Raw genomic sequence first — 57,671 nt, 5'->3', positions numbered from 1 at the left:
AAAATTCTTGCCGTAGGTCACGTAATCTCGTCCGTAATTATACGAGCCAAATCCCTGCTGTTCCCATTGTGACGGAACCTGAATTTTATCCCAGCTTCCGGATTTTCTGCCGCCTGTTATCCAAAAATCCCATTCTTTTGTATGCTCAGAATCTGTCCCACTCAGGAATTGGATTTCCTTAGATTGAGAATGCAGAAACTGTGAGCAAAAGCATAAAAGAACGAATATTTTGGAATGAAAACTCATTTAGCAGAAATATCGGAATCGTCTTTTTTGTCGTAAGATTGCGTGAGAGAAGCGACTTGCGTCACATTCATATTTTTTTGATTTAAATTCTGAATGTGATTCAGATTTTGCATTTCAGGTTTCAGAGCTTTGATTTTGAAATTTTCAAATGTGAAATCTTTTAAATCAAACAAATCAGATTTTTCAACAGAGAATGCCGTTTCACAACTGATATCGATATTTTTGATGGTAATATTATTCGCCAAACCTTTCCTCGGTCTTTCTTCACCTTTTAAATCAAAAAACTGGTTCCAGCCTTTTACATAAAGAAATGTTTTTACATTTCCTGTAATGTTTTCAACCGTAAGATATTCGTAGTGCTGAGGCGTGTCCGGACGCATTTTTAAATGTAATAATCTCGATGCATCGTTCACTTCAGAATTTCGCAGAATCACATTGTAATTGTGAATCGACTCACTTCCGCAAGTCAAAACGCTGTGGCAAAATCCGAAGCTGTTGTCTTCGATTAGAATATTTCTGTTTTCGCCATTGTTTGGGTCTTTATCGGACTTAGGACCTTTCCCTCCTTTCAAAGCGATGGCGTCATCATTGACTGACATATAGCAGTTTTTAATGAGGAAGTTGGTACACGCATCGATGTCAACCGCGTCTGTACTTGGAGCTTTCACCGGTTCTTTCGGAGCGAGAATCGTCAGATTTAACAGTTTAACGAAATCACTTTTGTAATAATGTGTACTCCAGAAAGGTGAATTTTTAATGGTAATTCCTTCCACCTGCACATTCTTTGAATTTGAAACGTAGATAATTCTAGGTCTCATTTCATCCATATTGGTACATTTTGGATTCCACTCGCGTCTTTTCCAGAAAGATTTCCAGAAGCGAAGTCCGTTTCCGTCCAAAGTTCCTTTACCAGAAATCGTGAAACCGTCCAATCCATCAGCATTAATTAAAGCCGGAAAATATTTTACCGTCTGACCTTCCATTCTCGTGGTGACAACCGGAAAGTCGTTGATATCGTCGCTTCCTTTTAATTTCGCGCCACTTTCCAAATGCAAATGTGTCCCCTGTTTGAAGAAAACCGAACTGATAAGAAATGTTCCTTTTGGTATGATGATTACTCCGCCTCCATTTTTCGCTGCCAAATCAATCACAGCCTGAAGTTCTTTGGTCTGAAGAATTGTACTGTCGTTCTTCACGCCGTTGGCTGTCAAGATGTATTTTTTGCCTAATTTATTGATGTCTGTGGTTTTGTTTTCTTTAAACCATTTGTCGATTTTGGTATTGTCTGGCCATTTGTCTTGACTTTTTAATCCATTCGAACATAATGCGACAATCACGAGAGACCAAATGAATTTGGATGTATTTTGAAATTTCATAATGTATTTATATTGCTGTATAACCTGATTTTTATGAATATCTATTTGCAAAACACAAAAATCAGTAAAATAACTTTTAATTTGGCTGTCCTTAGTTTATTATAATGCTAATTTTTAATGCAAAGTTCGCAAAGATTTTTTACAACTAAATGCTTTAAAGTTCGCAAAGGTTTATAATCAGCAAAGAGCACAATGGCTTTTTATTTATACATAGATTAAGGACAGTCAAAAAAAATTATTCTTTCATTTCATTTTCATAAAAATATACATTTTGTGTACTTACAGCATCCTGCTCTTTCATGTGGGAAGTTTTAAAATGATTTTGATTTTAATAAAGCTTTCAAATTCAACGAATTTTTATCAGATTTACCTTTCTTGTATTAAATGAAGTTGAAAATTAATAATCATGAAAGTAATATAAGTAAGGCAAAATCCCGAATAAAGAAAAAGCAATTAATTTTTTTCAAAAAAGATGGTCTGAAATTTCACCCAATTATTTATGAAGATTGTATAGCAAATAGTATTGATGCAGAACAATCTTTACCTCAGTGGTATTTATTAGAAAAAGATGAAGAAATTTTAGGCTTCGCAGGATTAATTACCAATGATTTTATCAGTAGAATGGCTTTATGCTCTATTCTTCAATGAAGATCACAGAGGAAATAATTACAGTGAACTTTTGATCAATAAAGCTAAAGAAGATACAAAAGATTCAGGATTTAAGTATCTGAATTTATGTACCGATCACATCGGATTTTATGAACAAAATGGTTTCAAGTATATCGGACAAGGCTATCATCCTTGGGAAGAAGAATCCAGAATTTATCAGATTGAACTTTAAATATTTCTTACGCTTATTGAATACCGAAACATTTTACCTTCTAAAAGTAAAGAGTATCGAAAAATACGTTTGGAAAGTTTAAAAGATTTTCCGGAAGCTTTTTCTGCAACTTATCAGGAAACTTGAATGTAGAAAAATTCATTTTGAAGATTATATTGAAAAACAGACAGGCAATAAATTTGTACAGGGTGTTTTTGTAAATCGTGAACTGATCGGAATATGCACTTTCTAAAAAGAAATGACAACATCGGAAACATTTACCAAATGTATATTCAAAAGGTTTTTAAGGGAAAAAATATTGGGTTGAATTTTGTTCAGGAAACCATAAAAGAAGCTACGAAACGATATCACGATTTAAAGATTTTCCTTGAAGTATCTGTTGATGATTTACAAGCTAAACATTTTTATTTAAAAGCCGGCTTTGAGCAAGTTCAGCAAATTGAAGGCTTAAGTGATATTTTAATGAAGTATAGCGGTTTATAAATATTAATCTTAAAATTACTCCGCCAAATTCTTTAAGCTTCTATTTAAACTTCTCACAGAAATTCCCAAGTACGCCGCCGAATCTTCTTTGGAAAGTTGAATATCCTGTTTTGACTGAAGCTCTAAAAGTTTTTGCAAACTGTGCTCAACTGTGTATAACTGTTGAAAAGATGCGCGCTTTGAAGTATTTACAATTCGCTCTGCAAAAGCATCGACGAGCAAAGCATTGAGTTCTAAATTATTTTTTAAAAGTTCGCGAAAGTAAGGAACCGACAACGCATACGCTGAAACATCGGTCATCGCTTCGATATTGCATAAACAGGGAATATTTCTGATGCATTCGATCTCACCAAGGATTTCGCCTTTTCCTAAAAATTCCAGAATAAATTCTTTATCGTTTTCTTCACTGAAATAGCATTTCACAATCCCCTCTTTCATCAGCATGACTTTGGATGATTTGTCATTTTGCGTGAACAGCTTTTGTCCTTTTGTGAACTGTTTCAAAATCACATCTTCTTTTCGCTCCTGCTTTTCGTAAAGTTTTGTAATAAAATCTAAAAACGTCTGGTTTGTGCGTAACATATGCTTATTCGGGACAAATGTCCTTTCGGGATTTTTTATATAGGTTGAAATTTGCGGCAGAAAAATAAACAATACTGCTGAGAAATAAAATTAGTAATTCTCATCAATTTTTAATATAAAATTTAATAAAATATGAAACAACTTATTAAGCTGGATGACTGGAAAAGGAAAGAACATTTTCTCTTTTTTTCAAAATTTGAAGAAACTTTTTTTGGGGTAACCATTACTATTGACTGTACTTTCGCATATCAACAAGCGAAGGCAAAAGGAAACTCATTTTTCCTTTATTATCTGTACAGATCTTTAAAAGCTGCCAATACAATAGAAAACTTCCGTTATAGAATTATTAATAACGAAGTCTATCTGTTTGATCAAATCAATGCTTCTGCAACCATCAACAGACCCGATGAAACATTTGGTTTTTCTTATATGGATTATGATAAAAATGAAGAATTATTTTACCAAAATGCAAAAGAAGAAATTACAAGAGTACAGCAATCTAAAGGCTTGATTACTGCAGGTTCGGGAGAAAATGTCATTCATTTTTCGGCTGTTCCGTGGCTTGATTTCACTTCACTTTCTCATGCAAGAAATTTTACATTTCCGGACAGCTGTCCCAAAATTTCATTTGGCAAAATCACTGAAAATAGTGGTAAAAAATTAATGTCTGTCTCTATTCATGGACATCACGGATTGATGGATGGTTTTCATATCGGATTGTTTGCTGAAAAGTTTCAGGAACTTATGAATGAGGTTTAGTTATCAAAAAATTACGTTTAAAAATACAAAAAAACGTCTACAAATGTAAACGCTTTTTATTTGTGACCGCGAAGGGATTCGAACCCCCAACCCTCAGAGCCGAAATCTGATATTCTATCCAGTTGAACTACGCAGCCATTTTTATAAATAATGAGTAATCAATGATAAGTAATGCAAATATTGCTTATTACCAATTACTCATTACCCATATTTTAGAAAGTAATCTTCACACCTCCCACAACCTGCGCACCAAGAACTTTGTAGCCTTTGTACGTTTGGTATTTTGAGCTCAGAAGATTGTTTCCGAGTGCGAAAATACTGAAATTTTTGTGAATTTTATACTCTGCAGACAAGTTTAAATCTGCATACCCACCAACTTTATCATTCGTATCTTCTGTAGACTGGAAAATAACCGACGGACTTCCCACGCCTTCAAGCATATACGAGTTTGTCGTTCTGTCTGTTGCGAAGATTCCTTTGAAGCCTAATGACAGTTTTTTTTCAAACATGGTATATTTTGCACCGATGCTTCCAGTCACTAAAGGAACGTTGTAAATATTGTCATAATTCTTTAAATCATACTTTAAAAATCTAACATCAGCATCAACAATTAGGTTTTCAAGCGGGAAATACTGTAAACTACCTTTGATGTCGCTTACATTTCCATCATCGTAAACGGCAGAAAATGTATTGGCAAAATCATAACCCGGACGGTCTAAAGTAAATGTATTGTCGAACAAATTATTTCCCTGGAAGAACATAATGTTTCTCATTTTTCCGAATCCTGCAGAAACATCATACTTAAAAGTTTCATCAATATCACCTCTTAAACCTGCGTAAAAATGATACTGTGTCTCGGTTGGTCTCAACATCTGGTCTGAAACCAGGAACGGGTTTGTCTGCAACAATTCGCTGTACGTATTCAGTTTTAAACCACCATCTACCCCACCGTAGAATTTAAATTCTTTAGCAGCAGCCACCTGAAACTCAGCCTGTGGAAACCAATACGTTTTGTTATTTTTTAATTCGTCGGCTAAAATTAAATTAGAGTTTCTTGCATTTAAAAATGAAAAAGAAGAACCCAACATCAAATACGATTCACCTTTTGCAAAAGTTACTTTCGGAGCAATATCTGCGTTGAAGAATGTTGAAGAGTTTTTATTTAATAAAGCAAAATCTGTTTTCACTGTTTCCAAACCTAAACCTAAATCAGCATTCAAAACAATTCCACTTTTTCCTAGCTCTACAGCATGTTTCGAAAGATTGGCCAAGATGGAAGCCTGATTTTCTTTTGCATCAAAATGATCGCTTAAAAATGAAGATTTTACTCTTACATCATTTAAAATTTCGTTTGAATAAAAATCATAATAACCGTTGACTTTAAACTGGTTTACTTTCTGCTTCAAATCTACATTCGCAGAAGGCGTCAGGGCATAAATTCCGTAATAGTTGTAATTATCTAAACCATACTCAGCATTCACATTGATTTTTCCTTTTTCTCCATAAGAATTTAAGAAAGCTCCCAAAGTTGCTGAACTCTGATTAGAATCCCAATCGTAAACTTTCTTCAAACCGTTGGTAGAAAGCACATGAACGTCCGCTCCCACTTCGATTTTGTTCTCGAGTGTTTTAGAAATATTGGCATCCGCTAAAATCTTTCCGTAATTCCCCATTCCGAACTGGAAATAGTTATTCTGAGCCGTTCCGTCAAACTTCGGAGCAACATCTTCACCCTGAATGGTCGAAGTCTTAAAATCTGAAACCGCAGGAACATCTGTAATATTATACTTCACAGGATTGGCTGATTTCTCTTCCGGCGGATAATTTTTTACCGTTTCTACTGAGGTTTTCTTCTTCTCAATTTTCTTTACTTCCGGTTCTCTTTTCTTGTTAAGAATCAGTTTTTCCTCTTTAATCTGAGAAAACGCCACCGACGAAATTCCTAGGAATAATATAGATAATATTTGAATTTTCTTGTTCATACTTTCTTTGTTTGAAAAATATAAAACGGGGATTATTTATTCAGGGTAAGATGATTACCCAATAAAGCTTTCCCGGCTTGTTTGTTATAAGTTTTGCCCAGTCTGAATATATTAAACAGCCAAAGGCTTTGATAAACTTTTAATTTGTACTGATGATTTTTCTTGATATTGTGTTCTGTTAAATTGTAATCATACGAAATGTCATAAGGAAAACCTGAAGGCAAAAGTCCGAATGTTATCATACTTCCTATCATTGCGTTTCCGCATGATGGAGTGTAAGTTTTCATAGGTAGCAATTCAAGTTTTGCAACGTTTGTACTGTCTTCAACGATTTCGTAGATATTTGAATGTTTTAAAATTTCATATTCCTCTTTCAAATCTTTATTCACAACAAAAACGTTCTGCTTTGGAAAATCAGCTTTTACGTTTCTGTATTCTTTCGCAACACTGTATGAAGGGATACAGCTGCAAAACGAAGCAGATGAGATTAAAGAATATATTAAAACTTTAAACTTCATTGATTTAACTACTTTTTAATCTGTTTTTTAACCTCCTTCGCTTCTGCTACAATTTCAGGGAAATCTGCATAGTTTGAAATGATCTGATCGCAAGTGTAACTCGCCTGATAATTATCTTTCAGACCAATATAATTTTTCGCCATCAAAACCAGAGCTTTTGCACCCCAGTAATCTTCTGATGCATAATTATTCGCCAGTTTAAAAATGGTTTCATTAGAAGATTTAAATGCTTTTCCTTTGTTCTGATAGAATGCTTTTGCGTAAAGAGCTTCTGCCGCAACTTCAGTGTTCGAAGACTTTTCAAGTGAAGTATAAGCGGTCTGTGCATCTTTATCTTTTCCTGAATTCATCAGACTTCTCGCCTTAATTACTTTTGCAGTTTCGATAACCGCCGCAGAGTTTTTATTATTGGCAATAACAGCATTTGCTAATTTTTCAGCTTCAGAAAAATTCTTTTCTTCGGCATACATTTTCATCAACTCAACATTCGCATAATTTCTAACGTTGATATTGGATGAATTTTTAATATTTTCTAAATATTTTTTAGCCTCAGCAGTATTTCCTTGGGCTATATAAATTTGAGAAACTCTCGTTGCTGCGTCATCCTGATAATCATTCTGAATATTGGCAATTTCCTGAAGAACCAATAATGCTTTTGTTGGATTATTTGTCTGATAATAACTTTCTCCCAGCTCATATTTAGCCTGATAAAGACCTTCTCCGGTTGGATTTTGCGTTAAATATTTCTCGTAATAAGAGATTGCGTTTTTGTAATCTTTCTTCGTGAAGTATTGTTTCCCGGTTGATAAATTGATTTCGTCAATTTCAGAAGCGTCGATATTAACTCCTACATTTCTTGCAAAATCAGCATATCCTGAAACATCACCGTTTTTCGTAAAAATAGGTTTTGCAGCCTGAACAATCTTCTGTGCGTAAGCCGTATTTTTATATTGCTCACCAAGAGATTTTAATTCAGATAGCGCCTTATCGTTTTGATTCTGGTCGATGTAATTCTGCGCTCTGTAAATGGATGCATTTGCGATCAAGTCTTTATCGGAAGAAGATTTAATGACCTTTCCGAAGAAATCATTGGAGTTGATAAAGTCATCCTGAGCCGCATAAGCCACACCAATTTCATATTGTGCATCGTCAATATATTCAGATCCCGGATATTTGGAAATTAATGATTTTAAATTGGTAATTTTCGCAACGTTATCGTTTTTAAATCCTAAAGCCAACGCTTTTTGGTACAACGTATAGTCGGTAGCGTCTTCGTTTTTATCGTAAATCGCAATTGCCTGATCAAGATCGTTGTTAGCGTAATTGATATCTGCTAAACGAAGCTCAGCATCATTTTTAAATTCAGGTTTCGGATTTTTTAAATATTGTGTAAAATACTGTTCTGCCTGATCGAATTTTTTAGATTTAAAATAAGCATACCCCAAATCGTAAGGCAGCTGCTGTTTTTCAGGAAAAGTTTCGTTGGTCAGTTTTTCGTAACGGGCAATCGCAGAAGGATAATTTCCTTTCTGATAATACACCTGTCCCAACCAATACAATGCTCTGCTATTGAATTCTTTATTTAAATCAAATTCTAAACTTCTGAGAAAGTATTTTTCTGCTTCGTCGAAATTACCTTTGTTGAATTCCTCAGTTCCCAATAAATAAGAAACTTCCTGATCTACCTTATCGGTTTCAGGAGTAGAGTTTGGCAATTTATCAATCGCATTCAACGTCTCTTTAAAGTTCCCGGAGTACAGATAAGATTTCACCAAAAGCGATCTCATTTCTGCATTTTTAGCACCGCTTGGGTTTGCAGCAATATAATTTTGAATCACCGTCGTCGGACTTTCAAATGGGTTTCCGATGTCGTAACCTAATTTTGCGTACTGTTCGTGAGCCAGCTGTTTCACACTCGCATCGTAATCCATCTGATAAGACGAACGAAAGGCTGAAAGTGCTTCCTGCTTTTTATCAACCGCTAAATACGCATTTCCTAGCTGATAATATGCATTCTGAGCCAGCGCTGAATTACTGTTAATCAATTGGTTGTAATAAGAAACCGCTTCATCATATTTTTTAAGCTGAGCCGCCACAAATCCCATTTCATACAAATCATTTTCTGATGGGTTTTGCTGTACGCTCAGATAATCTTTCAAATGAGGATACGCCGACTCATAATCATTCTTCATGAAATAAGATTCACCAATGATTTTATGAACTTCCGCTTTGTAAGACGCAGAAATATCTTCGTTCAACAAAGCATTTCCTTCCGAAATTGCTTTATCGTAATCTTTATCGTTGTAATGCATCTGCACATAATACGGACGCACCAATTTTGAAAATTTCGGCTGATCTTTTATAGAATCAAAATACTGAAACGCCTGATCATTCTGCTTGCTTGAATAATACAAATGTCCCAACATGTACGCAATATCACCCATCTGAGATTCATCTGCCGTTTTGTGAGCTTCTTCCAGTGCATCAATTGCCCCTTTAGAATCGCCCATCATAAATTTAGCATACCCCAATTTCAGAATATACTGTGTATTTTCCTCTTTAGTCAGTTGGTATTGATTAACCTTTTTTAAAGTTTTTAAAGCTTCCTTAAAATCTTTTTTAGCCAGATAATAATCTGCCAAAGGTAAATTGGCCTGAGCAAAATATGCAGAGTTCGGATATTCTTTCATAAAAGCCGTCAATCCTTCTTCCGCATGATTTTTCTGCAGAATTACTCCTATCACATTATCAAAAAATTGGGCAGCTTCTTTTCTCGACTGCTCCAGATTCTGATTGTAGAAATACTGACGTGCATATTCGTATTGAGAAGCGTTGTATATTTTGGTCTGATAAAGATTCTGAGCAAGATTAAACCTGTAGTTTTCCTTTTGGGTAAAGTATTGAGACTGTTGAGCTTCGGAAACCCCGAAATAGAAAACAGCAGCCGCTAAAAGTATTTTTTTTGATTTCATTAACATCAAATTTTAAAATGGAAAGGCCTTCAAAAATGAGACCAAATATTTTAATTTTAAGATAAGATTTTATCCACAAATTATCAACGAAAATATCGAAAAGATATTGTATAAACAAGCCTTTTAACATATTGTTAGTATGTGGATTATTTTTTAATACTAATTAACTTTTCAACAAGAAATATTAAGAAAATCTTAATTATTTATCAGAAATAATTACATTTGTTTTTTTCAACTTTTATATAACTATTAAATGAATCAACTTTTCAGAAGGAAAAACTATTCAGCAACAGATACTTCCACCAATCTTTTGCGGGTTTTAGGAACTTGGGATATCGTTTTTTTTGGAATTGCCGCCATCATCGGAGCCGGAAGTTTCAGCAGTTTGGGTGAAGCCGTTTTCAGAGGCGGCCCCGGTGTTATCCTACTCTATCTGATTTGTGGTTTTGCCTGTGGGTTTACCGCTTTATGCTATGCAGAATTTGCGAGCAGAATTCCTACCGCAGGTTCGGCTTACACGTATGCTTACGCCAGTTTTGGTGAATTAATAGCCTGGGTAATTGGCTGGGCGTTGATTATGGAATATTCTTTCGGAAATATTTACGTTGCTTTTTCCTGGTCAGATTATTTCACAAGTTTCATAGAGCGCCTCGGAATGCACATCCCTGATTATCTCACTTGCAGTTATACCGAAGCGAAAAAAGCATTTCAAAACGGATCTGAAAATAAAGAACTCATCAACGCATGGACGTCAGCTCCACTACTAGGAAGTCTAAAATTGATCGTTGATATTCCGGCATTGGTAATTAACGGATTGATTACGTGGCTGTGTTACCGTGGAGTGAAAGAAAGTAAAAACTTCAACAATTCTTTAGTAATATTAAAACTTGCAGTAATCGTTTTGGTGATCTTGGTTGGTTTTTCATACATCAATACCGACAATTGGACGCCGGTAAGCATAGAAACCGGAACCCGATCATTTATGCCCAATGGTTTTGCCGGAGTAATGAGTGCGGTTTCAGGAGTTTTCTTTGCATATATAGGCTTTGATGCATTAAGTGTACTTTCAGAAGAAACAAAAGACCCACAAAAAACATTACCAAAAGGAATGATTATTTCTCTCGCTTTGTGTACCGTTATTTACATCTGTCTGACTTTGGTTTTAACCGGAATGGTCGACTACAGAAAATTTGACGGCGTTGGAGATCCTTTATCATTCATATTTGAAAAAACAAATGCCAATGTTGCCTGGATGGAACTGACAGTTTCATTTGTCGCAATTGTAGCAATTACCACAGTTTTATTGGTATTTCAGATGGGACAACCGAGAATCTGGTATGCGATGAGCCGTGATGGTTTGATGCCGAGAAAATTCCAGACTGTTCATCCAAAATATAAAACCCCTTCGTTCGCAACGATAGTTACGGGTATTGTGGTTGGAGTTCCGATTCTTTTCACAGATAAAAGTTTCATTTTAGATTTTACAAGCATTGGGACTATTTTCGCTTTCGTTTTGGTTTGTGCGGGAGTTTTAATGCTTCCTGCAAAAGAAAAAATCAAAGGCAGATTTCATCTTCCCTATATTAATGGAAAAATTATTTTCCCAATAATTTTCATCGGAGCTTTGGTAGGATTCCATTATTTCCAGCCTGATTTTTTTGATCATTTATTGGAATGGAATGATCCTAAAAACGGTGAATTCAGAGCTTCAATTTTCTTTTTTATCTTGATTAATTTAGGACTTTGCATTTTGACCTTTATCAAAAATTTATCTTTGATTCCATTGATCGGTTTAAGCTCTTGTCTTTATTTATTGACAGGCATGAGCCACGAAAACTGGTTCTACTTCGGAATATGGTTTGCCGTAGGTTTGGTGATTTATTTCTGTTATGGATACCAGAACAGCAAACTGAGAAACGTAAATTAAAGATGAAATATCTTTTCTGTCTGCTATGTTTAATCATGATTGGATGCAGCAAATCTAAAGTTGAGCCGGGTAATGATGTAACTTCAGAAAATTCAGAATTAAAGAAAATTCCTTACAAAGAATTTTTAGTTTCGATTAATAAAAAGACTGCAAAAGAAAAGAAAAATTATCTGTTTCAATTTATCAACTATGATGTTCCCAATTATTGGTTGGGTACGCCTTGGTCATTCAACGGAACATCAAGAGAACCTCAGAAAAGTACCATCGCCTGCGGTTATTTTGTCACCAATACGCTGACTGACTTTGGTTTCGATATCAACAGAACGTATCTGGCGCAACAAGCTTCTTCCGTGATGATTAAAAAGCTTTGCAAAGACATCAAATATTTTAGCAATAGACAAGATTTAGAAAAGTATATTTTAAGTAAAGATAAAAACCAAGTATATATTGTCGGTCTTGACTTTCATACAGGATTTATCACGAGAGAAAATAAAGACACTTATTTTATTCATTCGAGTTACATCAAAAACAAAGGTGTGGTAAAGGAATCAACCCAAACTTCACAGGCACTGAATGCTTCCAAAACATTTATGATTGGAACTTTAAATTATTGATATAATAATCCAATCCTTGTTTTTCGAAAATAAGTGGAACCGATTTGTATATCTTAATTTGAAAACCTTATTAGCTAACCCTTTGTTTAGCTTTGCGTTTAATTATCGCAATGAAAGACAAAGTTTTTGACAATCTGCATTTTGTATAGGAAAAAACAAAGGCATTTCATTTAAGAAAGTAATACAATATTTGAATAAATCATCTAAACAAAAGACAGTATTATATTAAAATAAATAATTGGCGAAATAATTGCTAAGGTTCATCTAAGAACTTTAAAAATTAATGCCATGCCTGAAAGAATCAACACATACCAAGAGTTCTATGAGTTTTATCTCGATGAACACAAGAAATTAGGAACAAGAATTTTTCACTTTCTTGGAATTCTGTTTGTTTTTCTCGTCATCGGTTTTGTCATCTACACCGGAAAAGAAAGATTTCTTTGGTATATTCCGATTGTTGGATATGGTTTTGCGTGGCTCAGTCATGCTTTTATTGAAAGAAATAAACCCGCAACCTTTAAATATCCGCTTTGGTCGTTGCTTTCGGATTTTAAATTATTCTTTGAACTGTTGATTGGCAGGCAGAAATTCAGAACGCAAGAAAAAGCTTAACTTTTACCCTTAAATATTTGTTATGAAAAATATTCTAAAATCTCTATCCATCATTCTTCCGATGGCATCAATGCTCGTAATGACGCAATGCAAACCGATGCCCAATTCAGGATCATCAGGAACTGAAAAAACCTTTATCATTGCCTCGCAAACTGTCGACTGCACCGGAGTGGCACCGATGAAATGCCTTCAGGTTAAAGAAAAAGAATCTGATAGCTGGGGAAATTTCTACAGCAACATCGAAGGATTCACCTACGAACCCGGATTTGAATATGTTTTAAAAGTAAAAACAGAAAAACTTACCAATGTTCCGGCAGATGCCTCATCCATAAAATACACTTTGGTGCAACAGGTTTCTAAAACCAAGAAATAAAAAAAACCTCTCAGTATAAATTTGCTGAGAGGTTTTTTATTTTAGTGTCCAGATTGTCCAAAATCTTTCGGTGGCTTGGGATAATTGGCAGTGCTTAATTCATCCATTTTCTGTGTTGCCGCCATGGAAACAACAAGATCATTCAACATAGAACTTGCTGCTGTTGGCGAATTTGGAAGTAAAACTAAATTACTTCTATTATTGGCTCCAATCGACTGTAAAGTATCATAATGCTGTGTAACCACGATCAATGCAGAAGCTTCCTGCGCATTGATGTTAGCTGCATTCAGCATTTTTACAGATTCTTCAAGACCTTTTGCAATCTCTCTTCTTTGATCTGCAATACCTTGTCCCTGAAGTTTTTTAGATTCTGCTTCAGCTTTTGCAACTGCAACAATTCGTATTCTTTGTGCTTCAGATTCGTATTCTGCGGCAGTTTTTTCACGTTCTGCAGCGTTGATTCTATTCATTGCGTGTTTTACCTGCTCATCCGGATCAATATCCGTTACCAAAGCCTTGATAATATCGTAACCATAACTTTGCATTGCTTCCTGCAATTCACTTTTTACAGCTACTGCAATATCATCTTTTCTTACGAAAACATCATCTAATTTTGTTTTTGGAACTTCTGCACGCACAACATCAAAAACGTAAGAGGTAATCTGATTTTCAGGATTTTCCAAACGGTAATATGCATCTTTTACGTTTTCTCTGATCACCTGATACTGAACAGAGACTTTCATTTTAATAAAAACATTATCTAACGTTTTCGTGTCAATAATAACATCCAATTGCTGAATTCTGAGATTCAGACGTTTAGAAATCTGATCTAAAAAAGGAATTTTTAAGTGTAAACCCGCATGGCTTACTTTTAAAAATTTACCTAGTCTTTCCACCACCGCTGCAGATTCCTGCTTAACTGTGAAAAAAGATGCGAATAATGTGATCAGTCCGAAAAAGACCAGAATGCCTAAATAAATCATATTGTATAAGTTTATGAGTGAACTGATAAGATACATCTTTTCAGGCTATAAATCAAATTAAAATGAATAAAATTACATTGTCATTCCGATATCAATTCCTTTGATTTTTCGATAAAGGTCGGTTGCATAATTATCGGTCATTCCCGAAACAAAATCAATCACGCCCAAAGTTTTTTGGTAATCACTTCCCTCTTCGTACACAAACTGTTTCGGAAGAAGTTTTAGAGCTTTCGTATCATAAGATTTTCTCTCTTCTTTAGATTTTAAAATTGATGGAATAAAATGATCAAGCAATTCGTACATTACATTGTAACCAGCATTTTCAATTTCCACAACCGCTCTGTGATTGTAGATTTTTTCGATAGAGAAACTTTCAATATCCTGTAAAGATTTATTTTCAGACTTATAAATATCCAACAGACCGCTTTGTAAATTTCCTTCTAAAATTGTATTGAAATTAGATTTAAAAAGTTGTAAAGATTTATTGATTAAGGCGTTGATTACTTTTGCTCTCAAGTAGGAAATCTGCTCATTTTCATTTCCGATGGAATTCAATTTTGTGTCGACTCTTTTAATATCATCAGTTTCAGATTTTACAAGTTCAAAAAACAAATTTTTACAGTCCGCAGTCGATACAATTCCCAAACGATGTGCATCTTCCATGTCAATAATATTATAACAAATATCATCGGCAGCTTCTACCAGCCAAACGAAAGGATGTCTTTTAAAAATATAGGGTTCATCACTTTCATTAATTAAATTCACTCCTTTTGCAATTTCAAGAAAAGTATCTTTTTCATTCTGGAAAAATCCGAATTTTTTTCTGTGAATAATTCCTTTCTTTTTAGCAATGGCTTCACACGGATATTTTGCAATGCTCGCCAAGGTGGTAAAAGTCAATTGAGCTCCGCCTAAATCTTTTCCCTGTTGTTGATGAGTAAGAACACGAATTGCATTGGCATTTCCTTCAAAATTGACCAAATCTGCCCATTCTTTTTCTGAAAATTTAGACTTTAATTGGTTTTCATTCCGGTCAAAATAACTGGCGATGGCATCTTCTCCCGAATGTCCGAAAGCCGGATTTCCAACATCATGACAGAGGCACGCTGCCGCAATGACATTTCCTAAATTATGCTGATAAAAATTTTTGGATTCTTCCGTGAGATCACTTTTATAAGTTTCTGAAATATATTCTCCGATCACGCTTCCCAAACTTCTTCCCACAGACGAAACTTCAAGTGAATGCGTCAGTCTGTTGTGTACAAAAACACTTCCGGGAAGCGGAAAAACCTGAGTCTTGTTCTGCAGTCTTCTGAATGCCGAGGAAAAAATAATACGGTCAAAATCTCTTTGAAAATCTGTTCTTGAAGCAACAGTATTGGGATTGTTACCGGTGCGCTGACTGGTAAAAATCTGGTTCAAATTCATCATTTTCCAAAATTAATTCAATTTTTACTTTTAAAGGAATAATATTTGAGTTTTTCTTTAAAACAAAGCTATGCCTGAAGGCCCAACTATAATTCTAATGAAAGATGATCTGCAAAAATTTGTTGGTGAAAAAGTAACTGACGTCAATGGAACCGAAATACCCAAAAATTCTAAAATCAACGGCGAAATTTTGCGAGAAATAAAAACATTTGGAAAACAGACGTTTCTGATTTTTGATACCATTATTTTTAAAGTCCATCTGATGATGTTTGGCTCCTACAGTCTGCACAAAAGAAAAGATATCGATACATTACGGTTGGGACTGACTTTCAAGGATGAAGGAATGTATTTTTACACCTGCGTCGTTAAAGTCGTCGATGAAAGTTTTCTCTCAAAAATAAACTGGGAAGCTGACATCATGAGCAAAAAGTGGAGTGATGAAAAAGCGATTGAAAAAATGCATCAGCATCCTGAAATGATGATCTGCGATGCGCTGATGAATCAGGATATTTTTGCTGGAGTCGGAAACATTATTAAAAACGAAGCGCTGTTTCGTGCAGGAATTCATCCGCAGTCTTCAATTAAAAACCTCAGTGAATCAAAACTTAAAAAAATCATTAAAGAAACCATAGATTATGGCTTTGAGTTTCTCAAATATAAACGGACAGATACTTTGAGCAAAACATTTCACGTTTATCACAGGAATAAATGTCCCAAATGTGGTGAAGAAATCATTAAGAAAGAAACCGGAAAGAGCAAACGCATGAGTTTTTTCTGTGAAACTGATCAGAAATTATATTGAGAAACCCGTTGTGCATTTTAAATTTTTGTACTTCTAAAATAAGTGAAACGGCTTCGTTGACTTTCATTTCAGTATTTTAAATAAATTCCTTGTTTATCGTTGCGCTTTTTTTATCGCTGAGAAGGACTAAGTTTTTAAAATACATTTATTTTTTTTTAGACAAATAATGGCATTTCATTTAGTAAAGAAACACAATTATTTAAACATCCAGATTCAGCAAACCTCCTGAATAGGCCGTAAAAAATGCAGACCTGTACACTTCGCCCAAAGGAATTTCAGATTCATCAATGTAAATATTGTGATTATCAAAAGAATCAATACAATTTAAATTAACCACAAAAGACTTGCTCACTCTGCAAAAAATTTCTGCCGGAAGTTTCTGATGAATGGTTTTGAGATTCATTGCGGTAATCAGTTTTTGAGTTTTTGTGTGAATGACCACATAATCTTTTAAACCTTCTATAAATTTAATCTCATCAAAATTTAGTTTATAAAATCTTCTGTCTGCTTTGATGAACAGAAATTCCCTGGTGTTTGATTCAACTGTATTTTTTGTAGTCTCCTGCGAAAGTAATTGGTGATAAAGAACAGCTTTTTGGATTGCTTTTTCAAGACGGGGCTTTTCAATTGGCTTTAATAAATAATCGATGGCATCGAGCTCGTAACTTTTTAAAGCGTACTGAGAATAAGCAGTCGTGAAGATAATCAGGCAATCTTTTGGAAGCATTTTGGCAAATTCTAAACCGGTCACCAAAGGCATTTCTATATCCAAGAAAATAAGATCTACAACATTCGTTTTTAAAAATTCTAAAGCTGCAGGAGCATTTGAAAATGATCCCAAAATATTAATTTTTGAAACTTCAAGAATCAGTGACTGCATTTCTGCTCTTGCCAATGGCTCATCATCTACGATTATACTGTTCATACAGGAAGGGTTAGATTGACGATATATTCATTTTTTGTGGAGTTAATATCCAGCGTAAAAGTGTTTTGATAAAGCAGCTCCAATCTTCTTTTGATGTTTGCCAACCCGAGTCCGCTGTAATTGGACTCAGGAATCGGGAAGTCAGAATTTTGAGAATTCCGACATTCAAAATGAAGATTTTTATCTTTAATTTCAATATTCACTATCACATAAGATTCTTTTCCGCTGATATCCACACTGTGTTTCACTGCATTTTCTACAAATGTGGTAAACAAGTTGGGCGGAATAAATGTAGAATTTAAAACCCTCTTATCATTCGGACTTTCAATGTTGACGTCAAAATTTTCTCTTCTTATTTTTTCAAGATTCAGGAAATTTGACAAAAAATCGATTTCTGAAGTCAGCATTGTTTTTTCTTCATTATTTTCATAAAGTTGATATCGCAGAAATTCAGACAATTTCATAATAACGGTGGTTGCTTTTTCGGGGTCTGTTCTTATCAAAGCTTTTACATTATTCAGCATATTAAAAAGAAAATGTGGATTAATCTGATTCCGAAGCTCGTTAAGTTCCATGTTTAAAGTAAGGCTGTTCAGTTCAACGATTCTGATACTGTCTCTCATCCATTTCTGAAGCAATTTCATCGTGGTTGTTACTAAAATAATAGATATACACATCATTAAGCCTTCATATACTCCACCTCTCTTTTCATTATATTCATCAATTTGATATTCAGCAAAAAAACTCATGACGTATGAAATTACATGAAGTCCCAAAAATCCCATTGTTATTAATAAAACAACATAAAGAATATAATAAGTTCTGAAAAAAAATTTTGGAACCAAAAGATACATATTGATATAGGCCATCATCAGTAATGAAATGTATACAATGATCAGAATATAATACTGAACTGATGCTGTATAAAACCTCCAAAATCGGGCAAAATAAAGTAAAACAAAAAAGAAAACCATAAAGGAAAGATGCCTGACTAATCTGAAACGATCTTCTACCAGAAAATCGATGACGATGTTATTACTTATTTCCTTTGATAGTTTCATAGAATCATTTTTACTTTTTCTTAAGGATTGACAAAAATAATTAATAACGGCTTTAAACTGCCTATTATTATACGAACCCTGCACTTTATTATACTAAATTTTAATATGTGGTATTTGGTAGAATTTGTAAGGCAGTTGGTATAAAAAACCAATTGTCAAAGGGTTTTCTCTATTCCTTTGTCCTGTAAAATTTATTAAAAACATGGAACTAAACGTTTTTCAGAAACTCACGGAGCAGATTATACAAGAGTGTTATTTTATGACCGATTCTCAACAGGAAGAAAAAGTCATCCAGTTGATTGACCTTCATCATTTTATAGAATCTTACAATCAAAGCCTGAAAGTGATTGATTACATCCACCATCCGATCAATATCATCGAGGAAAACGGAGTAAAAAAAGGGATTTTATTTTACGACATGAAGCATTCTCACGCTTTAGATATTTATGAATCTGAACTTTTTAGAAACCATCATCAAATTCAGGAATTATGGTTTGTTTTTGTGGAAGAAGAAAGCGTTTCACAAGTTGAAAAGTATATCAATTTCATTCAAATGAATGCGATAAATACTTTTTACGACAGAATATTTATGTTCAATTTTTTCCAATCCACTATCAACGCAATCAAATAAAATTTCTATGAAAACATTTAAAAAAAATCTAATCACTTTCGTTATTATTCCTGTTGCAACGATGGTTTCAGCTCAGAAAAAAGACAGTATTCCCAACAAAGTCATTGCTTTTGTTACCGATAAATTTCCGCAGGCGAGAGATTTGAATATTGAATTTACACAAGTTACGCCTTACAAATTTTCGCCCGAACTCTATGGAAATGATTTGCCAGAAAACAAAATCAAATCTTTTCAGCAGGTAAAAGCAAATGCCAATGTTTATTTTATTAAAAACAGAAAATGGCTGTTGAGTGCATCATTAAATTATCGTTTTACGTCCATCAATGCAGAAAATAATATCAATTTATTTTCGGAGGAAAATATCAGCAAAGGAAGTTTCCATTATCATTCTGAAGCTGTAAATGTGACGCATTTCACCAAATTATTTAATAAAATAGCCATTTTTTCTGCTACTGCATCGATTGACGGAAGCGATCAGCATTTTGAAAGAATCAGAGGAATGGTGACCGGAAGTTTGGTTTTAAAAGCAAATGCAAAAACTAAAATGACCTTAGGAGTTGCAATTTTTGCTGATCCAAGCACGCCAATTCCTGCCCTTCCGATTTTTACCTATGAACATAAATTTGATAACGGCTGGGTTGCAGATATTATCTTACCAAAGAAAATTTTAGTAAGAAAAGATATTTTTTCAAACGGAAGAATTTCATTTGGTACTGAGATGGACAATACCTCATTTTACCTTTATCCATCAGGGAAAACTTACGAATTCAGACAATTGGAAATCAATTCCGGAGCTATCTATGAACACCATTTAGGAGGAAACTTTATCGGAACTTTAAAAACAGGAATCAGAGCAACTCCTGCATCAAGAATTTTTGAAAAGAATGAATCTCCGAGAGATTTTATTTTTGACGCCAATGCCAAGCCGTCTTTCTATTTTAATGTGGGGATTTCTTACAATCCTTTTGGAAAACCGAGAGTTAAGTAATAAAAATTGATGTTAAGAAATTGGTGTTTTTAATGTTTCAAACATTTAATATGCTTTACATTTCATTTCCTTGATATTGTCAACATGAAAACAACAAATACATAAACATTAACATATTCTCAATTTTTTACGAATTAAATAATTAAAATACAAAATAAATCACCCTAAAACTATTCAAAACAACAATAGCAAAATCATCTAAAAACACATTTACACACACATAAAACACTGATATACATCATAGTATTTTTATTTGGCATTCAAATTGAAAGCCGTAATATTGCATTATAGAATTCGCAATAAATATTAAAATAAATAAAAATTCAAAATTATGATCGCAATTATCGGAGTAGCAACATGTGCAGTATTAGTTTCATCTTACATCGCAACTGTAAAGAAGGAAAACAACTAATCAGTATTAAATAAACCTGCCTATTTAACAAATTTATCAGTTAGTATTATTTATGTTTGCAGTCAATGACTGCCCGCTGTTTTACTCAACCGGAGTAAAGCAGCGCAAAAAAAACATAACAAAATGATTACAGAACTTGAGCAACTTCAAAATTCAGTTTTTTCTAAGTTCAACTTAATCATTTCCCATCTCCAGCCAGATTCTGAATGTGAAGAATATTTTGGTAACAGCTTCCAATTAAATCAATTCAGCATTAAATTCAGAAAGGCTAAAATCACTCCCAAGAAAATCGGACAATTTGTAACTTTATGGAAAAGAAATCCTGAAAGCAAACAAACCGAACCTTTCACTTCGGAAGATCCTTTTGATTTTTATATTGTTCTCTGTGAGCAAGGCAAAAAATCCGGATTCTTCTTTTTCTCAAAACAGATTCTCATTCAAAAAAATATCATCACTACCCTTTCTCAAGATGGAAAGCGAGGTTTCAGAGTTTATCCAATCTGGGACTCTCCGGAAAATAAGCAAGCTATAAAAACTCAAAATTGGCAAAAAGATTTCTTTATTGATTTTGATAACAAACAATTCCTTAAGTTGTTTGAATCTATTCTAAAATCTTAAGGTTAAAATTTTAAATCAATTATCTTTGCAGCTCAATTTAATGCTCTGCAACTATGAATCTGTACAATCTTATTATTCAGGATAAAGAATCTGTAAAGCTCGATGATGTTTTTCTTGAAACTAAAAATAAAGAACACTTTGTACAGCTCATCAAAGAGCAAACCTACGCTAAAGAATTACAGGAATATGGACTTCCGGTCAACAATAAAATCCTTCTTGAAGGAAGTTCTGGTTGCGGCAAAACAATGACTGCAAAAGCGATTGCGAATGCTCTAGACAAAAATATTATCATTCTTAATCTAAGTAATATTATTTCCTCAAGAATTGGTGAAACTTCGCAAAATATTAAAATGATTTTCGACAAAGCAGCGAGAGAAAGATCAGTTCTATTCCTTGATGAACTCGACCAAATCGGAAAAGCCCGTGGAAGCGACGATAAAGATGTCGGCGAAATGAGAAGGTTAGTAAATACCTTAATTCAGCTGATTGATTATTATCCTGAAAATGCTTTATTACTTTGTGCTACCAATCATGCAGAAATCATTGATACCGCTATCATCAGACGTTTTCAACTGAAAATAAAGTACGAAATGCCTTCCCAAGAGTTTCTGGATTCTTATTATGACAGTCTTTTATTAAAATTCCCTGAAGACTTGAGAAATATTGAGAGGAAGTATGATATTTCTTTTGCAGAAGCGAAGGATTATACTTTTACGGTGGTGAAAGGGAATTTGATTGAGAGGTTGGAAAAAGAAAGTAATTTAAAGCCATCTTAACATTAATTGAAAAGTCTTATGATGCTAATTTTTTCATTAAGGCTTGAATTAAAAATTGTATTTTGTTGGATATTTCTTTATTTTTAAGAATTATAAAAAGAAATCATTTTAGATTTAAATAAAATCAGATTATGAGGCCAACTTTTGTGTTATTTTTCATTTTTACGTTTTTACATACTACCCTATTTTCACAAAATTATGAACGGTACAAAAAGCTTCAGGACACAACAATAAAATCGAAAAACCTGGGATTTGAAAAAAAAATTTCAGTGACAGTTCCCATAGAATGGCAAAAAGGAACGAAAAATAATTTTCCGCTGATTATTGTATTTGACCGACAAAATAAAAGAAGTCATAACTATATCATTAACACCATTGACTATTTGACGAGTACCGAACAAATGCCTTCGTCAATTATCATGAGTGTAGAATCTGAACAGCGATATCGTTACATTGAGACACAGTACAAAATTTCTGATAAAAAAGGACTTGCCTCTGAAAATGAAAAATTCATTTTTGACGAACTAATCCCGCTTGCTGAAAAAGATTATCATGCTTCTGCTTTTCGATTATTAATCGGGCATTCCAGATACGGATATTTTACAACGTCACTTTTCAGTTCAAGAATTAATGATTTAAACGGTGTTATTTCCATGAGTCCATTTTTTATTCAGGAGAATGTTGATTTGACAGATTCAATTAGTAAACTAAATGATCTCAACTACAAATCTAAAAAATATTACCGTTTCGCAATAGGCAACGATTTTCCGGATGATTTTAACAAGATGGATTCTGTTATTAAGAACAACATCAACAATCCTAAATTAGATATTAAGTCCTATCGTTTTAATGAAGCGCACCATGATACAACACCAGGTTTATTAATAAGCAATGCGCTCTATGAAATATTTGAAAATTGGTATTCTATACAATCAAAATATTCATCAGTAAAGCAAGATGATTTAAGTATCAAACCATCTCTTGAAAAAGAAATAATATCAAACTACGGAACGAACCTCAATTTCTCTCTTGGTATTCTAAATGGAAAAGGATGGCATTTCTACAATGAAAAACACTATGATAAAGCGATTCAGGCTTGGCAAATTCTAATGGATACTTATCCCAATTTTTCAGAAGGTTATTTAAATATCATCAATGCTCAAATTAAATCAAAAAAGAATTATCTTAAAACATCTGAAAATTTTAAAAAATCTTTGAGTGATTCTGAATTTTATACTGAAAAACAGAAGAAGGAATTGGAAATCGAATTTGAGGAAATGATTAAATGACTTTTTTCATTTTGGTTTGAATTAAGATTGTTTTAAAATTGAAAATTCTTATTTTAGCGTAATTATAGTTTGGATTTGCGCAATGCGTCAATCCAAAAGTTATATGTAATATAAACCAAAAATAGAAATGAAAATAAAAAAATATTATTCAGTATATTAACCGCTCTTGTTTTAATAATATCAATATTCCTTTATATAAATAGGGATAAATTTGTCTATGTAGGTTCGGTGGATATTATTGAAGTCGATTGCAGCAAAAAACGACAAATCCTCAGCGAAGTTTTAGAAAGTGACCAAAGGATTAGAAAATCAAATGAACTCATCAAATACGCTAAAGAAGATCACAGGAATCAAGAATTAGTGATTAGCATTATTGAAAAGTGTGATATGCCAACATTAAAGGAGGTGGGTCCAAAACAAATGGATGCAATCTGGTTGGGTCTGCAACATAGTACTAAAGAAATAAGAAAAAAGTATTTTCCACAAATAGAGAAAGCGGTAGAAAATGGAGACTTATCTAAACAGCAATATGCATTGATGAAAGATAGGATGTTAATGGATGAAGGAAAACCCCAAATATATGGTTCACAAATAGAAAATGGTAAATTGTATAAATTAGAAAATCCTAAAACTGTGAACGAAAGAAGAAAAGAAATGGGACTGGAGCCAATAGAGGATTATTTAAAGTATTTCAATATTCAGTTCAATCCGAATTAAAATACTACACATAATATTGTATTTACAAAATGCGGGGTTTTTGTCAAAGTTGAAAATTTTCACTTTTTTTGTCGCCAATACTTTTTCCGTTAATCGTAATTACTTGATAGCTTTTTAAAAATTTAAAGAGTCTTCAAATGATCAATTTTAAACATAAAATATTGCACAATAAAACAAAAAGGATTTCAAAATTGAAATCCTTTTTTACTTATATTTTTTTAATACTACAATCCGATTACTGGCATTGAAAGCATTAAGATGTTTTCGTTTTCTTCAAGACCGTCAAGCGGCTCGATGATTCCCGGTCTGTTTGGCTGAGACATTTTCATGGTAATATCGTCTGCTCCTAAAATACCCAACATTTCTGTTAAGAATTTAGAACTAAAACCAATATTGATATCTTCACCGTTATAATCACAAGGAATCTGCATATCTGCTTTATTTGCATATTCCGTATCTTCTGCGTGAAGATGAAGAATGTTTGCAGACAATTTAAATCTAACCTGATTCGTTGATTTATTAGACATAATTGACGCTCTCTTAATTGCTCCTAATAAAAGGTTTCTGTTAATCGTCAATACATTTGGATTCTCTTTCGGGATTACCGCAGTATAGTTAGGATATTTTCCGTCGATTAATCTACAAATCCAGATATGTTTACCAAAAGTAAATTTAGCCATATTCTCGTTGAAGTCAATCGTAAGATCTTCATTTGAGCTTGCTAAAATATTTTTGAAAATATTCAAAGGTTTTTTAGGCATGATGAATTCCATTGGTTCGGCATTCATCAAGTCTGTTCTTTTATAAACTACCAATCTGTGAGAATCTGTAGAAACAAAATTTGTTTCATTTTCCCCGAATTGGAATAAAACTCCCGTCATTACCGGACGAAGAGAATCATTACTTGTTGCAAAAAGCGTGTTCGTTAAAGCTTCAGACAAAACTCCTGCAGGCATTGTTACAGATTGCGCTGCATCAAATTCAGGAATTTCAGGATAATCTTCTGCGTTATCTAATGCAACTGCAAAATTATCTTTTTCGTCTAAAATCTCAAGCAAACTACCTGTACCCTCAGCATTGTCTTTCACTGCCAAAGTAAGAGGTTGCTCACCATACGTCTTGATAAAATCTTGAAAAATTTTAGCAGGAACAGCAAATTTACCAGAATCATCAGACTTTACTTCCAGAGAAGTAATAAGCGTAGTTTCGCCATCGGATGCAGTAATAGTAACGTTGTTTTCGTTTAATTCAAAAAGATAGTTTTCTAAAATCGGTCTCGACTGAGAACTTGATATTACGCCACTTACAGTTTGTAAAGCCTTCTGCAGTTCACCACTTGAAATAATAAATTTCATAGATTTAAAAATAAGTTTCTACAAATATAACAAATACAAAACAGATAGAAAAAAATAATGTTGAGAGTTATTAACAACCATCAAAATAAATTTATCTTTGTTAATAATCAAATAACGATGCGCAAACCGCCTATTCATAAAAGTTTACTGAATGCTTTTCGAGGTATTTTCTTTATGCTTAGATCTGAAAGAAATTTTCAGCTTGAAGTTTTCGCCTTTTTCATCAATATTTTTCTGATTTTTTATCTAAAACTGTCAAGTTTTGATACAATTCTCATCCTTATCGTTTGTTTTGGAGTTTTAGCAGCTGAAATTTTCAATACAGCAATCGAGAAAATTTGTGATATCATTCAACCTGAATTTGATAAAAGAATTGGTTTTATAAAAGATATTTCTGCAGGAGGAGTTATTTTAACAGTAGTTCTATCTGTAATTGTAGGGATTTTGGTTTACTGGAAATATATTTTTGTATAAAATTTCACCTTTGTAATCACATTTATATAAATATTTGCGGTATTCGTGAAAATATTTGTGTCATTCGTGTTTAAAAATCAGTCTAAAATCAATTGTATATTTTGATGTGATTCAATTATTTCGATCAGGATTTCATACAAGGTCTGTCCGTTTCCGGCAATCAAATCATCCATTTTTTTTTGAGCTAAATTGATATTAAAAGGCTTTCCTTGTCTGATTGAATTTCTTTGTCACTTCTAATCCTAAATCTTCCCTTGATTTTTGAGAATCTTTCCAGATCATTTCACCTTTAAATCCATACAAAATATCATCAAATCCATCGAGGGTACCGACTTTCCAATCTTCATCTTTCATTAAAACCTGGGAAACTTCTTCGTAAAATCCTGCTAAATCAGAAAAACGGCTGCCATTGATGACAGCAGATTCTCTTTTATTTTTATTTGAAATATTCAATTTAATTATAAATATTTCAACAGACAGTTTTCCTAAAACCTAACGGGTTTTGAAAAACCGTTAGGTTTGAAAGTCGTATTTTAAACTCAGTATTTTTAAAGCCAAAGCAAATTGCCAAAAGCAAGCCGCCTACTTAAAGTACTCCACTCCGTTTTTGAAGATGTTATGATAATTCGCAGTCGGAATATTTTTCATCAGACCTTCTGCAAAACGTTCAGGGTGTCCCATTCTACCATAAATTTTTCCACACGGACTTGTGATTCCTTCAATTCCGAACAATGAGTTATTAGGATTGAAAGGCATTCCGTGAGCGATGTTTCCATCGAAATCTAAATATTGAGTCGCAATCTGCCCGTTTTCATACAACTTCTGAATTTCAGCTTCTGAAGCCATAAAACGACCTTCACCGTGAGAAATTGGGATGGTGAATACCTGATCTTTCATTCCTTTTAACCAAGGCGATTCGTCATTCAGAACTTTCACATTCACCATTTGAGAAATATGTCTTCTGATCGCGTTGTGTGCCAAAGTCGGAGAATTTTCATCCAGGTCTTTAATTCTACCGTAAGGCAATAATCCTGACTTCACCAAAGCCTGGAAACCATTACAGATTCCAATGATCATTCCGTCTCTGTCGAGCAATTCGTGAACGGCATTTCTCATCTTTTCGTTCTTCAAAACATTCACGATGAATTTAGCAGAACCATCCGGTTCGTCACCCGCAGAGAAACCTCCGGAGAATGCTAAAATCTGCGACTGTTTAATTTCTTCTACCCATGCATCGATGCTTTCGTCAAGCAACTGATGATTGATATTAATCAAGGGCAAACTGCTTACAATCGCTCCTTCTTTTTGGAATGCATTCAGTGTATCGTATTCGCAATTTGTTCCCGGGAAAACCGGTGCGAAAACTCTCGGCTGAGCAATTCCGTGTTTTTTAATGACAATATTTCGTGGTTTAATTGAGTTCAGATTTGAATCTAATTCAACCGTTATTTTTTCTTTTTCAACCGTTGAGAAAAGGTTCTCAAAAGTATTTGTATTCTCTTCAAGTAATTTTTCGATTTCAAAATTCAAACCACTGATTTTGAGAATATTTGAATTTTCGACTTCACCGACTAATTGAACATCAACAGAACTTAATTCTTCAGTTGATTCAATGATCAGACTTCCGATATTTTTTGCCAATAAAACGCTCTCATCAGCAACGGTTATTTCAGCTCCCAATCTGTTCCCAAAACTCATTTTAGCTAAGGCAACTGCAACACCTCCTTCTCTCACAGTCTTCACTGAAACGATTTTGCCGGCCTTGATATTTTCGAAAATCAATTCAAAAACTGTCTTCAGATTTTCATAGTTTGGAAGTCCATTTTCCTGTGGAATATGGTTGAAGAAATACAGTTTATTACCTGCCTGTTTAAATTCCGGAGAGATCACATTTTTCTTTTCACCGTTCGCACAAGCGAATGAAATCAATGTCGGCGGAACATTCAAATCATGATACGTTCCACTCATTGAATCCTTACCTCCAATGGCCGCCAAACCAAGATTAATCTGAGCATCGTAAGCTCCTAAAAGTGAAGCCAAAGGCTTGCCCCATTTTTCAGGATTCTGACCTAATTTCTCAAAATATTCCTGAAAACTTAATCTTATATTTTTATAATCGCCACCCATCGCAACGATTTTCGCTACACTTTCAACGACTGCATAAGAAGCTCCCAACAATGAGTTTTGCTTTGAAATTTCAGCATCAAATCCCCAACTTGCAAAGGAAACAGTTTCAATATCTTTTGCTCCTAAAATAGGTAGTGTTTGAGCGCTTCCTTCCATCAAAGTCTGCTGGTATTTTCCGCCTAAAGGCATCGCAACCGTAGTCGCACCAATTGATGAATCAAACATCTCCAATAAACCTTTTTGAGAAGCAACGTTTTTATCTGCAAGAATTTTCAAGAAATTCTCTTCATTGAAAACCTGAGTTTCTTCTTTCACTTCATTAAGATGAGTAATCTTAACTTCCTGACTTTTTGAACATCCGTTCGTATCGAGAAATTCTCTTGATAGGTCAACGATTTTATCACCTTTCCAGAACATCTGCATTCTTCCAGAATCTGTCACCTTTGCAACTTCTACAGCCACAATGTTTTCTGCTTCACAGAATTTGATGAACTGTTCTTTATCTTTTGGCTCAACCACAACCGCCATTCTCTCCTGAGATTCAGAAATGGCAAGCTCAGTTCCGTTCAAACCTTCGTATTTTAAAGGTAAAACATCGAGATTAACCTCCAAAGAATCAGCGATTTCACCGATCGCTACGGAAACTCCACCCGCTCCGAAATCGTTTGACTTCTTAATCAGTCTCGTAACTTCAGGATTTCTGAACAATCTCTGAATTTTACGTTCTTCAACGGCGTTTCCTTTCTGTACTTCAGAACTCATTGTGTGGATTGAAGTTTCGTCCTGTTCTTTTGAACTTCCGCTTGCTCCTCCAACACCGTCGCGACCTGTTGCACCACCTAAAATGATGATCGAATCACCAGCCTCAGGCTTTTCACGTCTTACCCAGTCCACAGGAACGGCGCCGGTAACAAAACCAACTTCCATTCTTTTTGCTTTGTAGCCTTCATCGTAGATTTCGGAAACCATTGTGGTCGCGAGACCGATTTGGTTACCGTAAGAAGAATATCCGTTCGCAGCCTGTTTTGTGATTGTTTTTTGAGGTAATTTTCCTGGTAACGTATGACTTACAGGTTCCAAAACATCAGCAGCACCAGTTAATCTCATCGCCTGGAAAACAAATGAACGTCCGGACAAAGGATCTCTTATGGCACCACCTAAACACGTTGAAGCACCTCCGAAAGGTTCAATTTCTGTCGGGTGATTGTGCGTTTCATTTTTGAATAACAAATACCAAGGTTCTTTTTTACCGTCATATTCAGCTTCGATCTGAATGGTACATGCGTTGATTTCGTCAGAAACCACCAAGTTCTCCAGGTTTCCAGTTTTATGGAAATATCTTCCGCAGACTGTAGCCAAATCCATTAAAGAAATCGGTTTCAATTCGCGTCCTAAGAATTTTCTTTTTTCAATATAATCATTGAAAATCGTTTCCAATGTATGTTTAAACTGTCCTTCAAATTCGATATTTGACAATTCTGTTTCAAACGTTGTGTGACGACAGTGGTCGCTCCAATATGTATCTAAAACTTTAAGTTCCGTTTCCGTAGGATTTCTTTGTTCAGATTTAAAATATTCCTGAATGAATTTTAAATCATCCAGTCCTAAAGCAAAACCGTGATTGTTAAAAAATTCTTCAAGCTGAGCATCATCAAAATTGATAAAACCTTCGTGAACAATCACTTTTGACGGTGTTTCTTCTGCAGGAATATCTAAAATTGATAAATCTTTTTCCTGAGATTCTACTTTATTGATCAAAAGGTCTTTAATTTTCGCCAAATCAGCTTCAGAAACACCTTCGAATTCGATCAATTTTCCACTTCTCACTTTAGACTTCTCATTTTCAGTCAGTAAGGCGATACACTGTTGAGCAGAATCCGCACGCTGATCGTACTGCCCAGGTAAAAATTCTAATGCGAAATGAGTTCCTTTTGCAGGATTTTCTTCGATTAAAATATCAGTAACCGGATCTACAAAAGTGCTGTTAACCACTTTTTCAAATTCACCGTCGTTTAATCCAAAAATATCGTACACGTTGTACACTTTTACACTTTGGATCGACGGGACCACCGCTTTTACTTCATCAAAAATTTTTGGACTTTCTACATCGAAAATTCCTCTTTTTTCTACGAAAATTCTCTTGTTCATTTTTACTTTATTATCTGTCAAAATTAAAGGGCTCCAATAAGCTTTCGCCATATTCAGAAATATCATATTGATTAAAAAACATTACTTCTTGCTCAATACCTTTTGGATAAAATACTTTATAACCTTTAGAAATATAATATTCTACTAGTTTTAAAGTAGGATTACCTAAAATTTTAACATTTTCATTTTTACTTTTATTTTGATACTTATATAAATAGCAGTTATAAAAACCACCTGTAATTAATAATTTCTTATTGTTTTTATGAAGAGAAAATTGTTCATATAAAGAATGAGCATATTCTAAATAATCATTTTCCATTTTCTCATTTACAAAAATAGCACCTTTTAATTGAGTTTTATGTGAACTTACATAAATAACAAATGGACTTAAAATAAACAAAGAAAATATGATATTCTTTACCATTTTATTCTGAATCAGAAATACTAAAACCAATATTACAAACGGAATCAGCGGTATATTATAATAACTTTCAAATGGAAATTTTAAATATAAAAAGCTCGTTGTTAAAATCATTAATCCCGAAAAAATCAGAATTTCTTTATTTCTCTGAAAATTCTTGATTAAATCTTTTTGAAAAATTATATAAATCAATCCTATCAACAGTCCTAGAAGTCCTAAAATACCATAAATGTACATCGTATATTGGCTTACCATACTTTTAATATCAACTGAACTTTCTCCAACATCCGGGAAAATACTCAATGAATACTTATTAAAAACCGGAATGAAAACTATAGCAAAAGTTGATAAGGCAACTCCAAACATCAAAAAATAGTCTTTCAAAGACCTGATTCTAGCATTAAAATATAAAAAGTACACAATCGGCAATAACAATAAAACATTTGTAAATCTTGTACCTACCATTAATCCTAATGCCAATCCTGCCCAACCAATATATCTTTTTAAAATAAGCCATATTGCTAACATCAGGAAAAACAAGCTCCACATATATTCCATGTTGCTTGTAGATGCTATAAAAACAGCCTGCACAAAACCGAGAGCCAATGCAGCCATTGTTTTATCTTTAGCATCTAAATGCCCTAATATTTTATAAAAAATCACACAACAAAAAGCTGTGAATAAGACACTTAATACATTAAGAACAAGCCAAGCTGTATTTCCAAAAAACGAAGCCAGATATTCTGAAACAGGATACCCCGGAAGTCGTGATGCTCTATAAATTCCCGTCTCCTGAATTTTCTTTCCTGTCTGAAGTACAAGCCAATTATCAATATCCAATCCCGGACTATTCCAGATAAATGGTAATCTTGAAATGACTACTGCAAAAAAAATAAATGTAATATTAATTTTATCTTTCATGTAGGCTCAAAAAATATGCAGCCCAAAAGACTGCATATCAATTATACTTTAAGATCAGCTTCTAATCCTATCAGATCTTTGTTTGCGTCAATTATCGGCTGAACTTCATTTGCGATAAATTCTTCCGTCTGAATTGGTGCAAAACCTATGAAGTTTTTAGGATCAAGAACTTCTTTTAATTTTGATTTGTCTAGCTTTAATGAATGATCGTTTAAGATTCTTTCAATCAAATCGTTTTCCTTACCTTCTTCTTTCACTTGTTTAGAAGCTTCCATTGAGTGAACTCTGATTACTTCGTGGATTTCCTGACGGTCACCACCAGCTTTCACTTCTTCCATGATGATGTATTCTGTCGCCATGAAAGGAAGTTCTTCCATAATATGTTTGTTGATTCTGTTTGGATAAACCACGATTCCATTCATGATGTTGTTCCAGATCAATAAAATTGCATCAACTGCTAAAAACGCCTGTGGAATCGTCAATCTCTTGTTTGCAGAATCATCCAAAGTTCTTTCGAACCATTGAGTTGAAGCCACCATTGCAGAACTTGTCGTTAAAGACATGACGTATTTTGCCAATGCTCCGATTCTTTCGCTTCTCATTGGGTTACGTTTGTAAGCCATTGCAGATGAACCGATCTGGTTTTTCTCGAATGGTTCTTCAATTTCTTTAAGATTTTGAAGCAAACGTAAATCGTTGGTGAATTTATGTGCAGACTGAGCAATATTTCCTAATAAAGCAACCACTTTTGCATCAATTTTTCTGTCGTAAGTCTGACCCGAAACTCCGAAAACTTTTTCGAAACCGAATCTTTTTGACAATTCTTTATCTAAATGTTTTACTTTAGAATAGTCCCCGTTGAAAAGCTCAAGGAAACTTGCAGCAGTTCCTGTCGTTCCTTTTACCCCTCTGAAACGTAGCGTTTCAAGGAAGAAATCAAGCTCTTCGATATCAAGAACTAAACTTTGTAACCAAAGTGTCGCTCTTTTCCCAACAGTTGTTAACTGAGCTGGCTGGAAATGGGTAAATCCTAAAGTTGGAAGATCTTTATACTGAATTGAAAAATCAGCTAGATTTTTCATTACGTTAACCAACTTTTTCTTTAAAATTAAAAGTCCGTCACGAATTTGAATTAAATCTGTATTATCTCCTACAAATGCCGAAGTTGCTCCCAAGTGAATGATTCCTTTTGCTGAAGGCGCCACATCACCATAAGCGTGAACGTGTGCCATTACATCATGACGAAATTTTTTCTCGTATTCAGCAGCTTTATCATAATCGATATTTTCAGCATTGGCTTTCAGTTCAGCGATTTGCTCATCTGTAATATCAAGACCTAAATCTTTTTCAATTTCAGCAAGGGCAATCCAAAGTTTTCTCCAATTTTGGAATTTGTTATTATGTGAAAAGTTAAATAACATTTCTTCGCTGGAGTAGCGCTCTTCCAATGGATTTTTGTAGGAATTCATTCTTTCTTTTACTTTTTAGATGCACAAAAATACGGATTTTGATTGAGAGAGAAAAATTGTGAAACGGGTTTTGAGTTTTGTTTAAATCAAAGCTATTATTCTTTTAATTTTAATCAATTTCACAGATTTTCACTGATGATTAAATATTTTTATAAAATTAAAAAAGAGGTTTCTTGTGAAAACCTCTTGACTGAAAACTATTTTGTCTATATTATCTCACTTCAGAAAGCTCTTTCACAATCTGTAAACCTTTATTAAAACCTTCGTCCATATGATCCCGCCATGCTTTTTCAACCTGAACTTCGGTGTGAAGTTTTGTTTTTCCATCGAAATCAATCAGAATATATTTTTCGAAACAGCCGCTCCACTCCATCACTTCTTTGCTTTGAGTATCTTCATTTCCTTCTTTATCTACCATTCCTAAATGTTTAAAAATAATCTGATCAGGTTTTTCTAAGCTGTCAATTGTAGAAACCATTCCTGCACCTTCTGCATTTACAAAATAGGTTTTTCCACCGACTTGCCAATCGGATTTTATGGTTGATGCAGAATCGGGATTGAAAAATTTTGTCCATTCACTGTAAGTTTCGCTTCCCCAAAGAATATCCCATATTTTCTGTTTAGGCGCATTGATGATAATTTCGTAAGATAGGGTTTCCATATTTTTTATTTTTGAATTATTTTAAAAACAATAGCATAAATTTTAGCACTAATAACACAATTAAAATTAACAATCATTCATAGTAATTAATTTATTACTGAAATTCATCATGCAAATTGTGTTTTATTTACAATTGATTTTCTGCTAAATTTTTCACATTCTGTAGTGCAACTGGAAATTTATCTTCGAAAAAACTTTTAAATTCTTCAGAAGTTTTTATTCTTGCAACTAGTTTTGTACCTTCTTCTGTCTCTTCTAAAATGTAAGATTCTGTTGCATCACCCCAATCTTGTGGAACTTCTACTCCATCGAAGATTTCCCCAAGATGAAGAAAAGTCATTTCTTTGCTAGGATCATTTTTCAGAACACGACTGTACATTCCGTTGTTGTTTGGATCAAAAAATTTCACAATACTATCTTGTTCCCAGGTTCCTATATAAAATGAACCTTCGGTGAAAGCTGAAGTCCATTGTCTGTAACTAAAATCATCCCAAAGTACAGTCCATACTTTTTCAGGAGATGCGTTTATTTGAATTGTATATTCTAAAATTTCCATAATTTTTAAGTTTAGGTTTTATGTAAATTATTTATCCGCCGACAAAATCTCCGCCATTGATGTGAATGATTTCGCCTGTAATAAAACTTGAATCTTCGGATGCCAGAAAAACATAAGCAGGAGCAACTTCTGAAGGTTGACCAGCTCTTTTCAGCGGAGTATCTTTTCCAAATGAGGCAATATCCTCAAACGTTTCTTTCACTAAAGGTGTCCAAATCGGGCCAGGTGCAACTCCATTAACCAAAATTTTCTGGTTGGCAAGATTTACGGATAGTGACCGGATAAATGTTGCGATCGCACCTTTCGTTGCTGAATAATCTATTAAATGATCACTTCCACGATACGCTGTAACAGAGGTTGTACAAATAATTCTTCCGCCTTTTTTTATTAAATCCAAACAATCTCTCGTAAAAGAAATCATCGAAATAATGTTAATATCAAAAGTTTCTTTTATCTGTTCATCTTTAATTTTTTCAATATTTGTTTTTGGAAACTGAATTCCGGCATTATTAACTAAAATATCAAAGGTTTTCCATTGTTTTTTGACTCTTTCGAGACATTTGGTCCTAAATGTTTTTTTAGAAATATCACCTTTCATTAAAATACATTGCTGTCCTTCTTTTTCAACGAGTTTTTGAGTTTCCTTGGCGTCTTTATCATTTTCCTGATAAACAATAGCTATATCCGCTCCTTCTCTCGCAAAATGTACGGCAACTGATTGCCCGATTCCGCTGTCACCTCCAGAAATAATGGCTTTTTTATTGAGTAACTTTTTACTTCCTAAATAATTTTTTCTAATAATTTCAGGATACAACCCGTCTTTAGGCACTTTTGATAATGATTTTGACTTGTTCTGTGTCTTCATAAGCAAATCTTTTTATAGAAAAGTATCAAACAGCAAGCCGAAGAAGGAAAGCTGGAAAATTTGATGATGGAAGCTGGAAGTTTTAACTACCCAAAATAGCTTCTCACATCTAGCTTCCATCACCCAACTAAGAAATATAAGCTTCTTCCAAATCTTTGATAACAATCTTCTGCATTTTCATCATTGTTTGAACTACTTTTTGAGCTTTTTCCTGATTTGAATCGTTCATTAATTCAATTAATCTCTTAGGAACAATTTGCCAGCTCATTCCAAACTGATCTTTCAGCCAACCACACATACTTTCTCTTCCACCATCTGAAATAAGAGAATTCCAAAGATGGTCGGTCTCTTCCTGATTACCTGTCATCACAACCATAGAAATTCCTTCATTAAAATCAAATTGATGATCATAGGAATTATCCATGCAGAAAAAACTGTAGCCGTCGATTTCAAAATGAGCATGTTGTACATTTTCAGGAACTTCATGGCTTTCATTACCCACACCTTCTCCGTATTTTAAGACACTTACTATTTTTGAATTTGGGAAAATTTCTGTGTAAAACTCCATTGCTTTCATAGCTTTTCCGTTATTCTGATGAATAAACATTAAAGTCGGAATAATTTTTTGTTCCACATCGTCATTTTCACCCAAGTAAACCTGCCAAGTCACCCCAAAACGATCTCGAACCCATCCGTATTTTTTGCTCCAAGGATATTCTCCTATTTCCATCAAAGCTATTCCTCCATCCATTAATTGATCCCAATATTTCTGGACTTCATCTTCAGTTTCACAGATAATCATAAAAGAAACTGAAGCGTTTTTCTTAAAGTGAGGACCACCGTTTAAAAGCATTAATTTCTGTCCGAAAACATCAATATTCATTACTACAGGTGTATCAGCAGTGATTTTTCCATCGAAAACTTTACAGTAAAATTCTGCGGATTCTTTTGCATCACCGTCGTACCAAAGACATGGGAAAATATTGTTATTCATTTTAATAATTTTTAAAAGAAAGATGATTTTCTTTCATATAAAGTTTAAGTTTTTCTACTGTATTTTTTCCGAAACCATGCATCTGCAACAGCTCTTTTTCAGAATATTCGGAAAGTTTTTCCAAAGAATTGATTTTCTCTTTTTCCAAAGCACGTCTTGCTGGTTTTGCGATGACACCTTTAAGAAAATTATTTTCCACGACATGATTCATTATACAAATTGAGCTCAAACATTTCGCCATAATGATCAAATTTATCATGATTAAAACTTTTGAGGTTAATTTTCTTCCACGTGTTTATGGAAATTATTCAGAATAGCGTACCAACCGTCTCTCTGCATTTCAACAGAATTTTGAGTTTCAGGATCAAATGTTATGATAACCTTTGTCGTACTTTCGTCAATATTTTCAAAAAGTATCTCCACATTTCTACCATCTTCCATGTGATATTTAATTTTTTCAAAAGGAATAACTTCATCATACATCCCCTCAAAATCGAACCCAAAACTTCCGTCTTTAGCTTCCATTCGGTTTTTGAATTTTCCGCCAACCCTCAAATCATTTTCCGAACTCGGGCAATGCCATGATTCGTGAGCAAAATTCCATTGAATGATATGTTTTGGTTCGTTATAATAATCCCAAACCTTTCTTACAGGTGCCAAAATTGTGATATCTATTTTAATTTTATCCATTATTTTTGTTTTTAATTGGTAAAAAGAAGTGCAGTTGAAAAGCTACCTTCTGTCATTTAAATATAAAACTATTTTGTGTATTCGTCGTTATAATTAATCATCCAATGTACCCCATATTTGTCTTGAAAACTACCAAAATAATCTCCCCAAAACTGGTCTTCAAGTGGCATTTCGATATTTCCACCTTCCGAAAGTCCTTTGAAAAGTCTGTCTGCTTCGTCTCTTGATTCCGGGAAAATTGAAACATAATTATTGTTTCCAACATTCAGTTTTTGTCCAAAACTTGGAACAATATCCGATGCCATCAACAAATCTTCGCCAATCGGAAGTGCAATGTGCATCACTCGGTTTTTTTCTTCGTCAGTAAGATTTTCTGTTCCGGGAGCATTTCCCATTTTGTAAATTTCACCACGAAATTCTCCACCAAAAATGGATTTGTAAAATGTAAAAGCTTCTTCTGCTTTACCATCAAAATTTAAGTAAGGATTTAATTTAGCCATGATTTTTATTTTTAATTAATATTTTTTGTTTGTAATCTGCCATTGCGAGGAGATTACGATGTGGCAATCTTATGCTATTTTTTAACGCAAAGAGTACAAAGGTTTTCCTCTAAAATGTTTAAAATATTTTTCGTTCGCAAAGGCGTTTCACTCAGCAAAAACAACTATGCACAATCTTTGTATGCGTTTGTCATTCAAAACGAAGCGCAGTGTAGTGAAGAATCTGTTTAAATAAAGTTTGAAATTTGTTAAATCAATTTTTTAATTATTTAAAAATTTCTCAACCTCATTTACTGTAAACTCAAGCAGCTTTTCATTGATATTACCTGCAAAATCTGCCATCATGTAAGAACCATGGGTTGCAGGAAGAATCATCAATTGAGAATTCTCTACCAAACGCCACATTTCGACAACGTGTTCAGGTTTCATAACGTCTTTATCACCAGAAATAAATAATGTTGGAGATTTTATTCCTTTCAAAGTATCTTCGTTCCAGTCTACGAAAGTCTGCATTCTTTTGCTGTCTTTCTCGAACATATTTTCAAGTGCTGAAAAGTCCGGATTTAAGTTTAAAAAATTGGTTTTCAAAGATTCCGGCATCGATTCTAAACTTGAATCCATCATTCCTTCGAAAAAGCCATCCACCATTCCGTTTCTTTTATAAAATGAAGAAGCAACAATGAGTTTTTCAACCAAATCAGGAAAAAAGATGAGCAATTTGCATCACAGTATTTCCACCGTTGCTAAAACCCCAAAAAGAAGCTTTTCCAATATTAATTTCTTTCAAAAGTGCAGCAACATCTTTTGCATCCTGCTCGAAAGTTTCGGGAATATTTCGATGCTCTGTCATACCGTGATTTTGAAGATCAATTCCAATGAGTTGAAATTGGTTTTCAAGTCTTGGAATAATTTCTTTAAAATCAAACCGAATAGAACCAGCTCCTCCATGAATCAGCACCAAAGGCTTTCCAGAACCATAGATTTCATAGTACATTTTGATTCCGTTAATTTTTTTATAACCTTTTACTACCAGATTCATTTTAGTATTTTAAATCAGTATCAAAGTCATATTTCATTCCTTCATAATTCATAATTCTGCGCATTAAACCGATTTGCCCGCACAGATAATCTTCACGACCGATGCACATTCCGACAAAATTCAGAACATTTTCAGGGAAGAAATCGATATTCATTCCCATAGGAAATGCTTTATCTAAATCTTCATCCGTTGCTTCCAGTAATTTTTGATAAACCAACGGTGAAATTTTATGGAAACTAGCTTTAAGCTGTTCTAAAGTTGGGTATTTAAAACTTTCGTCTAATGCTTTTCCCTGAAAGAAATAATCTTTGAATTCAAATTCTTCATTCAGTCCTAAAACATTTCCTAATGCAAAACGCATATCAAGAAAGTTTCCGACCATCCAAATGATATGATTGGTGCGTCCTTCAATTCTCTTTAGGGCATCTTCTTCTGAAATTCCATCAAGAACCATCAGAAAACTCTGACTGTGACCTCGAAATGCAGGAATGATAATGTCTAATTTTTTTGATTTTGGGGTGTCCATAAGTTTGATTTTTTGTTTTTATTTTTCCCACAGATTTCACAGATTTTCACAGATTCTTAAAAAATTCATGAAAATTTACTCTCGCAGATTTGCTGATTACGAAGATATTTTTCATCTTAATTGTGGAAAATATTTGTAACATTAGTTTTTAAACTATTCTGTCGGCATTTGCGACATATCGGCAAAAGTGACATTCCAGCCATGCCCGTTGATGTCCCAAAAAGAATTTTGATACATCCATCCGTAATCCTGTGGTTCTTCGTGTTGATAAGCGCCATTTGCAACGGCTGCATTTACAACTTGGTCCACTTCTTCACGGCTGCTTAAACCAATCGCAACCAAAACCTGTGTCGTGTCGCCTTTCGGAACTGGTCTTTCAGAAAAAGTCTGGAAATATTCTTCTGTCAAAAACATGACATAAATAGTATCGCTCATCACAACACAAACTGTTTTCTCATCAGAAAACTGTTCGTTAATAGTAAACCCAATATTCGTCCAAAATTCTTTTGTTTTCTGAATATCTTTTACCGGAAGATTGACATAGATTTGATTGATTTTCATTTTTGTAATTTTTTTTAGTGTTAAACTTTTAATCAAAATTACCAAGTCAGAATGAAAATCAACTTGCCATAAGACAAGATTTAAATTTTCTTGGGATGCGAAACCAATTCTTTGCGAATTCTGCTCAACGAAGTATCTGTCACACCAAGATAGGAAGCAATTTGCTTTAATGGTGCAAACTGTATCACATGAGGTTTTTGTTCTAAGAGATTGAGATAACGTTTAGTCGCAGAAAGTGTGAACATTTCTACTGAACGCTGTTTATAACTGAAAAGTTCCTGAGACATCCAGGCTCTTCCCCACTCGCTCAAATTCTGGATTTTGTGATATAGTTCCTGAAAAGTCTCAAAATCTATTTTCCAACATTCGCAATCTGTAATACAAATAATATTTTCCTGAGTAGGGATTCTCTGAAATAATGATGAAACTTCGATAATGATTTCATTTTCAACAAAAAAATGGGTGGTAACTTCGTTTCCGTTAAAATCATTAACAAAAGAACGGGCTAAACCTTTTTCAAGAATAAAATATTCGTTGGAAGTTTTTCCTTCTTTAAGAATGAAATCTCCTTTCTGAAAAATAACTTTTTCGTGAGCTTTAATTATTTCTTCCAATTCTTCAGGAAAGAAAAAAGGAAAATCGTGGTAAACGTTAAAAGCTTTTGTAGTCATTTAAAATATTTTTCAAGCCTTAAAATTAAATTTTTTATTGGAATTGAAAATGAAATATTATTTATTAAATCTTTTTCTCATTTATCATTTTGTAGAAATCTATATTATCTTAAACTGTTCAGGATCTTTCGGAATGACAAACTGTATGCAAATGATTTTTATTTCCCATCAAATTTATGTGAATATTATCTGTTGGACTTTATGTAGATTGATTTTGAATACAAACACCCTTGTTTTAATTAAATGTAAAATGACTTTTAATTAAAACACTCCTGTTTGGACTTTGTGTAAATTGATTTTGAATACAAACAACCTTGTTTCAATTAAATGTAAAGTGAATTTTAATTAAAACATACCTGTTTGAACATAATGTATAATTAATTGGTAGTATTTTCTAAAATAGAGAAAGCTGAATTGGTTTTGGAGGAGCCGGTTTTTCAGCGTCTCCGAAAACGGTTTTGCCACCGAATCGCCATGAATTTTGTCTTTCTTCTTCAATCACTTTATTGATATCGAAATCGGGCGTAAAATTTTTCTCAGCTTCAGAAATGATAGTGTGAAGTTTGTTAATCGACTGCAATTTATCTGAATTTCCGAGCTTTGATTTTTCAATTCCTTTCTGTAAAATATTGATCGTTTCATCGTAAACATTGATCGGAACTGGAAACGGATGACCATCTTTTCCTCCATTAGCAAAGGAAAATCTTGCAGGATCTCTGAACCTTGAAGGCGCTCCGTGAATAACTTCGCTGACCAAAGCTAGGCTTTGTAAAGTTCTCGGTCCTACACCTTTTAATAAAAGCAATTCTTCAAAATTCTCAGGCTGATTTTCTCTGGTCATGTACAAAAGTGTTCCCAGTTTTTTCAAATCGACATCAGAAGCACGAACATCATGATGTGCAGGTAAAATCAAATTGGCAAAATCCTGCATGATCTTTTCTGAATTGGTGTGAGAAATTTCTAAAATTCCTTTCCGGCTTTCATGAGCTTCATGAGCTGTTAAATTCAGGATCTGACCTTGATTGATTCCCTGAATACCTTTGTGGGGTTCGTCAACAAAAGATTTCATGTTTTCGGAATGCCAATGATAGCGGCGCGCTGTTCCGTCTGAATCGTTCATTCCCTGTTGAACAACCGACCAGCTTCCTTCATCCGATAAAATAAAATTATGAAGATATAATTGATATCCATCCTGAATTGCAGTATTATCAACCTTTGCCGAGAGTTTACTTGCACGAACCAAAGCGTTTCCATCCAATCCTGTTTTATCAGCAATGACTAAAAGTTCATTGGGAGTTTCTTTTGAAAACCTACCTTTTCCGCCACAAATATAAATTCCAAGCTCTTTAGAATTTGGATTAATGCTACGTTTTAAAGCGCCCATTACAGAAGTTGTGATTCCTGAAGAATGCCAATCCATGCCCATCACCGCGCCAAAACTCTGAAACCAAAACGGATCTGCCAATCTGCGAAGAACTTCGTTTTTTCCGTAATCAGCCAACATTACTTCTACTATTGAAAGCCCGAGAGTTGCCATACGTTCGTACAGCCAAGGTGGTACTTTGCCGTAGTGAAGGGGTAATGTTGCGGTTCCGGAGCGTTTCATTAGGTAAAGGTAGGTTTAAATTATAAATTATTCTGATGATTTGAAGCAGTTTTAAACACAAATCACACAAATACTTTTCAAAAATTTTATAATAGAATACATAAGTTTTTGGACAAACCCTTGTCTTAATATAAAGTAAAAATGGGATAAAAACCAATTCCTATTGATCCGGTATCTTGTGTCTTAATCAATAAAAAAGCCTTGCGAAAAAAATTCTACAAGGCAATATTAAATATTTATTTAAACTTTAATGCTTTATAATTTCCTTTACGATTCCGCCCTGAGGTTCTCTGACGGTTTGGGTGAAAATAAATGCTTTAGGATCGATGGCGCGAACGATATTCTGTAGTTTTCTAACTTCCAAACGAGTTACAATCGTAAAAATAATATCTGCCTCTGCACTTTGTTCAAAAGATTCTTTCATAAAACCTCTTTCGCCTTTGTAAACTGTAATTCCTCTGTTCATCGTTAAAACCAAAGCTTTCTTGATTTCTTCACTGTTCCCGGAAACAATGGTTACTCCTGTGTAAGCTTCAATTCCTTCGATCACATATTTGGTGATCTGACTTGCCACGAGATAGGTCATAATCGCATATAAAGCGGTTTCAAATTTAAGAAAAACGGTTGCGATGATAAAAATAATCACATTCATTCCCAAAATAATTTCAGTAATACTGAAACTGCTCTTTTTGAACGTCAATAATGCTAAAACTTCCATTCCATCAAAGGTTCCGCCACCTCTCATGGATAAACCGATTCCAATTCCCATGAAAAATCCACCAAATACAGCAACCAATAGTTTGTCGTGTGTCACTTCCGGAAAAGGAACGAAAGAAATGGTTACAATGATTAATAAAATTGTCAAAAAACTTCTGATGGCAAAGTGTTTCCCAATTTGAAAATAAGCTAAAACGATAAAAGGAATATTTAAAACCAATAAAACAATCCCCAAATTCCAATGATAAACTTCGTGCAGTAAAAGTGAGATTCCTGTTACGCCGCCATCTAAAAAGTGGTTGGGAACGAGAAAAGATTTTAGAGCAAAACTCGCAGAAATTACACCTAAAACCAGATAAATGATATCTGAAATGGTAAAAAGCGGGCCATGTTTAGTTGCTGAGCTCATAAAAGGGTTAGTCGTTTTTTAGTTTTGTTTTAATAATATTCAGATTGTCCTGTTTTTTATCTTTCCTGCTGTTGATGGCAGTTTCGGTAAAATAATGATGACTTTCCAGGAATTTTTCCTGCAACAGATTCCAGTCACGTTCTGAATTGACGATTCCAAACATCGAAAGTTCTTCAAATAATTTGTCTCCAATTACAAAGAAATCGTTTCTCCCTAAATAATCCAAATCGGCATCAGCTAAAATCTGTTCCAAATGATTGTGCGGCGTCTGAGGAATTTTCGTTGCCATGATCATTCCTTGGATTTTATCGAGCTGATTCTGAGAATATCCGTATTCTAAAAGATATTCAGCTGCAATTTCGCATGATTTTTCTTCATGGTTTTTTGAACCGAATAAAAATCCTGTATCATGAAATAAGGCTGCTGTTTTCAGCAACAACAAATCTTCATCGTTTACTTTCTCAGATTTTGCAATTTTTTCGACAGAATCGATAACGTCTTTTACGTGCATCACGCTGTGATAGGAAAGATGCTCAGGAAGATTTTCTCTGAGTCTTTTTATTATTATTGTATTTAATTTTTCGTATTCCATATTTTAAAATAGAAAATGTGTTTCTTGTATATTTAAACGCAAAGTGCGCAAGGATTTCTTTGAATATTATTCTGCAAATTTAAATTCGCAAAGGCGTTTCACTCAGCAAAGGCAACAAAACTTTTGTGGTTAATCCTTTTTAGTTTCAAGAGCAAAATACATATCCATATCGCCTTTTCCTTTGGTGTGGATTTTTCCTCTGTACTCGCAATGAACTTTATCTTTTACCAACTGATAGGTTGTTTCAGAGATATTTATTTTTCCTTTTTCACTGTTCTGCTCCATTCTTGCGGCAGTGTTTACGGTGTCGCCCCAAATATCGTAAGCGAATTTTTTCACCCCGACAATTCCCGCAATCAGGGAACCTGAATTGATTCCGATTCTGATATCCAAAGTATTAGGATTTGTCTTTTTCCTTTCTTCAATAAAATCAATGATATCCAAAGCTACCAAAACCGTCTGGTAAGCATGACATTCATTTTTGAGCGGCAATCCGCAAACCGCTAAATAGGCATCACCAATGGTTTTAATTTTTTCTAAACCATGCTTTTCCATGATCATATCAAATGCCGTAAAACAGTCGTTGAGTTCAACCAACATTTTTTCGGCACCCAGCTTCTCTGAACTTTGGGTAAAATTAACAAAATCAGTAAACAAAACGGTGACTTCGTCATAATATTTGGCTTCCGAACTTCCGTTTTCCTTTAATTCTTCGGCCACTTCATGTGGAAGAATATTTAATAATAAGTTTTCTGTTTTTTGCTTTTCTTTTTGAAGTTCTTGTGTACGTTCATTGACTTGATTTTCAAGTAAATCGTTTTGGTTCTGAAGAATTTGCTGTTTTTCCTGTTCCTGTTTTAAATTTACATCAGAAAGTCGATTGACCTCGTCCAACTGTTTTACCAAACTTAAATTGGTTGATGCAAACTGCCATCCAAGATAAGCAGAAATTGAAATTGGAAAACTTACAATAACCAAAACAAGCAGAGACAATCCAAATTCATCACTTGAAAGCATTTGAGGAGTTGCAATATTTAATGATTCTAAAATATTAAAGATGATGGTAAGAATAATAATTGCAAAGAATGTAAGAATTCCTCCACCAACAATATAGGCAGATTTTTCTCTTCTGATCATTGCTCTGATAATGAGATACAGAGATTCAAACCAGACGAAAAACAGATAGAAAAAAACAGTACTTATTGCCGCTGCCGCACTGAAATAAAAGACAATAAGAAGTAAAGCTGCGATAACCAGCAAAACTTTTAATCTGATCTTACTTCTTCCAAATAAAGTATTGACAAAACCAGTAAGTGATGCCCCGAAAGCTACTATTGAAAGGAATGTAAAGAAACCATACAAATCTATACTTGCCGGATCATCCATTTCATAAAACAAAAGAATCATATAGCTCAACAAACCTATCGAGAGATTGTATATTGAGAAATACAGATTGTAAACCGCTTTTCTGTAAAACAAAAATAAGAGGAGATGAATGAAACCTAAAGCAGAAAAAACCCCACAAATGAGCATCGTTATGAAATTGAATCCTTCGGTCATTTCCACTTTTTCATCCAAAAACTCTTTGGCTGAAGCCAACTCTACATCTAATGCTATAGGACTGTAATTGATGATCATTTTCTTTCCTCCCACAACGGGTAAAAAACGAATGGCTAAAACGTTGACTTCTGTATTATTTAATGAAAAAAGTTCGGGAAGTTCATTTTTTATTTTAAATTCTCTTGAAGCTCCTTTTCCGATTTTTCCGACTGTTTCGATTTTTTTACCATTAAGATAAATTTCTGAAGCTCCAATCTGTTTTATATCAAAACACAAAGATTTGTTAACAGATGCGGAATCTATTTTAAAATAGTAACGAATCCAATAGACCTGATCTTTTTTGTATGATTTTTTTGAACTGATGTCCGTACTTTCCCATGCAGAATCATCAAATTTTGGCAATGCAAAAGCCTGATTATCGCCTGCAATAAATTTACTTTCTTCAATGGCTGCACCAGATTCTATATCTTTTTCAGTAAAAATTCTGGGTTTCTCAAAAGAATTTTGTGCAAAACATAAATTTTGTAATGCAATAAAGGCAAAAAATAAAAATGTAAAGAGTAGATTTTTTTTCACAATTATTAAAATTAAATTTGATTTACAAAATACATCTCCATCGCCCCTTTTCCTTTGGTTTCAATTTTTCCTCTATGCTCAAAACTAAAATCATTTTCTACTAGATAATACGTTGCCTCGGAAATATTCAATCGTCCCAAACTGCCGTTCTGCTCCATTCTTGCCGCCGTATTTACGGTGTCGCCCCAAATATCATATGCGAATTTTTTCACCCCGACAATTCCCGCAATTACCGATCCTGAGTGAATTCCAATCCTTATATCCAAAGCATTGGGAGTATCTTTTTTCCTTTGTTGAATATAGGAAAGAATTTCCAACCCTGCATCAACTGCATTTTTAGCATGTGCTTCGTTAGCAATTGGCAAACCACTTACTGCTAAATAGGCATCTCCAATGGTTTTTATCTTTTCTAAATTGTATTTCTCCATAATTCTGTCGAATTCGGTGAAACATTCGTTCAGTTCGGTTAACATTTTCTCTGCACCCAATCTTTCTGAACTTTGAGTAAAATTAACGAAATCGGTAAATATTACACTAACCTCATCGTAATATTTTGCTTCCGAACTTCCTTTTTCCTTTAATTCTTCAGCAACTTCATGAGGAAGAATATTCAGTAAAAGATTTTCTGTTTTCTGTTTTTCTTTCTGCAGCTCACTGGTTCTTTCGTTGACCTGATTTTCAAGCAGATCATTTTGATTTTGAAGAATCTGTTGTTTTTCATAAGACAGGCTTTTTACCTGCTCAATCTGTAAATTAAGGTTTTTATTATCATTGGCAGAGCGCCACGCAAGGAAAGCCGAAAGCGTAAATGGAAGACTGAATATAAAAATGATAAAAATGATGAAAACAGACATTTCGCTAAAGCTATTTCCCGGATTAACCTCTAAGTTACCACCTGAATAAATTAAATATAATACTGTCCCAATGAGAATGATAAAGAAAAAAAGCAAACCAACCCCAATTATTATTGACCCAGGTATTTTTTTAATAATTGCCCGGATAACAAGATATAAAGCTTCTAGACAGACAGAAATAATAATGAAAATGAATAACGGTTTTTCAAAATCGAATTCCATATAAGGAAACATGATTAAAAAACATAGAATTATCGATAAGCTTGCTAAAATTTTAAATCTTAATCCTATTTTACCGAAAAGGCTATTAAGCATCACACTTAGAAAGACTGCTGCAAACAAACCTGCGAAAGAACTGATGTAACCAAGTTGTACATTTGTCTTAACATCTTCTGTTTCAAAAGAATAAAACCATGCCAGCAAAAAAACAGACATCCCAAGATTAAATAAGGAAAACAGCAGATTTGAACGATCTTTCCTGTAAAATAAAAAAGATAGAAAATGAATCAGGAACAACGTTAAAAAGATAAAAGCAATACCCTGAATAAGTACCCCTCTCATAAGAATTTGCCTCATCATTACTGCTACAGTCGAATTGGGATTTGAAATCGAAATTTGAAATCCCTTTATTGCCTGGTCAGCGAAAGGCTCAGTATTTTCGTATCTGACCGCGAGTAAATGAGTACCCGCAGCGCCTCCATTTAGAATAAGCGGAAGAATAGGATTTACATATTCGGGTTCTTCTCCTTCTTTTGCAAATTTCCCGTATCTTTTGATCAACTTTCCATCCCAATAAATATCCATCGCAGCACCACTACTAAATTCCAAAGCCAGAGGTTGATGTTCCGCAGTAGAATCTATGCAGATTATTGTTCTTAGCCAAACAACATCTTGAGGATTTTTCTTTTGAAGTTTTGAATTCACAAACTCATCAGTAATCGAATTTTCCCATTTCGAATCATCCGAATTTTTATTTGCCCAGATTTTATCATCTCCGATTTTAAATTTCCAAGGCTTATCAAGTCGGATGTATTGATTTTCCCTAAAGAATTTATCATTTATTGTAGCATTGCATGAATTTTCAGTCTTTATTTGAGCCTGAAAAAGCAGTGAGAACAGAATTAAAAATAATAAATAAATATTTTTTATGTATTTCATTGAGATAATAGCATCAATTGAGAATATGTATTGCAAGATATTAAAAAGACATATCATTGTTACGCGTTTTCAAGAGAATTTTGTGGTAAAACAAAATTCCTGAAATATCATAAAAACAAAAATATAGTCTTTTCAAAAATTTTAGATTTTAAGAATTTACAAAATACATTTCCAATGCACCTTTACCTTTGGTTTCTATTTTACCTCGATATTCAAAAGTAAAATCTTCTTTTATTAACTGATAGGTTGCTTCGGAAACATTTAATTTCCCCAAAACACTGTTTTGTTCCATTCTTGCCGCTGTATTCACAGTGTCGCCCCAAATATCGTAAGCGAATTTTTTCACGCCGACAATTCCGGCAATTACCGGTCCTGAGTGAATTCCAATTCTGATATCCAAAGCATTAGGATTGTCTATTTTTCTTTGTTGAATGTAAGAAAGAATTTCCAGACTTGCATTCACTGCATTTTTTGCGTGTTGATCATTAGAAACCGGCAGTCCGCTTACTGCTAAATATGCATCGCCGATGGTTTTTATCTTTTCTAAATTGTATTTTTCCATGATTCTGTCGAATTCTGTGAAACAGATATTCAGCTCGTTGAGAACTTCCTGTACGCCAATCCGTTCGGAATTTGCTGTAAAGTTGACAAAATCTGTAAACAAAACAGAAACCATATCAAAATGCTTTGCGCTGGTTTTTCCTTTTTCTTTTAATTCTTCCGCAACCTCGAAAGGTAGAATATTCAGTAATAAATCATCAGATTTCTGTTTTTCTTCAGCGATTTTTTTGTTGTCTTTCCGTTTCTGATTATAAGAAAACCCTGCAAAGCCTAATAAGAGAAGTGATAATCCGGCTCCGACTGCCCACATATTTTTTTCAGTTTTCGAACTTTCCAAATCAGCTTTTGCGATGGCATCTTTTTTCTCCTGATTGAGTCTGGCAATATTTTTTTCCTGATTATACTTTAAGGCAACCGCTTTTTGCTCTTCTTCAAATTTAATCTGGATTTCTTTTCTTTTTAAATCTTCTTCAAGCGCCAATCTTTTTCTTTCTTCCTCTGTTTTTGCAACTGCCTGTTTTTTTTCATATTCAAAACGAAGTGCTTTTAATTCGATTTCTTTTTGGAGTTGAATGCGTTTGTTTTCTTCTTCTAGTTTTACTTTTAATCTTTCACTGGCTATTTCACTTTTTGATTGCGTTTCGGCCAGATTTCTCATTTTGTCTAAACCATAAGTTTTCTCATTCTCATCATTCGCTTTTTTAAGATAGAAAAGAGATTTTTCATAATCTCCCAATTGTTCGTAAGCTTCTTGAAGAATCTTGTAATTTTGAATAAAAATTTCAGAAGGTACTATAGTTTTCAAACTCAAAAAATAGTCTAAGTTTTTTGATTGTTCATTTGTCAGTCTTTGAAGTTCCTGTGTTTTTCTTTCTTTCTTAAAATCTTTTTCATCGTGCATGATCGCTTTCAAATCTATCAAACCTTTTTGATGTGTAAAGTATCGATACATTGGATCTTGCTCATTGCTCAGTCTCAAAGTTTTGTTAATATAAAACTGAGCATTATTGTAATCTTTTTGATTGTAATATATATCTGAAAAATAGTAATAAAGCATCTTTAAGTCATTGTTTAATTGATGCTCTTCAAAGTAATCTTTAGCATCATTTAAAAAAGGTTTTGCTTTTTCGTACTGCTTCGTTTCAGAGTAAATATTGCCTATAAACATTTTGGAATTCGCAACTTGCTGCTCATTCTTATTTTTCTTTGCAACTTCAAGTGATTTCTGATAGTAATTTAGTGATTTTTTAAAATCTTTATTTGAAAGATAAAATGTTCCTGCAAATAAATAGGCATCATAAAGATATTCTGGAAAATTATTTTGGGTAAACTCAATATATGTATTTAAAGATTTGTATCCTTCTACCGGGTTTTCTTGAAGAAAATTATTTTGAAATAATCGTTGATATGCTGTTAGAACTACTTTCTTGTCTTTAATTTTCTTCTGATGATAAAGACTTAAGATCTGGTTACAATAATCATTTGCAACTTTATTTTTTTTATTAACCGAATTTATCGTAGCTAATAGATAGTAAGCCCAGGCTCTTTTGTCATAATTTTCAGTCTTATTAAGATATCGTTCTCCTTCCACAAGATATCTTTCGCTGTTCACAAAATCCATTTTTTGTAGTAATAATCCACCAATAAAAATATTAGACCTACCTATTTGTTCGGTGTTATTTAATTTCTCGTAAATAGGCAAACCTAATTTTGAATATGCTAACGCACTGTCAATAATCTTACTATCTGCATATTTATTCCCAAGATCATCGTAGAATTTAGCTTTTTCTCTGTCACTTTTTGCGGAAAGCAACTTATTTTTAAGATCCAAAATTTCTCTAGAATCCTGCGCTTTAAACCCATTATTCCCACAGAAGAAAAAACAGACAATCGCAAAAGAGGTAAATTTATTTTTCAATGAGAGATTATTACGTTCATGCACAAAAATAAAAAAATCATTCTGTTAAACAACAGAATGATTCAAATTAAGGAGAAATATTTTTATTTATTTCAAAGATGCAATAGCAGCTTCGTAATTAGGCTCTTGTCCGATTTCCGGAACCTGCTCTGTATAGATTACTTTAGCTTTTTCATCCAAAACAACAACAGCTCTGCTTAAAAGTCCTTTTAAAGGAGAATCTGAAAGCGTAACCCCATAGTCTTCCCCGAAGTTTCCTCTGAAATCCGATAGCGTTTCCACATTATTCAAACCTTCTGCTGCACAAAATCTTGACAATGCAAAAGGCAAATCTCTGGAAACATTAATCACAACAGTGTTATCAAGAGTAGAAGCCTCTTCATTGAATTTTCTTGCTGAAGCCGCACAAATTCCTGTATCGATACTTGGGAAAATATTTAAAACAACTCTTTTACCTGTATAATCTGCAAGATTTTTTTCAGACAAATCTGAAGATACCATCGTAAATTCCTGAGCATCATTTCCAACTTCCGGAAGATTTCCAACCGTATGGATGGGGTTTCCTTTAAATGTAATTGTAGACATAGTTTATATATTTAAAATTTTATCAAATTTATTTAAATTTCGGCCGATTTTGTTTGAAATAAAGGTTAAATAATTCTTAAAGTAGAAAATCTCATTGATTATTAAAGTGTAAAAAATTAAAATTTAACTAAATTTGTGAAACTAAAACTTTAAATAATAAATAACAGTATAATGTCAGAAAAATCAAAAATCTATTACACACTTACAGATGAGGCTCCAATGTTGGCAACACACTCGTTTTTACCGATTGTAAAAGCGTTTACAAAACCAGCAAACATTGAAATCGCCGTTCCGGATATTTCTTTGGCAGGAAGAATTTTAGCCAACTTCCCTGAATTTTTGAAAGATGATCAGAAAATCAATGACGCTTTAGCTCAATTGGGTGAATTGGCAACTCAGCCTGACGCAAACATTATAAAATTACCAAACATTTCTGCTTCTGCACCACAATTGGATGCTGCAATCGCTGAATTACAATCTAAAGGTTTTGCAGTTCCAAACTATCCGGCAGAACCGAAAAATGACGAGGAAAAAGCAATCAAAGCTAAGTATGCAAAAGTTTTGGGAAGTGCTGTAAACCCAGTGTTAAGAGAAGGAAATTCTGACAGACGTGCTCCAAAGGCTGTTAAAAACTACGCAAAAGCAAACCCTCATAGAATGGGTGACTGGGCATCAGACAGTAAAACTGACGTGGCTCACATGAACAGCGGAGATTTCTACGGAACTGAAACCTCAACCACTCTTGAGAATGCTACAAAATATAAGATCGTTTTCAAAGGAAATGACGGTGCAGAAACTTTACTAAAAGATTTCGCGGGTCTTCAGGCTGGGGAAGTAATCGATTCTTCTGTAATGAATTTAAATTCTTTAAAATCTTTTGTTAAAGAAGCGATCCAAGAAGCTAAAGATAAAAATGTATTACTTTCCGCTCACCTGAAAGCTACGATGATGAAAATCTCTGATCCAATCGTATTCGGTGCGATTGTTGAGACTTTCTTTAAAGATGTTTTCGCTAAATATGCTGAAACTTTTGATTCTTTAGATGTTAATCCAAACAACGGTTTGGCTGATCTTTTTGATAAAATTAAAGGAAATGCTCAGGAAAGTGAGATTAAAGCTGATATTGAAGCTGCTTTGGCAAACGGACCAAGAGTGGCAATGGTAAATTCTGACAAAGGAATTACGAATTTCCACGTACCTTCAGACATTATCGTTGATGCTTCGATGGCTGCTTTGGTAAGAGGCGGCGGTAAAATGTGGAACAAAGAAGGTAAGGAAGAGGATACGGTTTGTATCATTCCGGACCGTTCTTATGCAGGTTTCTACCAGTCTGTAATCGATGATATGAAAGCGCACGGAAAATTGGATCCTACAACAATGGGTTCAGTTCCAAACGTTGGTTTGATGGCTCAGAAAGCTGAAGAATACGGATCTCACGACAAAACTTTCCAGGCTACAGGTGACGGAACAGTTGAAGTTCAGGGTGAAAACGGAAACGTTCTTCTTTCTCAAAAAGTTGAAACCGGAGATATTTTCAGAATGTGTCAGACGAAAGATGCTCCGATTCAGGACTGGGTAAAATTAGCAGTAAACAGAGCAAGACTTTCAGATACGCCTGCTATTTTCTGGTTAGATAAAGGAAGAGCTCACGACAGAGAAATGATCAAAAAAGTTGAAAAATATTTAGCTGATCACGATACGAATGGATTAGACATCAAAATTCTTGATGTAAAAGACGCAATGACCGAGACTTTAAAAAGAGCGAGAGAAGGAAAAGACACCATTTCTGTTTCAGGAAACGTTCTGAGAGATTATTTAACGGATCTTTTCCCAATCTTAGAACTTGGAACTTCTGCAAAAATGCTTTCTATCGTTCCATTGATGAACGGTGGTGGTTTGTTCGAAACAGGAGCTGGAGGTTCTGCTCCGAAACACGTTGAACAGTTCATCGAAGAAGGTTATCTAAGATGGGATTCTTTAGGTGAATTCCTGGCTTTACAGGCTTCTTTAGAGCATTTAGCACAAACTCAAAATAATACAAAAGCTCAGGTTCTAGCAGATGCATTGGATGATGCAAATGCTAAATTCTTAGCTACTGATAAATCTCCTGCTAGAAAGGTTGGACAAATCGATAACAGAGGCTCTCACTTCTATTTGGCAATGTATTGGGCTGAAGCTTTAGCAAACCAAACTGCTGATGCTGAATTGGCAAATCAATTTGCTCCGGTTGCAGAAGCATTGCAGGAAAGCGAAGAAGTAATTAACTCTGAATTGATTGGTGCTCAAGGTAAGCCTCAAAATATTGACGGTTACTTTAAGACTGATACTTACAAAACGTATGAGGCTATGAGACCAAGTACTGTTTTAAATGAAATTATTGACGGAATTTAATTCTCAGATTTAATATAAATTGAAAGCTCCTTTTTTAAAGGGGCTTTTTGATTTTATATAGACAAGAATGATAAAAACTCACCACTGGATTTAGTCAAAATTAAAATGAAATTTGCTTATATTCGTTCAGAACATAAGCAAACATAGCATATTTTTACTTTTTATTTTTGAAAAACATTTTATGATTCGTTTTGATCCCGCAAGGGTAAATGAAAACTTAACACATAAAAAATGACTGAACTTACGCACAGCCATTCACTTTTGAAAATATTTATGCTGATACCTATTTTACTTGTTTTTATGTGCTTTACCATTGTTTGATTTGTAAGATTTAGCTTTTTTATCCATGTGCTTATATCTCTTATCATTATTTTTATTACGGTTATAGACCGCTACAGGATTTTTACCTTTGTAATATTTAGTTTTAAATTTCGCATATTTATCTCTGCCCATAATCCTTTCCAATTCAGAGTATCGGTCTGTCGACCATCGGTCAGGATTGTTTGCATAAACTCTGTTCCAGCCATCGTAGTCATCATATCTTCTGTTGAGAGAATTTATTTCGTTGGCTTGCGTTGTAGAAAGCAGTAAATCTGTAATCACGGTCTGCCAGTTTACATCAGTTACGCTTCTTCTGTAATCATTATAATAATCTGACTGCGCATATCCCAAACTAAAAGTTCCGATGAGAAATGCTGTGATGAATATTTTTTTCATTGTAATCGATTTAAATATATTTAAATAGATGGTCAATAAAAATGCCAAATCAAAAACAAAGCTCATAAATTTTGTTAAAACAATTACCTATCACTCAATTCTTAAAATATTTGATAAATATTCGAGCTATTCTTTTAAAATTACTAAATCTTCAAGAGAAAATATTCCGTATTTTTTTTTAATTTTAAATAAGTATAAATAACGATAAGAATTTGAAAACAGTCTTCTCATAAAAATTTAATTTGTAATTTTAAGGAAGAGTTTCACCAATAAACATCAAAAATTATGGAAAATATAAAATTTGAAATCACTCCTTATCAGGACGAACTACAGTTATTGATTGACGACAAAAAGGTTGGTTATATGTCTATCTCGGTCGACGGCAGACTGCTGAATGTGTATTATACGAAAATCGATGAAGACCTTGAAGGTCATGGTTACGCCAAACTTCTTTTAGACAAATTGGTAAGCTATGCCGAAGAAAAAGATCTGATGATCGATCCGGAATGCGATTTTGTAAGACAGCAATTAGAAAACCACCCAAAACGCTATAAAGGAATCTGGCATGAGTAAATTAATCCTGCCACCATGCGGAAAACTGAACATCACTCTTATTCAAATCTAAAACCTCACCGATTTTCGGGGTGAGAATATGTAAATTTTTCTCTTTTCCAAGGGTTGTTACTTTCTGTAAAGGCTCATTCCAGGGATGCAAAGCCAAAGCAAATTTCCCCGAATGCACCGGAATAATATTCTTCGCCTGAATATCAATACTCGCCTGAATAACATCTTCCGGCAAAGCGTGAATGTATTTCCAAGCCGGGTTGTATTGTCCGTTTTCCATAATGGCATAATCAAATGGACCATGCTTTTCACCAATCATTTTAAAATGAGTGTCAAAACCACTGTCTCCGCCTAAAAACAGTTTTTTTGTTGGGGTTTCAAGAACGTAAGAAGTCCACAACGTATTATTTCTATGGAGTTTTCTTCCTGAAAAATGTCTTGCCGGAGTAAAAGTAATTTTAAAATTATTTTTTAATTCTATAGTTGTTCCCCAATCCTCTTCTATCAATTGATCCTGAGAATATCCCCATCTTTCAAAATGTGCACCCACGCCTAAAGGCATAATGACCTTCCCAACTTTATCACGGATTGCTTTTACCGTCGGATAATCCAAGTGGTCATAATGATCATGGGTAATCACCAGATAATCAATATTCGGAATATCTTCAGGCTTAAACAAATCTGCCCCTTCAAAAGCTTTATTGAAAAATTTAAAGGGCGAACCATAAGTACTTAAAACAGGATCAATTAGAAAAGAAACACCATCAATCTGTATGTAGTACGATGAATGCCCCATCCAAATAAAAAAATCTTCATTTTTCGGAAGATTTTTTAAATCGGTATGGACTGCAGGTATCGTCTGCAAAGGTTTAAGCAAGGGATCTTTTTTAGAAAAGAAAAAATTGTACATCACTTTCGGCATACTATATCCTTCTGCAAATGACGGTGTAAAGCTTTGGTTCTGGAACTGCTTGTTTTTATAATTCTTAGATCTCAGCATTCTTTCGAGGCGTTCTCCTTTCGGTTCTGCACCAAAAACTTCCTGAGACATTACTAAATACGTTACAATTGCGATAACCGCAGCCAATATGATGAAATAAATCATTGTGAAAATTTGAAATTCAAATGTAAAAAACTTTCTCTAAGTTTACTACTCTTTCATCAATGACGCTTGAAAATGGATTTTACCTTTTTATTTTAATTTTTGGTAAGAAAAAATTATTTTACCACAAAAGAAGCAAAAGAATAATCTTGAAAATAGAAGTTCAAAAGCTTACAAAATATAGAAAACTTATAGTTATATTAGTTTTGCAAACTTTTGAATAACTTCAACTTAACAAAATCTTTTGATTCTTTTGCGGTAAAAAGAAATTTCATGTAATAAACCTAAATTATATTTAAAAGTTTTTAAATTCGTCTATCAAAAAAATCTATGCCTTGAAATATTTTTTAACAATCTTATTTATACTCTGTCTTTTTTCATGTACTACCGTGAAAAAGTACAACGAACAAAGATTAAGCATGATCTCACCAGAAAAACTTCGTGAAGATGTAGATTTTGCTTACCGAAAACTTCAGGAAATGCACCCCAATTTGAATTGGTATATTTCAAAAAAAGAGCTTGATTTTAAATTTGACAGTTTAAAAACCACTATCAATAAACCTTTTACTTCCACTCAGTTTTATTTTAAATTACAGCCTGTCATCGCCCAAATCCGTGAGGGACATTTGTCGTTGAGAATTCCTGCAAAAAGGTTTTCAAAAAAGGAAATTAAAGCTTTAAAAAACAAAAAAGGACTTTTCGGAAGATTTGAATATCATGTAGAAGACGACCATTTGTATTTTATTGAAAACAAAGACTCCATTCAAAACATTAAACCCGGAACTGAACTTTTAAGTATTAATGGTGTTCCTATTTCTGATTATCTTAAAAAATACCGTCAATTGATAAGCAGTGACGGGTATAACTCCACTTTTTATCCGTACTACCTGAAAGATGTTTTCTTTAATTTTTTTGTTGCCGAAAAAGGAATTATGGACAGTGCTAAAATCGAAACACTTTACAATGACGAAAGACAGATTTTAACATTAAAAAGAGAATCAAAAAACAAAACCGAAATTGAAAAAGATAAAGCCGATAAAAAACGAACTCCTGAGAAAAAGCTGAATGATTATGTGGCTGCAACAAGTTCTTATAACAGAAATTTTAAATTTTTAGATAAAGACAGTACGATTGCGTACATGAAAATAAAAAGTTTCTCAAGAACGTTTTCAAATAAGTTTTATAAGGAATCTTTTGAGAAAATCAAAAATGCAGAATCTGATTATCTCATCATTGATATTCGTGAAAATTACGGCGGCTCACTTTACGAAATCAATCAATTGTATTCTTACCTCGCTCCGGAACCTTTTGTTTTGATTAAACCTTCCCAGCTTGTTTCGAGAGTGACTCCTTTGAAAACCAATTATTTCAGAAAATCAAATCCATTGGAATATACATATAAAAGTTTGGCTTATCCAGGATATTTCTTGTATCAGGCTCTCAACGTTTACAAAGGAAAAGATGGAATTGCGTATTATAAAATGAAGGAAAATAAACCAACAAAACCCAAAGAAAACGCTTTCAAAGGGAAAGTGTATGTTTTGATTAATGGCGGAAGTTTTTCGGCATCATCTATTATTTCATCTAAATTAAAGTTTGATAAGCGTGTCACTTTAGTTGGCGAAGAAACAGGTGGTGCCAATGACGGTACAGTTGCCGGATTTTATTCTTATCAAAAGCTCCCCAACTCTAAAATAGATTTACCAATCGGGGTACTTTTAGTTCAACCCAACATTACATTTGGAAATACTCAAAAAGGTGTTGTTCCTGATATTGAGATTACCCAAAATATGCAAGATATTATTGATAAAATAGATGTACAGCTAGATTGGGTAAAAAATGATATTCAGAAATTAAAAGACAATAAAACTCAGAATTAAAGCGAATGAAGCTGATTATTAAAGTTTTAAAAACCATTTTCATTGCCATTTTCACATGGTTTATATTTCACTCTGTGTATATTATTTATGATGGTTTATCTGATAAAGAAGCTCAGGCAGATGCTGCAGTAATTCTTGGAAATAAAGTAAATAAAGACGGAACATTATCTGAAAGACTTGAAAAACGTCTCGAAACCGGAGTTGCATTGTATCAAAATCATCGCATAAAAAGAATAATTGTAAGTGGCGGTTTGGGTAAAGAAGGATTTTATGAAGGTTCGAAAATGAAAGAATATCTCATCGGTAAAAATATTCCCGATTCTGTAATTATCGTTGATAACAAAGGAGATAATACAAGATTAACCGTTGAAAATACTTTGAAAATTCAAAAGAAATATCATTTTAAAAGTTTTATTGTTGTTTCGCAATACTTTCATGTGACACGAACGAAAAAATTATTCAAAGATAAAGAATTTGAAAATGTAAATAGTGTAAGTCCGAGATATTTTGAATGGCGGGATTTTTATTCTATTCTGAGAGAATTTCCGGCGTATTACACGCAGTAATTTTTTTCGCTTATAGTTTCGG

Annotated in this window: 55 protein-coding genes and 1 tRNA gene (1 of these 56 running past the window's edge); 19 read left to right on the top strand and 37 right to left on the bottom strand. The window is 33.7% G+C overall.

What is annotated here, in order from left to right; genetic code table 11:
- Both OEA66_RS16955 and OEA66_RS16950 read right to left on the bottom strand, forming a co-directional pair.
- Positions 1 to 246, bottom strand: the beginning of a protein-coding gene (locus OEA66_RS16955; RefSeq protein ID WP_267282499.1) for a glycoside hydrolase family 2 protein. The gene continues 2,610 nt to the left of window position 1, outside the view; only the first 246 of its 2,856 coding nucleotides appear in the window; its start codon is at positions 244 to 246; its stop codon lies off the left edge, out of view.
- The gene (locus OEA66_RS16950) at positions 243 to 1,622 is read right to left on the bottom strand and encodes a rhamnogalacturonidase (RefSeq protein ID WP_267282498.1); all 1,380 of its coding nucleotides are present in this window, start codon (positions 1,620 to 1,622) and stop codon (positions 243 to 245) included. Before OEA66_RS16950 ends, OEA66_RS16955 begins: the two co-directional genes overlap by 4 nt.
- Before the next feature lie 604 nt (positions 1,623 to 2,226).
- Here OEA66_RS16950 and OEA66_RS16945 point away from each other — a divergent pair.
- Both OEA66_RS16945 and OEA66_RS16940 read left to right on the top strand, forming a co-directional pair.
- Positions 2,227 to 2,463 carry a GNAT family N-acetyltransferase gene (locus tag OEA66_RS16945; RefSeq protein WP_267282497.1) on the top strand — a complete coding sequence of 79 codons (237 nt, stop codon included), beginning with the start codon at positions 2,227 to 2,229 and terminating at the stop codon, positions 2,461 to 2,463.
- Between the two features lie 219 nt (positions 2,464 to 2,682).
- Positions 2,683 to 2,946, top strand: a complete 264-nt coding sequence (locus tag OEA66_RS16940) for a GNAT family N-acetyltransferase (protein WP_267282496.1) — start codon at positions 2,683 to 2,685, stop codon at positions 2,944 to 2,946.
- A gap of 15 nt (positions 2,947 to 2,961) precedes the next feature.
- On the opposite strand, the gene OEA66_RS16935 is transcribed toward OEA66_RS16940, so the two are convergent.
- Positions 2,962 to 3,528, bottom strand: a complete 567-nt coding sequence (locus OEA66_RS16935; protein ID WP_267282495.1) for a Crp/Fnr family transcriptional regulator — start codon at positions 3,526 to 3,528, stop codon at positions 2,962 to 2,964.
- Positions 3,529 to 3,660: 132 nt separating this feature from the next.
- Between OEA66_RS16935 and OEA66_RS16930 the strand changes: the two genes are divergently transcribed.
- Entirely contained in the window at positions 3,661 to 4,287 is a 627-nt protein-coding gene (locus OEA66_RS16930) for a chloramphenicol acetyltransferase (RefSeq protein ID WP_267282494.1), read from the top strand.
- Between the two features lie 63 nt (positions 4,288 to 4,350).
- On the opposite strand, the gene OEA66_RS16925 is transcribed toward OEA66_RS16930, so the two are convergent.
- The 4 genes from OEA66_RS16925 to OEA66_RS16910 form a co-directional block, all read right to left on the bottom strand.
- A tRNA-Arg gene (locus OEA66_RS16925) sits at positions 4,351 to 4,424 on the bottom strand.
- Positions 4,425 to 4,499: 75 nt separating this feature from the next.
- Positions 4,500 to 6,269: a porin family protein gene (locus OEA66_RS16920; RefSeq protein WP_267282493.1), complete on the bottom strand. Its 1,770-nt coding sequence runs from the start codon at positions 6,267 to 6,269 to the stop codon at positions 4,500 to 4,502.
- Between the two features lie 32 nt (positions 6,270 to 6,301).
- Positions 6,302 to 6,787: a hypothetical protein gene (locus OEA66_RS16915; protein ID WP_267282492.1), complete on the bottom strand. Its 486-nt coding sequence runs from the start codon at positions 6,785 to 6,787 to the stop codon at positions 6,302 to 6,304.
- Between the two features lie 8 nt (positions 6,788 to 6,795).
- Complete coding sequence (locus OEA66_RS16910; RefSeq protein WP_267282491.1) at positions 6,796 to 9,759, bottom strand: tetratricopeptide repeat protein; 2,964 nt, start codon at positions 9,757 to 9,759, stop codon at positions 6,796 to 6,798.
- A 253-nt stretch (positions 9,760 to 10,012) separates the two neighbouring features.
- Between OEA66_RS16910 and OEA66_RS16905 the strand changes: the two genes are divergently transcribed.
- The 4 genes from OEA66_RS16905 (at position 10,013) to OEA66_RS16890 (ending at position 13,285) form a co-directional block, all read left to right on the top strand.
- The gene (locus tag OEA66_RS16905; RefSeq protein WP_267282490.1) at positions 10,013 to 11,686 is read left to right on the top strand and encodes an APC family permease; all 1,674 of its coding nucleotides are present in this window, start codon (positions 10,013 to 10,015) and stop codon (positions 11,684 to 11,686) included.
- Positions 11,687 to 11,688: 2 nt separating this feature from the next.
- Entirely contained in the window at positions 11,689 to 12,300 is a 612-nt protein-coding gene (locus OEA66_RS16900; RefSeq protein WP_267282489.1) for a hypothetical protein, read from the top strand.
- Between the two features lie 288 nt (positions 12,301 to 12,588).
- Entirely contained in the window at positions 12,589 to 12,912 is a 324-nt protein-coding gene (locus OEA66_RS16895; RefSeq protein ID WP_267282488.1) for an Mpo1-like protein, read from the top strand.
- Positions 12,913 to 12,934: 22 nt separating this feature from the next.
- On the top strand, positions 12,935 to 13,285 hold the full coding sequence (locus tag OEA66_RS16890) for a DUF4377 domain-containing protein (protein WP_267282487.1): 351 nt from the start codon (positions 12,935 to 12,937) through the stop codon (positions 13,283 to 13,285).
- A 41-nt stretch (positions 13,286 to 13,326) separates the two neighbouring features.
- Here the strand turns inward: OEA66_RS16890 and OEA66_RS16885 are convergent, their stop codons facing one another.
- Positions 13,327 to 14,268, bottom strand: a complete 942-nt coding sequence (locus OEA66_RS16885) for an SPFH domain-containing protein (protein WP_267282486.1) — start codon at positions 14,266 to 14,268, stop codon at positions 13,327 to 13,329.
- A 72-nt stretch (positions 14,269 to 14,340) separates the two neighbouring features.
- Positions 14,341 to 15,696, bottom strand: a complete 1,356-nt coding sequence (locus tag OEA66_RS16880) for a deoxyguanosinetriphosphate triphosphohydrolase (protein ID WP_267282561.1) — start codon at positions 15,694 to 15,696, stop codon at positions 14,341 to 14,343.
- A 70-nt stretch (positions 15,697 to 15,766) separates the two neighbouring features.
- On the opposite strand from OEA66_RS16880, the gene OEA66_RS16875 reads away from it, so the two are divergent.
- The gene (locus OEA66_RS16875) at positions 15,767 to 16,498 is read left to right on the top strand and encodes a DNA-formamidopyrimidine glycosylase family protein (protein ID WP_267282485.1); all 732 of its coding nucleotides are present in this window, start codon (positions 15,767 to 15,769) and stop codon (positions 16,496 to 16,498) included.
- Positions 16,499 to 16,697: 199 nt separating this feature from the next.
- Here OEA66_RS16875 and OEA66_RS16870 read toward each other — a convergent pair whose 3' ends face one another.
- Positions 16,698 to 17,423 (bottom strand): LytR/AlgR family response regulator transcription factor, encoded by a 726-nt coding sequence (locus tag OEA66_RS16870; RefSeq protein WP_267282484.1) that lies wholly within the window; start codon positions 17,421 to 17,423, stop codon positions 16,698 to 16,700.
- On the bottom strand, positions 17,420 to 18,484 hold the full coding sequence (locus tag OEA66_RS16865; protein WP_267282483.1) for a sensor histidine kinase: 1,065 nt from the start codon (positions 18,482 to 18,484) through the stop codon (positions 17,420 to 17,422). Before OEA66_RS16865 ends, OEA66_RS16870 begins: the two co-directional genes overlap by 4 nt.
- A 202-nt stretch (positions 18,485 to 18,686) precedes the next feature.
- Here OEA66_RS16865 and OEA66_RS16860 point away from each other — a divergent pair, with 202 nt between their 5' ends.
- From OEA66_RS16860 to OEA66_RS16835, 6 genes are all read left to right on the top strand, one after another.
- Positions 18,687 to 19,115: a hypothetical protein gene (locus tag OEA66_RS16860; protein WP_267282482.1), complete on the top strand. Its 429-nt coding sequence runs from the start codon at positions 18,687 to 18,689 to the stop codon at positions 19,113 to 19,115.
- 7 nt (positions 19,116 to 19,122) lie between these two features.
- Entirely contained in the window at positions 19,123 to 20,103 is a 981-nt protein-coding gene (locus tag OEA66_RS16855; RefSeq protein ID WP_267282481.1) for a hypothetical protein, read from the top strand.
- A gap of 535 nt (positions 20,104 to 20,638) precedes the next feature.
- Positions 20,639 to 21,133 (top strand): MepB family protein, encoded by a 495-nt coding sequence (locus OEA66_RS16850; protein ID WP_267282480.1) that lies wholly within the window; start codon positions 20,639 to 20,641, stop codon positions 21,131 to 21,133.
- Positions 21,134 to 21,186: 53 nt separating this feature from the next.
- Positions 21,187 to 21,909, top strand: a complete 723-nt coding sequence (locus OEA66_RS16845; RefSeq protein ID WP_267282479.1) for an AAA family ATPase — start codon at positions 21,187 to 21,189, stop codon at positions 21,907 to 21,909.
- A gap of 131 nt (positions 21,910 to 22,040) precedes the next feature.
- On the top strand, positions 22,041 to 23,198 hold the full coding sequence (locus OEA66_RS16840; RefSeq protein ID WP_375379304.1) for an alpha/beta hydrolase-fold protein: 1,158 nt from the start codon (positions 22,041 to 22,043) through the stop codon (positions 23,196 to 23,198).
- A gap of 228 nt (positions 23,199 to 23,426) precedes the next feature.
- Positions 23,427 to 23,915 carry a DUF6624 domain-containing protein gene (locus OEA66_RS16835; protein WP_311136922.1) on the top strand — a complete coding sequence of 163 codons (489 nt, stop codon included), beginning with the start codon at positions 23,427 to 23,429 and terminating at the stop codon, positions 23,913 to 23,915.
- Between the two features lie 224 nt (positions 23,916 to 24,139).
- Here OEA66_RS16835 and dnaN read toward each other — a convergent pair whose 3' ends face one another.
- A complete protein-coding gene (gene dnaN / locus OEA66_RS16830) occupies positions 24,140 to 25,270 on the bottom strand; it encodes a DNA polymerase III subunit beta (protein WP_267282476.1) in 1,131 nt (376 codons plus the stop codon).
- Positions 25,271 to 25,387: 117 nt separating this feature from the next.
- Here dnaN and OEA66_RS16825 point away from each other — a divergent pair, with 117 nt between their 5' ends.
- Positions 25,388 to 25,744, top strand: a complete 357-nt coding sequence (locus tag OEA66_RS16825) for a diacylglycerol kinase family protein (RefSeq protein WP_267282475.1) — start codon at positions 25,388 to 25,390, stop codon at positions 25,742 to 25,744.
- Positions 25,745 to 25,939: 195 nt separating this feature from the next.
- On the opposite strand, the gene OEA66_RS16820 is transcribed toward OEA66_RS16825, so the two are convergent.
- The 23 genes from OEA66_RS16820 to tpx all read right to left on the bottom strand — a co-directional run bounded on the left by OEA66_RS16820 (position 25,940) and on the right by tpx (position 50,429).
- On the bottom strand, positions 25,940 to 26,197 hold the full coding sequence (locus OEA66_RS16820; protein WP_267282474.1) for a barstar family protein: 258 nt from the start codon (positions 26,195 to 26,197) through the stop codon (positions 25,940 to 25,942).
- 129 nt (positions 26,198 to 26,326) lie between these two features.
- Positions 26,327 to 30,019 (bottom strand): phosphoribosylformylglycinamidine synthase, encoded by a 3,693-nt coding sequence (locus tag OEA66_RS16815; protein ID WP_267282473.1) that lies wholly within the window; start codon positions 30,017 to 30,019, stop codon positions 26,327 to 26,329.
- 10 nt (positions 30,020 to 30,029) lie between these two features.
- Entirely contained in the window at positions 30,030 to 31,361 is a 1,332-nt protein-coding gene (locus tag OEA66_RS16810; protein ID WP_267282472.1) for an ArnT family glycosyltransferase, read from the bottom strand.
- 41 nt (positions 31,362 to 31,402) lie between these two features.
- On the bottom strand, positions 31,403 to 32,830 hold the full coding sequence (gene purB, locus OEA66_RS16805) for an adenylosuccinate lyase (RefSeq protein WP_065721045.1): 1,428 nt from the start codon (positions 32,828 to 32,830) through the stop codon (positions 31,403 to 31,405).
- A gap of 211 nt (positions 32,831 to 33,041) precedes the next feature.
- Positions 33,042 to 33,491, bottom strand: coding sequence for an SRPBCC family protein (locus tag OEA66_RS16800; protein WP_267282471.1), 450 nt, complete (start codon positions 33,489 to 33,491; stop codon positions 33,042 to 33,044).
- 127 nt (positions 33,492 to 33,618) lie between these two features.
- Positions 33,619 to 34,047, bottom strand: a complete 429-nt coding sequence (locus tag OEA66_RS16795) for an SRPBCC family protein (protein WP_267282470.1) — start codon at positions 34,045 to 34,047, stop codon at positions 33,619 to 33,621.
- A gap of 31 nt (positions 34,048 to 34,078) precedes the next feature.
- A complete protein-coding gene (locus OEA66_RS16790) occupies positions 34,079 to 34,912 on the bottom strand; it encodes an SDR family oxidoreductase (RefSeq protein ID WP_267282469.1) in 834 nt (277 codons plus the stop codon).
- Positions 34,913 to 35,039: 127 nt separating this feature from the next.
- Positions 35,040 to 35,906, bottom strand: a complete 867-nt coding sequence (locus tag OEA66_RS16785; protein ID WP_267282468.1) for a VOC family protein — start codon at positions 35,904 to 35,906, stop codon at positions 35,040 to 35,042.
- A gap of 1 nt (position 35,907) precedes the next feature.
- A complete protein-coding gene (locus OEA66_RS16780) occupies positions 35,908 to 36,165 on the bottom strand; it encodes a DNA-directed RNA polymerase subunit alpha C-terminal domain-containing protein (protein WP_267282467.1) in 258 nt (85 codons plus the stop codon).
- Positions 36,166 to 36,182: 17 nt separating this feature from the next.
- Positions 36,183 to 36,596, bottom strand: a complete 414-nt coding sequence (locus OEA66_RS16775) for an SRPBCC family protein (RefSeq protein WP_267282466.1) — start codon at positions 36,594 to 36,596, stop codon at positions 36,183 to 36,185.
- Positions 36,597 to 36,664: 68 nt separating this feature from the next.
- Positions 36,665 to 37,096: a VOC family protein gene (locus OEA66_RS16770; RefSeq protein ID WP_267282465.1), complete on the bottom strand. Its 432-nt coding sequence runs from the start codon at positions 37,094 to 37,096 to the stop codon at positions 36,665 to 36,667.
- Between the two features lie 261 nt (positions 37,097 to 37,357).
- Positions 37,358 to 37,813 (bottom strand): alpha/beta fold hydrolase, encoded by a 456-nt coding sequence (locus OEA66_RS16765; protein WP_267282464.1) that lies wholly within the window; start codon positions 37,811 to 37,813, stop codon positions 37,358 to 37,360.
- Positions 37,794 to 38,135 carry an alpha/beta fold hydrolase gene (locus tag OEA66_RS16760; protein WP_267282463.1) on the bottom strand — a complete coding sequence of 114 codons (342 nt, stop codon included), beginning with the start codon at positions 38,133 to 38,135 and terminating at the stop codon, positions 37,794 to 37,796. The genes OEA66_RS16765 and OEA66_RS16760 overlap by 20 nt, the downstream gene beginning before the upstream one ends.
- Position 38,136: 1 nt before the next feature.
- Complete coding sequence (locus OEA66_RS16755) at positions 38,137 to 38,661, bottom strand: DinB family protein (RefSeq protein ID WP_267282462.1); 525 nt, start codon at positions 38,659 to 38,661, stop codon at positions 38,137 to 38,139.
- A 153-nt stretch (positions 38,662 to 38,814) separates the two neighbouring features.
- Positions 38,815 to 39,222 carry a VOC family protein gene (locus tag OEA66_RS16750; protein WP_267282461.1) on the bottom strand — a complete coding sequence of 136 codons (408 nt, stop codon included), beginning with the start codon at positions 39,220 to 39,222 and terminating at the stop codon, positions 38,815 to 38,817.
- An 80-nt stretch (positions 39,223 to 39,302) separates the two neighbouring features.
- Positions 39,303 to 39,893, bottom strand: coding sequence for a Crp/Fnr family transcriptional regulator (locus OEA66_RS16745; protein ID WP_267282460.1), 591 nt, complete (start codon positions 39,891 to 39,893; stop codon positions 39,303 to 39,305).
- A gap of 394 nt (positions 39,894 to 40,287) precedes the next feature.
- Entirely contained in the window at positions 40,288 to 41,499 is a 1,212-nt protein-coding gene (locus OEA66_RS16740; protein ID WP_267282459.1) for a DUF763 domain-containing protein, read from the bottom strand.
- Between the two features lie 247 nt (positions 41,500 to 41,746).
- On the bottom strand, positions 41,747 to 42,625 hold the full coding sequence (locus tag OEA66_RS16735) for a YitT family protein (RefSeq protein WP_267282458.1): 879 nt from the start codon (positions 42,623 to 42,625) through the stop codon (positions 41,747 to 41,749).
- Positions 42,626 to 42,632: 7 nt separating this feature from the next.
- Positions 42,633 to 43,217 (bottom strand): HD domain-containing protein, encoded by a 585-nt coding sequence (locus tag OEA66_RS16730; protein WP_267282457.1) that lies wholly within the window; start codon positions 43,215 to 43,217, stop codon positions 42,633 to 42,635.
- Between the two features lie 129 nt (positions 43,218 to 43,346).
- Positions 43,347 to 45,353, bottom strand: coding sequence for an adenylate/guanylate cyclase domain-containing protein (locus tag OEA66_RS16725; RefSeq protein ID WP_267282456.1), 2,007 nt, complete (start codon positions 45,351 to 45,353; stop codon positions 43,347 to 43,349).
- An 11-nt stretch (positions 45,354 to 45,364) separates the two neighbouring features.
- Positions 45,365 to 47,365: an adenylate/guanylate cyclase domain-containing protein gene (locus OEA66_RS16720; protein ID WP_267282455.1), complete on the bottom strand. Its 2,001-nt coding sequence runs from the start codon at positions 47,363 to 47,365 to the stop codon at positions 45,365 to 45,367.
- A gap of 148 nt (positions 47,366 to 47,513) precedes the next feature.
- The gene (locus OEA66_RS16715) at positions 47,514 to 49,844 is read right to left on the bottom strand and encodes an adenylate/guanylate cyclase domain-containing protein (protein WP_267282454.1); all 2,331 of its coding nucleotides are present in this window, start codon (positions 49,842 to 49,844) and stop codon (positions 47,514 to 47,516) included.
- Between the two features lie 87 nt (positions 49,845 to 49,931).
- The gene (tpx, locus tag OEA66_RS16710; RefSeq protein ID WP_267282453.1) at positions 49,932 to 50,429 is read right to left on the bottom strand and encodes a thiol peroxidase; all 498 of its coding nucleotides are present in this window, start codon (positions 50,427 to 50,429) and stop codon (positions 49,932 to 49,934) included.
- A gap of 171 nt (positions 50,430 to 50,600) precedes the next feature.
- On the opposite strand from tpx, the gene OEA66_RS16705 reads away from it, so the two are divergent.
- Positions 50,601 to 52,820: an NADP-dependent isocitrate dehydrogenase gene (locus OEA66_RS16705; RefSeq protein WP_267282452.1), complete on the top strand. Its 2,220-nt coding sequence runs from the start codon at positions 50,601 to 50,603 to the stop codon at positions 52,818 to 52,820.
- Positions 52,821 to 53,108: 288 nt separating this feature from the next.
- Here the strand turns inward: OEA66_RS16705 and OEA66_RS16700 are convergent, their stop codons facing one another.
- The gene (locus OEA66_RS16700; RefSeq protein ID WP_267282451.1) at positions 53,109 to 53,537 is read right to left on the bottom strand and encodes a hypothetical protein; all 429 of its coding nucleotides are present in this window, start codon (positions 53,535 to 53,537) and stop codon (positions 53,109 to 53,111) included.
- A 285-nt stretch (positions 53,538 to 53,822) separates the two neighbouring features.
- Between OEA66_RS16700 and OEA66_RS16695 the strand changes: the two genes are divergently transcribed.
- Entirely contained in the window at positions 53,823 to 54,110 is a 288-nt protein-coding gene (locus OEA66_RS16695; RefSeq protein WP_267282450.1) for a GNAT family N-acetyltransferase, read from the top strand.
- Position 54,111: 1 nt separating this feature from the next.
- Here OEA66_RS16695 and OEA66_RS16690 read toward each other — a convergent pair whose 3' ends face one another.
- Complete coding sequence (locus OEA66_RS16690; RefSeq protein WP_267282449.1) at positions 54,112 to 55,206, bottom strand: MBL fold metallo-hydrolase; 1,095 nt, start codon at positions 55,204 to 55,206, stop codon at positions 54,112 to 54,114.
- Positions 55,207 to 55,622: 416 nt separating this feature from the next.
- Between OEA66_RS16690 and OEA66_RS16685 the strand changes: the two genes are divergently transcribed.
- Both OEA66_RS16685 and OEA66_RS16680 read left to right on the top strand, forming a co-directional pair.
- Complete coding sequence (locus OEA66_RS16685) at positions 55,623 to 57,083, top strand: S41 family peptidase (RefSeq protein ID WP_267282448.1); 1,461 nt, start codon at positions 55,623 to 55,625, stop codon at positions 57,081 to 57,083.
- Between the two features lie 5 nt (positions 57,084 to 57,088).
- Positions 57,089 to 57,649 (top strand): YdcF family protein, encoded by a 561-nt coding sequence (locus tag OEA66_RS16680; RefSeq protein WP_267282447.1) that lies wholly within the window; start codon positions 57,089 to 57,091, stop codon positions 57,647 to 57,649.
- The last annotated feature ends 22 nt before the right edge of the window (positions 57,650 to 57,671 follow it).

It is taken from the genome of Chryseobacterium luquanense, from assembly GCF_026460945.1.
Taxonomy (GTDB): Bacteria; Bacteroidota; Bacteroidia; order Flavobacteriales; family Weeksellaceae; genus Chryseobacterium; species Chryseobacterium luquanense.
Note: the sequence above shows the minus strand (reverse complement) of the source record. Positions and strands in the feature narration are given on the sequence as shown.

Coding starts and splice junctions, on each gene's coding strand:
- OEA66_RS16700 (WP_267282451.1), bottom strand. CDS start 53,537: ATGAAAAAAATATTCATCACAGCATTTCTCATCGGAACTTTTAGTTTG.
- OEA66_RS16755 (WP_267282462.1), bottom strand. CDS start 38,661: ATGGACACCCCAAAATCAAAAAAATTAGACATTATCATTCCTGCATTT.
- OEA66_RS16795 (WP_267282470.1), bottom strand. CDS start 34,047: ATGGAAATTTTAGAATATACAATTCAAATAAACGCATCTCCTGAAAAA.
- OEA66_RS16720 (WP_267282455.1), bottom strand. CDS start 47,365: ATGAAATACATAAAAAATATTTATTTATTATTTTTAATTCTGTTCTCA.
- OEA66_RS16745 (WP_267282460.1), bottom strand. CDS start 39,893: ATGACTACAAAAGCTTTTAACGTTTACCACGATTTTCCTTTTTTCTTT.
- OEA66_RS16810 (WP_267282472.1), bottom strand. CDS start 31,361: ATGAAAGATAAAATTAATATTACATTTATTTTTTTTGCAGTAGTCATT.
- OEA66_RS16930 (WP_267282494.1), top strand. CDS start 3,661: ATGAAACAACTTATTAAGCTGGATGACTGGAAAAGGAAAGAACATTTT.
- OEA66_RS16850 (WP_267282480.1), top strand. CDS start 20,639: ATGATTACAGAACTTGAGCAACTTCAAAATTCAGTTTTTTCTAAGTTC.
- OEA66_RS16885 (WP_267282486.1), bottom strand. CDS start 14,268: ATGATTTATTTAGGCATTCTGGTCTTTTTCGGACTGATCACATTATTC.
- OEA66_RS16770 (WP_267282465.1), bottom strand. CDS start 37,096: ATGGCTAAATTAAATCCTTACTTAAATTTTGATGGTAAAGCAGAAGAA.
- OEA66_RS16695 (WP_267282450.1), top strand. CDS start 53,823: ATGGAAAATATAAAATTTGAAATCACTCCTTATCAGGACGAACTACAG.
- OEA66_RS16685 (WP_267282448.1), top strand. CDS start 55,623: ATGATCTCACCAGAAAAACTTCGTGAAGATGTAGATTTTGCTTACCGA.
- OEA66_RS16940 (WP_267282496.1), top strand. CDS start 2,683: ATGCACTTTCTAAAAAGAAATGACAACATCGGAAACATTTACCAAATG.
- OEA66_RS16825 (WP_267282475.1), top strand. CDS start 25,388: ATGCGCAAACCGCCTATTCATAAAAGTTTACTGAATGCTTTTCGAGGT.
- OEA66_RS16840 (WP_375379304.1), top strand. CDS start 22,041: ATGAGGCCAACTTTTGTGTTATTTTTCATTTTTACGTTTTTACATACT.
- OEA66_RS16890 (WP_267282487.1), top strand. CDS start 12,935: ATGAAAAATATTCTAAAATCTCTATCCATCATTCTTCCGATGGCATCA.
- OEA66_RS16735 (WP_267282458.1), bottom strand. CDS start 42,625: ATGAGCTCAGCAACTAAACATGGCCCGCTTTTTACCATTTCAGATATC.
- OEA66_RS16865 (WP_267282483.1), bottom strand. CDS start 18,484: ATGAAACTATCAAAGGAAATAAGTAATAACATCGTCATCGATTTTCTG.
- OEA66_RS16690 (WP_267282449.1), bottom strand. CDS start 55,206: ATGATTTATTTCATCATATTGGCTGCGGTTATCGCAATTGTAACGTAT.
- OEA66_RS16800 (WP_267282471.1), bottom strand. CDS start 33,491: ATGGAAACCCTATCTTACGAAATTATCATCAATGCGCCTAAACAGAAA.
- OEA66_RS16920 (WP_267282493.1), bottom strand. CDS start 6,269: ATGAACAAGAAAATTCAAATATTATCTATATTATTCCTAGGAATTTCG.
- OEA66_RS16730 (WP_267282457.1), bottom strand. CDS start 43,217: ATGGAATACGAAAAATTAAATACAATAATAATAAAAAGACTCAGAGAA.
- OEA66_RS16785 (WP_267282468.1), bottom strand. CDS start 35,906: ATGAATAACAATATTTTCCCATGTCTTTGGTACGACGGTGATGCAAAA.
- purB (WP_065721045.1), bottom strand. CDS start 32,830: ATGAATTCCTACAAAAATCCATTGGAAGAGCGCTACTCCAGCGAAGAA.
- OEA66_RS16680 (WP_267282447.1), top strand. CDS start 57,089: ATGAAGCTGATTATTAAAGTTTTAAAAACCATTTTCATTGCCATTTTC.
- OEA66_RS16845 (WP_267282479.1), top strand. CDS start 21,187: ATGAATCTGTACAATCTTATTATTCAGGATAAAGAATCTGTAAAGCTC.
- OEA66_RS16855 (WP_267282481.1), top strand. CDS start 19,123: ATGAAAACATTTAAAAAAAATCTAATCACTTTCGTTATTATTCCTGTT.
- OEA66_RS16935 (WP_267282495.1), bottom strand. CDS start 3,528: ATGTTACGCACAAACCAGACGTTTTTAGATTTTATTACAAAACTTTAC.
- OEA66_RS16740 (WP_267282459.1), bottom strand. CDS start 41,499: ATGAAACGCTCCGGAACCGCAACATTACCCCTTCACTACGGCAAAGTA.
- OEA66_RS16910 (WP_267282491.1), bottom strand. CDS start 9,759: ATGAAATCAAAAAAAATACTTTTAGCGGCTGCTGTTTTCTATTTCGGG.
- OEA66_RS16780 (WP_267282467.1), bottom strand. CDS start 36,165: ATGATAAATTTGATCATTATGGCGAAATGTTTGAGCTCAATTTGTATA.
- OEA66_RS16860 (WP_267282482.1), top strand. CDS start 18,687: ATGGAACTAAACGTTTTTCAGAAACTCACGGAGCAGATTATACAAGAG.
- OEA66_RS16875 (WP_267282485.1), top strand. CDS start 15,767: ATGCCTGAAGGCCCAACTATAATTCTAATGAAAGATGATCTGCAAAAA.
- OEA66_RS16905 (WP_267282490.1), top strand. CDS start 10,013: ATGAATCAACTTTTCAGAAGGAAAAACTATTCAGCAACAGATACTTCC.
- OEA66_RS16750 (WP_267282461.1), bottom strand. CDS start 39,222: ATGAAAATCAATCAAATCTATGTCAATCTTCCGGTAAAAGATATTCAG.
- OEA66_RS16900 (WP_267282489.1), top strand. CDS start 11,689: ATGAAATATCTTTTCTGTCTGCTATGTTTAATCATGATTGGATGCAGC.
- OEA66_RS16950 (WP_267282498.1), bottom strand. CDS start 1,622: ATGAAATTTCAAAATACATCCAAATTCATTTGGTCTCTCGTGATTGTC.
- OEA66_RS16895 (WP_267282488.1), top strand. CDS start 12,589: ATGCCTGAAAGAATCAACACATACCAAGAGTTCTATGAGTTTTATCTC.
- OEA66_RS16760 (WP_267282463.1), bottom strand. CDS start 38,135: ATGAATCTGGTAGTAAAAGGTTATAAAAAAATTAACGGAATCAAAATG.
- dnaN (WP_267282476.1), bottom strand. CDS start 25,270: ATGAAATTTATTATTTCAAGTGGTGAACTGCAGAAGGCTTTACAAACT.
- OEA66_RS16705 (WP_267282452.1), top strand. CDS start 50,601: ATGTCAGAAAAATCAAAAATCTATTACACACTTACAGATGAGGCTCCA.
- OEA66_RS16775 (WP_267282466.1), bottom strand. CDS start 36,596: ATGGATAAAATTAAAATAGATATCACAATTTTGGCACCTGTAAGAAAG.
- OEA66_RS16880 (WP_267282561.1), bottom strand. CDS start 15,696: ATGAATTTGAACCAGATTTTTACCAGTCAGCGCACCGGTAACAATCCC.
- OEA66_RS16870 (WP_267282484.1), bottom strand. CDS start 17,423: ATGAACAGTATAATCGTAGATGATGAGCCATTGGCAAGAGCAGAAATG.
- OEA66_RS16915 (WP_267282492.1), bottom strand. CDS start 6,787: ATGAAGTTTAAAGTTTTAATATATTCTTTAATCTCATCTGCTTCGTTT.
- OEA66_RS16945 (WP_267282497.1), top strand. CDS start 2,227: ATGATTTTATCAGTAGAATGGCTTTATGCTCTATTCTTCAATGAAGAT.
- OEA66_RS16815 (WP_267282473.1), bottom strand. CDS start 30,019: ATGAACAAGAGAATTTTCGTAGAAAAAAGAGGAATTTTCGATGTAGAA.
- tpx (WP_267282453.1), bottom strand. CDS start 50,429: ATGTCTACAATTACATTTAAAGGAAACCCCATCCATACGGTTGGAAAT.
- OEA66_RS16790 (WP_267282469.1), bottom strand. CDS start 34,912: ATGAAGACACAGAACAAGTCAAAATCATTATCAAAAGTGCCTAAAGAC.